General features: G+C 70.1%; 48 protein-coding genes, 1 tRNA gene and 1 riboswitch (1 of these 50 running past the window's edge). Of the genes, 37 read left to right on the forward strand and 12 right to left on the reverse strand.

All coding sequences use genetic code 11. The features are described from left to right. Positions 1-194: 194 nt before the first annotated feature. The gene (locus tag J2850_RS29135) at positions 195-383 is read right to left on the reverse strand and encodes a hypothetical protein (RefSeq protein ID WP_209990369.1); all 189 of its coding nucleotides are present in this window, start codon (positions 381-383) and stop codon (positions 195-197) included. 412 nt (positions 384-795) lie between these two features. Between J2850_RS29135 and J2850_RS29140 the strand changes: the two genes are divergently transcribed. The 5 genes from J2850_RS29140 (at position 796) to J2850_RS29160 (ending at position 7,556) form a co-directional block, all read left to right on the forward strand. Beyond that, on the forward strand, positions 796-1,206 hold the full coding sequence (locus J2850_RS29140) for a MerR family transcriptional regulator (RefSeq protein WP_307354585.1): 411 nt from the start codon (positions 796-798) through the stop codon (positions 1,204-1,206). Next, complete coding sequence (locus J2850_RS29145) at positions 1,203-2,339, forward strand: thiolase family protein (RefSeq protein ID WP_209990371.1); 1,137 nt, start codon at positions 1,203-1,205, stop codon at positions 2,337-2,339. The genes J2850_RS29140 and J2850_RS29145 overlap by 4 nt, the downstream gene beginning before the upstream one ends. 25 nt (positions 2,340-2,364) lie before the next feature. Beyond that, entirely contained in the window at positions 2,365-4,716 is a 2,352-nt protein-coding gene (locus J2850_RS29150; RefSeq protein ID WP_209990374.1) for a 3-hydroxyacyl-CoA dehydrogenase/enoyl-CoA hydratase family protein, read from the forward strand. Positions 4,717-4,732: 16 nt separating this feature from the next. After that, entirely contained in the window at positions 4,733-6,523 is a 1,791-nt protein-coding gene (locus J2850_RS29155) for an acyl-CoA dehydrogenase C-terminal domain-containing protein (protein ID WP_209990376.1), read from the forward strand. Positions 6,524-6,893: 370 nt separating this feature from the next. Continuing rightward, entirely contained in the window at positions 6,894-7,556 is a 663-nt protein-coding gene (locus J2850_RS29160) for a response regulator (protein WP_209990380.1), read from the forward strand. A 142-nt stretch (positions 7,557-7,698) separates the two neighbouring features. Here the strand turns inward: J2850_RS29160 and J2850_RS29165 are convergent, their stop codons facing one another. The 6 genes from J2850_RS29165 to mutY all read right to left on the reverse strand — a co-directional run bounded on the left by J2850_RS29165 (position 7,699) and on the right by mutY (position 12,676). Continuing rightward, on the reverse strand, positions 7,699-8,133 hold the full coding sequence (locus tag J2850_RS29165) for a CBS domain-containing protein (protein ID WP_209990382.1): 435 nt from the start codon (positions 8,131-8,133) through the stop codon (positions 7,699-7,701). Between the two features lie 140 nt (positions 8,134-8,273). After that, complete coding sequence (locus J2850_RS29170; protein WP_209990385.1) at positions 8,274-8,981, reverse strand: OmpW/AlkL family protein; 708 nt, start codon at positions 8,979-8,981, stop codon at positions 8,274-8,276. Positions 8,982-9,138: 157 nt separating this feature from the next. Beyond that, positions 9,139-9,630: a hypothetical protein gene (locus J2850_RS29175; RefSeq protein ID WP_209990387.1), complete on the reverse strand. Its 492-nt coding sequence runs from the start codon at positions 9,628-9,630 to the stop codon at positions 9,139-9,141. Between the two features lie 67 nt (positions 9,631-9,697). Further along, a complete protein-coding gene (locus J2850_RS29180) occupies positions 9,698-10,837 on the reverse strand; it encodes an NAD(P)/FAD-dependent oxidoreductase (protein ID WP_209990389.1) in 1,140 nt (379 codons plus the stop codon). Between the two features lie 32 nt (positions 10,838-10,869). Then, a complete protein-coding gene (locus J2850_RS29185; protein WP_209990393.1) occupies positions 10,870-11,601 on the reverse strand; it encodes a DUF1194 domain-containing protein in 732 nt (243 codons plus the stop codon). A gap of 16 nt (positions 11,602-11,617) precedes the next feature. Then, complete coding sequence (gene mutY, locus J2850_RS29190) at positions 11,618-12,676, reverse strand: A/G-specific adenine glycosylase (RefSeq protein WP_209990396.1); 1,059 nt, start codon at positions 12,674-12,676, stop codon at positions 11,618-11,620. Between the two features lie 155 nt (positions 12,677-12,831). On the opposite strand from mutY, the gene J2850_RS29195 reads away from it, so the two are divergent. The 13 genes from J2850_RS29195 to J2850_RS29255 all read left to right on the forward strand — a co-directional run bounded on the left by J2850_RS29195 (position 12,832) and on the right by J2850_RS29255 (position 27,908). Beyond that, a complete protein-coding gene (locus J2850_RS29195; RefSeq protein WP_209990399.1) occupies positions 12,832-13,305 on the forward strand; it encodes a DUF721 domain-containing protein in 474 nt (157 codons plus the stop codon). A gap of 88 nt (positions 13,306-13,393) precedes the next feature. Then, on the forward strand, positions 13,394-14,041 hold the full coding sequence (locus J2850_RS29200; RefSeq protein WP_307354580.1) for a DsbA family protein: 648 nt from the start codon (positions 13,394-13,396) through the stop codon (positions 14,039-14,041). A 127-nt stretch (positions 14,042-14,168) separates the two neighbouring features. Continuing rightward, complete coding sequence (locus J2850_RS29205) at positions 14,169-17,630, forward strand: chromosome segregation SMC family protein (RefSeq protein ID WP_209990402.1); 3,462 nt, start codon at positions 14,169-14,171, stop codon at positions 17,628-17,630. 108 nt (positions 17,631-17,738) lie between these two features. Then, positions 17,739-18,746 carry a DMT family transporter gene (locus J2850_RS29210; RefSeq protein ID WP_246513738.1) on the forward strand — a complete coding sequence of 336 codons (1,008 nt, stop codon included), beginning with the start codon at positions 17,739-17,741 and terminating at the stop codon, positions 18,744-18,746. Between the two features lie 173 nt (positions 18,747-18,919). Further along, positions 18,920-19,018: riboswitch (TPP riboswitch) on the forward strand. A 69-nt stretch (positions 19,019-19,087) separates the two neighbouring features. Then, positions 19,088-20,251: an ABC transporter substrate-binding protein gene (locus J2850_RS29215; RefSeq protein ID WP_246513739.1), complete on the forward strand. Its 1,164-nt coding sequence runs from the start codon at positions 19,088-19,090 to the stop codon at positions 20,249-20,251. Positions 20,252-20,255: 4 nt separating this feature from the next. After that, on the forward strand, positions 20,256-21,140 hold the full coding sequence (locus J2850_RS29220) for a branched-chain amino acid ABC transporter permease (RefSeq protein ID WP_209990405.1): 885 nt from the start codon (positions 20,256-20,258) through the stop codon (positions 21,138-21,140). Beyond that, complete coding sequence (locus tag J2850_RS29225) at positions 21,133-22,869, forward strand: branched-chain amino acid ABC transporter ATP-binding protein/permease (protein ID WP_307354582.1); 1,737 nt, start codon at positions 21,133-21,135, stop codon at positions 22,867-22,869. Before J2850_RS29220 ends, J2850_RS29225 begins: the two co-directional genes overlap by 8 nt. Continuing rightward, complete coding sequence (locus J2850_RS29230; protein ID WP_209990408.1) at positions 22,866-23,564, forward strand: ABC transporter ATP-binding protein; 699 nt, start codon at positions 22,866-22,868, stop codon at positions 23,562-23,564. The genes J2850_RS29225 and J2850_RS29230 overlap by 4 nt, the downstream gene beginning before the upstream one ends. A gap of 138 nt (positions 23,565-23,702) precedes the next feature. Continuing rightward, positions 23,703-25,130 (forward strand): hypothetical protein, encoded by a 1,428-nt coding sequence (locus J2850_RS29235; RefSeq protein WP_209990410.1) that lies wholly within the window; start codon positions 23,703-23,705, stop codon positions 25,128-25,130. A 62-nt stretch (positions 25,131-25,192) separates the two neighbouring features. After that, the gene (locus J2850_RS29240) at positions 25,193-27,034 is read left to right on the forward strand and encodes a chloride channel protein (RefSeq protein WP_209990413.1); all 1,842 of its coding nucleotides are present in this window, start codon (positions 25,193-25,195) and stop codon (positions 27,032-27,034) included. 212 nt (positions 27,035-27,246) lie between these two features. Then, entirely contained in the window at positions 27,247-27,450 is a 204-nt protein-coding gene (locus J2850_RS29245; protein WP_209990416.1) for a hypothetical protein, read from the forward strand. 21 nt (positions 27,451-27,471) lie between these two features. After that, positions 27,472-27,720, forward strand: a complete 249-nt coding sequence (locus J2850_RS29250; protein WP_209990419.1) for a hypothetical protein — start codon at positions 27,472-27,474, stop codon at positions 27,718-27,720. Further along, positions 27,717-27,908 (forward strand): hypothetical protein, encoded by a 192-nt coding sequence (locus tag J2850_RS29255; protein ID WP_209990422.1) that lies wholly within the window; start codon positions 27,717-27,719, stop codon positions 27,906-27,908. The genes J2850_RS29250 and J2850_RS29255 overlap by 4 nt, the downstream gene beginning before the upstream one ends. A gap of 34 nt (positions 27,909-27,942) precedes the next feature. Here J2850_RS29255 and J2850_RS29260 read toward each other — a convergent pair. The 3 genes from J2850_RS29260 to erpA form a co-directional block, all read right to left on the reverse strand. Next, positions 27,943-28,032 (reverse strand) — tRNA-Ser (locus tag J2850_RS29260). Between the two features lie 230 nt (positions 28,033-28,262). Then, positions 28,263-29,036 (reverse strand): exodeoxyribonuclease III, encoded by a 774-nt coding sequence (locus J2850_RS29265; protein WP_209990424.1) that lies wholly within the window; start codon positions 29,034-29,036, stop codon positions 28,263-28,265. Positions 29,037-29,119: 83 nt separating this feature from the next. Beyond that, a complete protein-coding gene (gene erpA / locus J2850_RS29270; protein ID WP_209990428.1) occupies positions 29,120-29,482 on the reverse strand; it encodes an iron-sulfur cluster insertion protein ErpA in 363 nt (120 codons plus the stop codon). A gap of 179 nt (positions 29,483-29,661) precedes the next feature. On the opposite strand from erpA, the gene J2850_RS29275 reads away from it, so the two are divergent. The 12 genes from J2850_RS29275 to J2850_RS29330 all read left to right on the forward strand — a co-directional run bounded on the left by J2850_RS29275 (position 29,662) and on the right by J2850_RS29330 (position 44,948). Then, entirely contained in the window at positions 29,662-30,852 is a 1,191-nt protein-coding gene (locus J2850_RS29275; protein WP_209990431.1) for a deoxyguanosinetriphosphate triphosphohydrolase, read from the forward strand. A 70-nt stretch (positions 30,853-30,922) separates the two neighbouring features. Further along, positions 30,923-32,683 (forward strand): arginine--tRNA ligase, encoded by a 1,761-nt coding sequence (gene argS, locus J2850_RS29280; protein WP_209990435.1) that lies wholly within the window; start codon positions 30,923-30,925, stop codon positions 32,681-32,683. Next, positions 32,680-33,771 (forward strand): SPOR domain-containing protein, encoded by a 1,092-nt coding sequence (locus tag J2850_RS29285; protein ID WP_209990438.1) that lies wholly within the window; start codon positions 32,680-32,682, stop codon positions 33,769-33,771. Before argS ends, J2850_RS29285 begins: the two co-directional genes overlap by 4 nt. Beyond that, the gene (gene nagZ / locus J2850_RS29290; RefSeq protein ID WP_209990441.1) at positions 33,743-34,813 is read left to right on the forward strand and encodes a beta-N-acetylhexosaminidase; all 1,071 of its coding nucleotides are present in this window, start codon (positions 33,743-33,745) and stop codon (positions 34,811-34,813) included. The genes J2850_RS29285 and nagZ overlap by 29 nt, the downstream gene beginning before the upstream one ends. A gap of 16 nt (positions 34,814-34,829) precedes the next feature. Next, positions 34,830-35,507: a site-2 protease family protein gene (locus J2850_RS29295; RefSeq protein ID WP_209990444.1), complete on the forward strand. Its 678-nt coding sequence runs from the start codon at positions 34,830-34,832 to the stop codon at positions 35,505-35,507. Positions 35,508-35,518: 11 nt separating this feature from the next. Further along, complete coding sequence (locus J2850_RS29300; protein WP_246513741.1) at positions 35,519-36,400, forward strand: segregation and condensation protein A; 882 nt, start codon at positions 35,519-35,521, stop codon at positions 36,398-36,400. A gap of 13 nt (positions 36,401-36,413) precedes the next feature. Further along, complete coding sequence (scpB, locus tag J2850_RS29305) at positions 36,414-37,049, forward strand: SMC-Scp complex subunit ScpB (protein ID WP_211114055.1); 636 nt, start codon at positions 36,414-36,416, stop codon at positions 37,047-37,049. A 147-nt stretch (positions 37,050-37,196) separates the two neighbouring features. Then, positions 37,197-37,448 (forward strand): twin-arginine translocase TatA/TatE family subunit, encoded by a 252-nt coding sequence (locus tag J2850_RS29310; RefSeq protein ID WP_209990447.1) that lies wholly within the window; start codon positions 37,197-37,199, stop codon positions 37,446-37,448. 62 nt (positions 37,449-37,510) lie between these two features. After that, on the forward strand, positions 37,511-38,080 hold the full coding sequence (tatB, locus tag J2850_RS32150; RefSeq protein WP_281415101.1) for a Sec-independent protein translocase protein TatB: 570 nt from the start codon (positions 37,511-37,513) through the stop codon (positions 38,078-38,080). 9 nt (positions 38,081-38,089) lie between these two features. Continuing rightward, entirely contained in the window at positions 38,090-38,896 is an 807-nt protein-coding gene (tatC, locus tag J2850_RS29320) for a twin-arginine translocase subunit TatC (RefSeq protein WP_209990451.1), read from the forward strand. A 162-nt stretch (positions 38,897-39,058) separates the two neighbouring features. After that, complete coding sequence (gene alaS, locus J2850_RS29325) at positions 39,059-41,743, forward strand: alanine--tRNA ligase (protein WP_209990454.1); 2,685 nt, start codon at positions 39,059-39,061, stop codon at positions 41,741-41,743. A gap of 409 nt (positions 41,744-42,152) precedes the next feature. After that, entirely contained in the window at positions 42,153-44,948 is a 2,796-nt protein-coding gene (locus J2850_RS29330) for an ATP-binding protein (protein ID WP_209990457.1), read from the forward strand. Here J2850_RS29330 and J2850_RS29335 read toward each other — a convergent pair. Next, entirely contained in the window at positions 44,921-45,619 is a 699-nt protein-coding gene (locus tag J2850_RS29335) for a response regulator (protein ID WP_209990460.1), read from the reverse strand. The two genes, J2850_RS29330 and J2850_RS29335, sit on opposite strands and share 28 nt — an antisense overlap. A 206-nt stretch (positions 45,620-45,825) precedes the next feature. On the opposite strand from J2850_RS29335, the gene J2850_RS29340 reads away from it, so the two are divergent. The 7 genes from J2850_RS29340 (at position 45,826) to J2850_RS29370 (ending at position 53,346) form a co-directional block, all read left to right on the forward strand. Beyond that, a complete protein-coding gene (locus tag J2850_RS29340) occupies positions 45,826-46,935 on the forward strand; it encodes a NapC/NirT family cytochrome c (RefSeq protein ID WP_307354584.1) in 1,110 nt (369 codons plus the stop codon). A gap of 69 nt (positions 46,936-47,004) precedes the next feature. Beyond that, the gene (locus J2850_RS29345) at positions 47,005-47,721 is read left to right on the forward strand and encodes a TorD/DmsD family molecular chaperone (protein ID WP_209990466.1); all 717 of its coding nucleotides are present in this window, start codon (positions 47,005-47,007) and stop codon (positions 47,719-47,721) included. Positions 47,722-47,752: 31 nt separating this feature from the next. Continuing rightward, positions 47,753-50,236 carry a trimethylamine-N-oxide reductase TorA gene (torA, locus tag J2850_RS29350; protein WP_209990469.1) on the forward strand — a complete coding sequence of 828 codons (2,484 nt, stop codon included), beginning with the start codon at positions 47,753-47,755 and terminating at the stop codon, positions 50,234-50,236. A gap of 98 nt (positions 50,237-50,334) precedes the next feature. Next, a complete protein-coding gene (locus tag J2850_RS29355) occupies positions 50,335-50,661 on the forward strand; it encodes a hypothetical protein (protein ID WP_209990472.1) in 327 nt (108 codons plus the stop codon). A 131-nt stretch (positions 50,662-50,792) separates the two neighbouring features. Then, entirely contained in the window at positions 50,793-51,794 is a 1,002-nt protein-coding gene (moaA, locus tag J2850_RS29360) for a GTP 3',8-cyclase MoaA (RefSeq protein ID WP_209990506.1), read from the forward strand. A 10-nt stretch (positions 51,795-51,804) separates the two neighbouring features. Beyond that, complete coding sequence (gene fdh3B, locus J2850_RS29365; RefSeq protein WP_209990475.1) at positions 51,805-52,398, forward strand: formate dehydrogenase FDH3 subunit beta; 594 nt, start codon at positions 51,805-51,807, stop codon at positions 52,396-52,398. 105 nt (positions 52,399-52,503) lie between these two features. Next, positions 52,504-53,346: an AAA family ATPase gene (locus tag J2850_RS29370; protein WP_209990478.1), complete on the forward strand. Its 843-nt coding sequence runs from the start codon at positions 52,504-52,506 to the stop codon at positions 53,344-53,346. Positions 53,347-53,537: 191 nt separating this feature from the next. Here the strand turns inward: J2850_RS29370 and J2850_RS29375 are convergent, their stop codons facing one another. Further along, a protein-coding gene (locus J2850_RS29375) for an AAA family ATPase (RefSeq protein ID WP_209990481.1) crosses the window boundary here: on the reverse strand, positions 53,538-56,969 show its 3' portion. The gene runs 330 nt beyond the window's last position; 3,432 of the gene's 3,762 nt are visible here — the last part of the coding sequence; the start codon falls outside the window, past its right edge; its stop codon occupies positions 53,538-53,540.

A 56,969-nucleotide genomic window follows, 5' to 3' on the forward strand; every position in this document is an offset into this window, starting at 1 on the left:
CCGAGGATGGAAGCCTCGAGGTTGAAATCAGCATCCACCACGGCGACGAGATCCAGCTCAAGGCTCACCGCTGGTAGTTTTTCAGCAGCCTGCTAGAGCCTGTCCGGTGCTTAGTGAAGCACCGGACAGGCTCTAGGCTTTTGGTTTTCCGTGTGAGTCACGTTTCAAGCGGTACCGCTTGAAACGATCGCACTCTAAAGGTAGCTCTGCTCGCCGGGATCCTCATGCCGCCGTCGGGTGAGGACCGTCAGCGCCGCCACCACCGCGGCGAAGCACAGCGTCAGCAGCACGTAGAAGGCCAGCGCCATGCCGACCGTCATGGTGCCCATCAGCACCATGGCCAATATCCAGATACCCAGCGAAACGATGGCGCGCGCTGACATGGGTTGTCTCCTGTCCCCTGTCCTGTCCGCCCGGACCCAAGATACCCAGACCCAGGATACCCGGAGCCTGAACGGCCGTCTGTCCCCGGTCGCACCCGATCCCCATTATCCGGGGGAATGAGGTTTCGTTCCTCGCGACGTGCGTCCAGTCAGGAGCGTGCCACACCCGCCGGTTGGGCCGGGGCGCGGCATCCTGTCGCTGTGCGGGCGCGCCGCACCCGCGTGCGGATCCGAAGAACCGCCCGAACTGGTTTGCGTGGTCAACAAGCCTGTTGACAGGGAACGTGGGCGACCTTACGTTTACGTAAACGTCAAGGAAGGGCGACGCGTGGATCATCTGGCCGGCGACATCGATGCCCGGGGGACGGAACCGGACGGGTTCGAAGGCACCCGGCCGGATTGCCGGGGACCGGTGGCGAGCTTCGGCATCGGCGAACTCGCAGCGGAATTCGGCCTGACCCACCGCACCATCCGCCACTATGAGGAGGAAGGGCTGCTGGCGCCGGCGCGCTCGGGCACCGTCCGGGTCTACGACCACCGCGACCATGCCCGGCTCGCGCTGATCTGCCGGGGCAAGCGGCTGGGCTTCAGCCTTGCTGAGATCAAGGAATTCCTGAACCTCTACGACAGCGACGACGCCCAGGTCGAGCAGATGCGCTACATGCGCGGCATCGCCCGGCGCCGCATTTCCGCCCTCGAACAGCAGCTCGCCGACGTCCAGCAGACGCTGGGCGAGCTGTACCGCATCGACACCCAGATCTCCGAGCATCTTGGCCGCAACGGCATCACGGAGACGCAGGACATGGAGGAGAAGCACTCATGAAGTCGGTCGTCATCGCCGGTTATGCCCGTTCGCCCTTCGCTTTCGCCCACAAGGGCGAGCTGACCAAGGTCCGTCCCGACGACCTGCTGGCCCGCGTCATCGCGGCGCTGGTCGAGCGCACCGGCCTGAAGACCGACGACGTCGAGGACGTGGTTGTCGGCTGCTCCTTCCCGGAGGGCGAGCAGGGGCTGAACATGGCCCGCGCCGTCTCCTTCCTGGCGAAGCTGCCGCAGACGGCCGGGGCCACCACGGTCAACCGCTACTGCGGCTCGTCGATGCAGTCGATCCATCAGGCCGCCGGCGCCATCCAGATGGGGGCCGGCGAGGTCTTCGTCTGCGGCGGCGTGGAGTCGATGACCCGCGTGCCGATCATGGGCTTCAACCCGCTGCCCAACCCGGCGCTGAAGGAGGTTTATCCGGAAGCCTACTGCTCGATGGGCGTCACCGCCGAGAATGTCGCCCGCAAGTACGGCATCTCCCGCGCCGAGCAGGAGGCGCTTGCCGTCGCCTCCCATGCCAAGGCGGCGGAGGCCCAGGAAGCGGGGCGCTTCGCCGACGAGATCGTCGGCATCCCGACCCCGGCGGGGCTTGTCGAAAAGGACGGCTGCATCCGTCCCGGCACCACTGCCGACGGGCTGTCGGGCCTGAAGCCGGCCTTCATGGCCGACGGTACCGTGACGGCCGGCACCTCCTCGCCGCTGACCGACGGGGCCGCGGCCGTGCTGGTGACGACCGAGGACTACGCCAAGGCCAACGGCCTGCCGATCCTGGCCCGAATCCGTTCGGTCGCCGTCGCCGGCTGTGCGCCGGAGCTGATGGGGCTCGGCCCCATCCCGGCGACCCGCAAGGCGCTGGCCCGTGCCGGCCTGTCGATCAACGACATGGACGTCATCGAGATCAACGAGGCCTTCTCGTCGCAGGCCATCGCCTGCATGCGCGATCTCGACATCGACCCCTCCCGCATCAACCCGGACGGCGGCGCACTGGCTCTCGGCCATCCGCTCGGCGCCACCGGCGCCCGCATCACCGGCAAGGCGGCGGCCCTGCTGAAGCGCGAGGGCAAGCAGTTCGCCCTGGCCACCCAGTGCATCGGCGGCGGCCAGGGCATCGCCACCATCCTGGAAGCGGTCTGACGACGGGATCGGGAGGAGACATACGATGAAGATCGAACGCGCCGCCGTGATCGGTGCGGGCGTGATGGGTGCGGGCATCGCCGCCCATTTCGCCAACGCCGGCATCCCCTGCGTCCTGCTCGACATCCCGGCCAAGGACGGTGCCGACCGCAGCGCCATCGCCAAAGGTGCGGTGGCGAAGATGCTGAAGACCGATCCGGCTCCCTTCATGCATCCCAAGAACGCCAGGCTGATCACGCCCGGCAATCTCGAGGACGACCTGGCCCTGCTGGGCGACGTCGACTGGATCGTCGAGGCCATCGTCGAGAACCCGGCGATCAAGGCCGACCTCTACAAGCGCATCGACCCAGTGCGCAAGGCGGGCTCGGTGGTGTCGTCCAACACCTCGACCATCCCGCTGGCGGTGCTGACCGAGGGGCAGGGCGAGGGGTTCCGCAAGGACTTCCTGATCACCCACTTCTTCAATCCGCCGCGCTACATGCGGCTGCTGGAAATTGTCGGCGGCCCGGAGACGCGGGCCGACGCCATGGCCGCCGTCGCCGACGTCTGCGACCGCCGTCTCGGCAAGGGCGTGGTCCATTGCAAGGACACGCCGGGGTTCATCGCCAACCGCATCGGCGTCTTCTGGATCCAGTCGGCCGTGAATGCCGCTGTCGATCTCGGCCTGACGGTGGAGGAGGCGGACGCCGTCGGCGGCCGTCCGATGGGCATCCCCAAGACCGGCGTCTTCGGCCTGATGGACCTCGTCGGGCTGGACCTGATGCCGCACATCGCCAAGAGCATGTCCGCGACCCTGCCGGCGAACGACGCCTATCGCGGCCAGATGCGCGAGCATCCGGTCATCACGAAGATGATCGCGGAGGGCTATACCGGCCGCAAGGGCAAAGGCGGCTTCTACCGTATCAACAAGGCCGGCGGCGGCAAGGTCAAGGAGTCGGTCGACCTGCAGACCGGCGACTACGCCCCGTCGGAGAAGGCCCGGCTGGACAGCGTGTCGTCGGCCGGCCGCGACCTGCGCAAGCTGTGCGAGCACCCGGACAAGGGCGGCCGCTTCGCCCGCCGCGTCCTGGCGCAGACGCTGGCCTACGCCGCCAGCCTGGTGCCGGAGATCGCCGACAGCATCGTCGCCGTCGATGAGGGCATGCGCCTCGGTTACAACTGGAAGCAGGGTCCGTTCGAGCTGATCGACCGGCTGGGCACCGACTGGTTCGCCGAGCTTTGCCGCTCGGAAGGCATCCCGGTCCCGGCGCTGGTCGAGACCGCGGCCGGCCGTCCCTTCTACCGGGTGGAGGGCGGCAAGCTCCAGCACCTGACCACCGCAGGCGTCTATGACACCGTCGTGCGTCCGGACGGCGTGCTGCTGCTGTCGGACATCAAGCGTGCCGCCGGCAAGCCGGTGTGGAAGAACGGCTCCGCCAGCCTGTGGGACATCGGCGACGGCGTGCTGTGCGTCGAGTTCACCAGCAAGATGAACGCCGTGGACGCCGACATCATGGCCGCCTACGAGAAGGCCATGCGCCTGATCGGCGACGGCCAAGGGAAGACGGGTGGCGACTGGAAGGCGCTGGTCATCCACAACGAGGCCGACAATTTCTCGGTCGGCGCCAATCTGGGCCTCGCCCTGTTCGCGCTGAACATCGGCCTGTGGCCGCAGATCGAGGAGATGGTGGAGGGCGGCCAGCGCACCTACCGCGCGCTGAAATACGCGCCCTTCCCGGTGGTGGCGGCGCCCAGCGGCATGGCGCTCGGCGGCGGCTGCGAGATCCTGCTGCATTCCGACCATGTCCAGGCGCATGCCGAAACCTATGTCGGCCTCGTCGAGGTCGGCGTCGGCCTGATCCCGGCCTGGGGCGGCTGCACCGAGATGCTGGCCCGCCATCAGGCCAACCCGAAGGCGCCGCGCGGACCGATGCCCGGCATCGCCAAGGCCTTCGAGATCATCAGCACCGCCACCGTCGCCAAGTCGGCGGCCGAGGCCAAGGAGCTGCTGTATTTCCGCGCCACCGACGGCATCACCATGAACCGCGACCGCCTGCTGGCCGATGCCAAGGCCAAGGCGCTGGAACTGGCGGAGACCTACACCCCTCCGGAGAAGGCCACGGCCTATGTGCTGCCCGGTCCCGGTGCCAGGGCGGCGATGGATCTGGCGGTGGAGGGCTTCGCCCTGCAGGGCAAGGTCACGCCCCACGACAAGGTGGTCTGCGCCGCCCTGGCCGAGGTGCTGAGCGGCGGCGAGGAGGCCGACGTCTCCAAGCCGGTCGGCGAGGACCATGTCCTGCGGCTGGAACGGGAGGCCTTCATGGGGTTGGTGCGCACCGGCGGTACCATCGACCGGATCGAGCACATGCTGACCACCGGCAAGCCGCTGCGGAACTGAGGGGGAGGAACGAGAGATGCCGATCTACAAGGCTCCGCTGGAGGATGTGCGCTTCGTCCTGGACGAGATCGTCGGCCTGGACAAGCTGTCGGCCCTGCCGGGATACGAGGAAGCGACGCCGGAACTCGTCGGCCAGGTGCTGGAGGAAGGTGCCAAGCTGTGCGAGGAGGTGCTGTTCCCGCTGAACCAGTCCGGCGACGGCGAGGGCTGCCATTTCGAGAACGGCGTGGTCCATACGCCCAAGGGCTTCAAGGAGGCGTACGCCACCTACATCGAGGCCGGCTGGCAGGGGCTGGCCTGCGACCCGGCCTACGGCGGGCAGGGGCTGCCGAAGCTGGTCAACACCATGCTGGAGGAGTTCATCTGCTCCGCCAACCTCAGCTTCGGCATGTATCCCGGCCTGTCGCTCGGCGCCTACAACGCGCTGGCGATGTACGGGTCGGACGAGCTGAAGCAGCGCTTCCTGCCCAAGCTGGTCGACGGCACCTGGTCTGGCACCATGTGCCTGACCGAGCCGCACTGCGGCACCGACCTCGGCATCATCCGCACCAAGGCGGTACCGGACGGGGAGGGCAGCTACAAGATCACTGGCACCAAGATCTTCATCTCGGCCGGCGAGCATGACCTGACCGAGAACATCCTGCATCTGGTCCTGGCCCGCCTGCCGGACGCGCCGGCCGGGACCCGCGGCATCAGCCTGTTCCTGGTGCCGAAGTTCCTGGACCGTGCCGACGGCTCCGTCGGTCCGCGCAACGGCGTCGCCTGCGGCTCCATCGAACACAAGATGGGCATCAAGGCGTCTTCGACCTGCGTGATGAACTTCGAGGACGCCACCGGCTGGCTGGTGGGCGAGCCGCACAAGGGCATGCGCGCGATGTTCGTGATGATGAACGCCGCCCGTCTGGCAGTGGGCATCCAGGGACTGGGGCTGGCCGAGGTGTCGTACCAGAATGCCGTCAACTATGCCCGTGAACGCCTGCAAGGCCGGTCGCTGTCAGGGGTGAAGGCGCCGGACAAGCCGGCCGACCCAATCATCGTCCATCCCGACGTGCGCCGGAACCTGCTGACCGCCCGGGCCTATGCCGAGGGTGCGCGTGCCCTCGGCGCGCTGGTCGCCTACAATCTGGACGTCGCGGAGAAGCATCCCGACACCCGGACCCGCCGCGACGCCGACGAGTTCGTCCAGTTGATGACGCCGATCGTCAAGGCGCTGTTTACCGACATCGGCTTCGAGTCGGCCAACATCGCGGTACAGGTGCATGGCGGCCACGGCTTCGTCTGGGAAACCGGCGTCGAGCAGTATGTCCGCGACGCCCGCATCTGCCAGATCTACGAGGGCACCAACGGCATCCAGGCGCTCGACCTCGTCGGCCGCAAGCTGCCGCAGGACATGGGGCGCCTGCTGCGCCATTTCTTCCACCCCGTAGGCCGCGACATCGAGGCGGCGATGCAGAAGGACGAGTTGGGCGAGTTCGTCATGCCGCTGGCCAAGGCCTTCGCCAAGCTCCAGCAGGCCACCGCCCTGATCGCCCAGAAGGGCCTGAAGGATCCGGAGGAGGCCGGCGCCGCGGCCAGCGACTATCTGCGCCTGTTCGGTCTGGTCGCGCTCGGTTGGATGTGGTTGAGCATGGTGGAGAAGGCTCAGGCCAAGCTGGCCGCCGGGGACGGCGATGCCGCCTTCCTCGAAGCCAAGGTCAAGACCGCTCGCTTCTACATGACCAAGCTGCTGCCCCAGGTGAACAGCCTGTTCATCGCCATCACAGCGGGGGCCAAGCCGTTGATGGAAATGGACGAGGCGGCCTTCTAGGGCGGCGGGCCCACCATCCTCCGTACCCGGCGCGCCAGGCCGGCCCCGAACCCTCCCGGGTCGGGGCCGGCCTTTTTTTCCGGGTGCTCCTTGATTGCGTGAGCGTGGCCGGAAACGACAATATGTCGTTGGAGATATCGCGGATGGGGTGCGGTGGCCCCTACCAATCGGGGGGCTAAACCGTGACAAAAGTTAATTTCAGGTTGTCTGTTCTCGTTCCACCGTGTTACATCTCTATTGAGTTTACGTTCGGCCGGTGCCTGCTATATCCTTTGGGTTTTAGGGAATATGCGGGTGGCAACAGCCTCCTCCTTTTCTCTGGTCCAGGAAGCGTCTTTCGGAGGACAGGCATGGTTCGGGAGTTTGAGCGATGAAGATCCTGATCGGTGATGATCACGTCCTGTTCCGGGAAGGTCTTCGCCGTTTGCTTGAGCAGCTTCGCGAAAATGCAACTTTCGCCGAAGCCAGCAATTTCGATGAGCTTTTGGACATGGCGGCGTCCGGGGCGGCGTCCGGGGAAGGGTATGACCTGGTGCTGACCGACCTGCGCATGCCTGGCTGGCCGGGCTTCTCGGGCATCGGCATGCTGCGCGACCGCCAACCGAATGCGAAGGTGGTCGTCATCTCCGCGTCGGAGGCGCAGACGGATGTGCGGGAGGCGCTGGAGAATGGCGCCGCCGGCTACATTCCCAAGTCGTCCAGCGTGAAGATCATGCTGAGTGCGCTCGACCTGATCTTCTCGGGCGGCGTCTATGTGCCGGCGACGGTTCTGCGCGAGGGGACCGAAACGGACCAGCGCGGCGGCGGGGCGGTCATGCCGCCGTCCGATCCGCAGCTCGAACAGCTCCTGACCCAGCGTCAGCGTGAAGTGCTCGACCGCCTGCGCGAGGGCAAGTCGAACAAGCAGATCGCCCATGAACTCGGCTTGTCCGAGGGAACGGTGAAGATCCACATGACCGCCATCTTCAAGTCGCTGGGCGTGCGCAACCGCACCCAGGCGGCCATGGCCTTCCCCCAGTCGCACTCGGCCTGACAGGCTTCCTCCCGCGTTCCGGCGGGGGAGGAAAGCTGACCGTTCGACGCACCGGCCGTTTGAAGCGCCCGTTCTCCGGTTCCCACCTCCCGCCGCCCCGTTTGGGCGGCGGGAGCGTGTCGGGGAAGAGGCAGGCGCTGCCTTACCCCATGCCCGCCACATATCCGCGCAGCGATTCGACCTCCAGTTCGGCGTCGTCGATGCGCGCCTTGACGACATCGCCGATGCTGATGACGCCCGTCACCCGGCCGCTCTCGAGGATCGGCACGTGACGGATGCGCCGTTCGGTCATCACCGCCATCATGTCGGCGACGGTATCGGTCGGCGTGGCGGTGATCAGTTCGCGCGTCATCAGGTCGGCAGCCGGCCGATCAAGGGCCATGGCGCCCTCACGGGCAACCGCACGCACGATATCGCGCTCGGACAGGATGCCCACCGGCTGGCCATCGCCGGACAGCACCAGGACGGCACCGATCCGATGTTCCGTGAGCAGCCGGGTGACCGCGGCCACCGTATCGTCCGGTGCGGCGGAGATGATGCGGCTGCCCTTGCGCTTCAAGACGGCGGCGACATGCATGGCTGTACGGCTCCCTTGCGGTGACTCCAATCATGGAATCATGGGAACTCGAAAACAATCCGCAAGCCAAACCATAAAAAGAGAGGGCGGCTCCTCCGAATGGAGGAAGCCGCCCTGCGCAATGTCCGGATTGTTCCGGCTTAGAAGCGGTAGCCGACGCCGATGCCGACCAGCCACGGATCGAGGGTGACCTTGGAGGAAACCGGGAGGACGGCGCCGCCCAGGTTCGCGTTGGCGGTCACGTCGGTCTTGAGGAAGATCTTCTTGACATCAAGGTTCAGCGACCAGTTGCCGGTGATGGCGACATCGACGCCGGCCTGCAGGGCCCAGCCGAAGCGGTTCTTGTAGTGAGTGTCGGTGATGCTGAGGCCGGCGCCGTTCGGGCTCTCGGCTGCGTCCTCGTTGTAGAACAGCGTGTAGTTGACGCCGGCGCCGACATACGGGCTGACGCGTTCCTTCGGCATGAAATGGTACTGCACGGTCAGGGTCGGCGGCAGCAGCGAAACTTTGCCGACGTCCGTCATGCCGCCGACGGCAGAAAGCAGGTTGCCCTTCACGCGGTGGCGGCTGGTGCCGGCGATCAGTTCGGCGGCGATGTTGTCGGTGAAGAAGTAGGAGAAATCGACTTCCGGAATGAAGTCGTTGCCGACACGGGCCTTGCCGACGTCACCGAGCGCCGAGTTGCTGATCGTGCCCTTCTCCTGGGGCAGCACGGCCAGGCCGCGCGCACGGATCAGGATGTCGCCGGCCGACTTGCCCTTGAAGTCCTGGGCGAAGGACGGAGAAGAAATGGCGACAAGAGCCGAGGTCGCCAGCAGGGCGGCGGCGGCGCGCGACAGGATGGTCATGGGGTCTGCTCCAGGCGAAATGCGTTGTTGCTGTTCTGTGGCATTAGCCGGTGGAGGTATTACCAGACCTTGACTAGGGCTACTAGGGGGGCACAACCGATCCTTTCCTGATGCAGCAGCTCTGCAACAGTGACGAGTTGTCGCATGGACATTGAATTCAAGGGGTTGGCTTGATCGTCTGCTGCGGAATCAACGCCAGGCAGTTCTGTACGATGGCGTAGCATTGTCCAAGCCGTGCCGAACCGCCGCTTGCACCGCCATAGACCACGCGTTCGACGATCCCGTTTCTCAGGCTGAAGGTCGCCTGACAGTCATAGCTGGTCACTTCATAGCCGTAGTCAGGCCATCCGTACCCATAACCGTAGTAACGCGGTCCCCAGCCATAATAGCCGATCGGAGGGCTTGGATAGGAGACGATGCGGGAGCTGTTGTAGGTGAAATACTCGCGGTTGTCGACCGTGGCCTGCCGGTTCGGAACGCCGGCGCAGGTCAGCAGCGTTTCCTTGGGCATGCCGATCAACGCGGTCTGGGCGAACATCGCCTGATCGGCCGAAGGATTGGCACATCCGGCGAGCGATGCGGCGCCGAGCCCAAGGGCCGCCAGGATCAATGGTTGCAGACGCTTGCGTCCAGGGCTGGCCAGGGTCATGGCGGCACTCCTCGCTGTCCGGTCGACGTCCGGGGTCAAGCTCGTCGAAAGTCGATGTTGCCCAAGGTCAACGCTTGCGGGCCGGCGACAGGTCGGCCTCTGACAGGCCGAGCGAACGCACGTCGTCGGGCAGCCCGGCGCCGGTCGCGAGCCCTGCCGCTACCCTGCCCATGGCCGGTGCGGTCTGGATGCCGTAGCCGCCCTGGCCGGCCAGCCAGAAGAAGCCTTCCGCATCGGGGGAGAATCCGACGACCGGCACCTTGTCGGCCACGAAGCTGCGCAGGCCGGCCCAGCGATGCGCCAATCTGCGAACGGTGAAGCGCGCGGCTTGTTCCAGCCGGTCCACCGTTTCGGCGACGTCGATGTCCTCCGGCTGCACGTCGCAGGGGGCGACCGGAGTCTGGTCGGCAGGCGACGCCAGCAGGCGTCCGGCATCGGGCTTGACGTAGAAGGTCTCGGCGATGTCCGTCACCATCGGCCAGCCGTCGAGTCCGGCCTTGTCGGCGGGATCGGCGAAGACCGGATCGAAGGTGATGGCGGTGCGCCGCTTCGGCACCAGCCCGACGGTGGCGACCCCGGCGAGCCTTGCCAGTTCGTCGGCCCAGGCACCGGCGGCGTTGACCACCACCGGGGCGGCGAAGCTGCCGGCCGTGGTGTCGGCGATCCACAGACCGTCGCGGTGCGCCAGCGCGCGCACCTCGGCATCGGTGGCGACCCGGCCGCCGCGCGCCTTCAGCCCGCGCAGATATCCCTGGTGCAGCGCATGGACGTCGATGTCGCGGGCATCGGGCTCCCACACGCCGCCGACGGCGTAATCGGCCCGCAGGAAGGGCGCGCGGTCCAGCACCCTGGCGCGGTCCCAGCGCTCGACCGACGGGGTGAGGCGGCGTCCCTGCTCGAACTCCTCGTCCAGCCTTGCGGCCTCATGGTCGCGTCCGATGATCAGCACGCCGCGCGGCGTCAGCAGCGGGTGCTCGGCGAAGCCGGCGGGAGGGCGGGTGTAGAAGTCCCAACTCGCCACCGTCAGGGCGCGGATCGGTGCCGGGCCATAGGTCTGGGTATAGAGCGCCGCCGACCGGCCGGTCGAATGGTATCCGGGCTGCGATTCACGCTCCAGCACCAGGACCGTTCCTTTCGCCGCCAACTCATAGGCGGCCGATGCTCCGGCGATGCCGGCACCGACCACCAGGAAATCAACGCGCTCCATGCTTCTTGCTCCTCAGACCCTTCATCGCCCGCTCATGGAACGGCGGCGCTTGCGCCCGGCATGTGATCCGGAAGTGCCACCATTTCAAGGATCAGCTTCTGCCGCAGCGCGGCGACGAAGCTGTCGCGGTCCATGGCCCCTTTGACGAAGCTGCCCGGCCCGCCGATCACCGACTCCTCGAAATACTCTTCCAGCCAGGGAAATTCGTCGAGGATGGCGAGGCCGTTGACGACGATGCCACGCTTCGTCACCCGGTCGCGGGCTGTCGCCGGATCGATTCCGGCGTTCGAGAAGCCGTTGGAGACCAGATCGATGACCCGTCGCGGCGCCGATCCGCCATGGTCGAACAGTGCGGCGGCGTCCTCGATCGCCGCGCCGATGGCGGTCGAGTCGCCCTGGAACCCGCGGGGCAGGGCATCGATGCCGTCGGCGAAGCGCGAGGCGTCCTCCGGCCGCTTGAGGCTCGTCCAGGGGATCAGCACCCTGAGGCTGTGCGGGCCGGAGTAGGCGGCGAGGGTGACCAGCGCATGGGCGGCGGCCAGCGCCTCCGCCACCGCTGGGTCGCGGAAGGCGGCGGCATGCCCCTGCAACTGGAATTCGAGGTCACCGGTGGTGATCGAGGCCGATCCGTCGAGCGCCAGCACCAGGGCCACGCCGGCAGGGCCGGCTTCTCCGGCCTGCCGCGGCGGTGCTGCCCGCGGGGCCGTGCAGGGGAGCGCCAGGAGCACGAGCAGCGCCAGGGCATACAGCAGGGTGCGCGGCATTCGGCTTCCCATTCCGTCACACGGTCTTCAGGGCGTGGCGCACCACCTTCACCATCACCGACGGCAGGGCTTGGTCGCCCAGCCGGTCAACCGGCACCCAGGTGCCGGCCGCCGACTGCCAGCCGGTGCCCGCAACGGCGGCGACCACCTCAAGCTCCAGGTGAAAATGGGTGAATGTGTGGCGGACAAGCCCCGGCAGGCGGCGCCAGCGGGCGGGAAGCGGCTGCTGCGCCGCCACCGCCGCATCGTCCGGCGCCTCCTGTTCCCAGCGGGTGGAGGGCACCTCGGCCATTCCGCCCAGCAATCCCTCCTCCGCCCGGCGTCGCAGCAGCACCGCACCGTCCGGGTTCAGCACCCAGTAGGCGACGCCACGCCGGGTCGGCTTCTCCGCCTTGGCCAGCTTGCGCGGCAAGGTCTCGGCGATGCCGGCGGCGCGCGCCCGGCAGAACTCCGACCAGGGGCAGAGCATGCATTTGGGCTTGCGTGGGGTGCAGACGGTGGCGCCGAGGTCCATCATCGCCTGCGCATAGTCGCCGGGGCGTTCGTCCGGCGTCAGGGTGGCGGCGAGGCGGCGCAGGGTGGGCTTGGCGGCCGGCATCGGCTCTTCCACCGCGAAGATGCGGGCGATCACCCGCTCCACGTTCCCGTCCACCACGGTGGCCTTGCGGCCGAAGGCGATGGCGGTGATGGCGGCGGCGGTGTAGGCACCGACGCCCGGCAGCTCCAGCAGGTCCGCCTCCGTCGCCGGGAAGCGTCCGCCGTGGGCCTCGGCGACCACGCGGGCGCATTTGTGGAGGTTGCGCGCCCGCGCGTAGTAGCCGAGCCCGGCCCAGGCCACCAGCACGTCGTCGAGCGGCGCGTCGGCCAGCGCCCGGACCGTCGGCCAACGGTCGGTGAAGGTGCGGAAATAGGGGGCTGCCGCCGGCACCGTGGTCTGCTGCAGCATGATCTCCGACAGCCAGACGCGGTAGGGGTCGGCGGTCTCGCCGGGTTTGGCGCGCCAGGGCAGGTCGCGGCGGTGGCGGTCGTACCAGGACAACAGCCGCCGGGCGGCCTCGGTCTTTTCAGGAATCATGGTGGGGAAGAAATAGAGGGTCCGGCGCGTCTGGGGAAGAGCGGGGCGGGACCCTGTGCAGGGCGCCACGCTTGCGCTAGGGTGCCGCCACACCACATGACCCGGAAACCGGCTCCCGGAAAAGACCGGGGACCGAACAGGAGTGATCGCAGAGCATGACCGGACCGCGTCGCATCGGCCAATCCGTTCCGGAGGTCGCCGGCAAGGTGCTGGGCAAGCGCGGGCTTGCCTTCGGCGCGCTGATCACCGACTGGCCGTCGATCGTCGGCCACCAGCTTTCGCTGCGCACCGCTCCCGACAAGCTGAGCTTTCCCCGCGGCAAGCGCGAGGAGGCGACCCTGCACATCCGTGCCATGGGCGCCATCGCGCTGGAACTGCAGCATCTGGAACCGCAGATCATCGAGCGCATCAACAGCTTCTTCGGCTACCGCGCCGTCGCGAAGATCAAGCTGGTCCATGCCGCCCTGCCGTCGGCACCGTCGCCGGTGGTGCGTCCGCGCACCCTGACGATGGACGAGGAGATCACCGTCACCACCACGACCTCGGCCGTCGAGGACGAGGAGCTGCGCGCCACGCTGGAGCGTTTCGGCCGTTCGCTGCTCGCCCGCCCGAAACGGGCGGCACGGTGACGCGTGCGCTTTTTTTCCACCGGCCCGGTGCTGGACGCCCCGGGCCGTCCCTGTCTATAGATCAACATCTGGTAGGAATGAGGGCAAAGTGAACCGCAAAATTCTGGGCCTCGCCGGGCTGCTCGCCATCGGATTCACCGCCGCGTTCGGCACCGCCATGACGGCGGCGCCCGGCGCGGCCCGCGCCGCGGCCGAACTGCCGCCGTTGTCCGAGTTGATGGCCGACCGCGTCCTGGGCGATCCGAAGGCGCCGGTGACGATCCTCGACTATTCGTCGATGACCTGCCCGCACTGCGCCCACTTCCACACCGACATCCTGCCGAAGATCAAGGAAGCCTACATCGACACCGGCAAGGCCAAGCTGATCTTCCGCGACTTCCCCTTCGACCAGGCCGCGCTGCAGGCCAGCATGCTGGCACATTGCGCCCCGGCCGAGCGCTACTATCCGCTGACCGACGTGCTGTTCAAGAGCCAGTCGACCTGGAGCCGCGCCGCCGATCCCGGCAAGGCGCTGGCCCAGTACGGCAAGCTGGCGGGCATGAGCCAGGACACCATCGACGCCTGCCTCGCCAGCAAGGAGCTGGCCGACGCCATCCTGAACAGCCGCCTCACCGGCCAGAACCAGTACAAGGTGGAGGCCACCCCGACCTTCATCCTGAACGACGGCAAGGAGCGGGTGGAAGGCGCCCAGCCCTTCGAGGAGTTCGCCAAGAAGATCGACGCGCTGCTGAAGTAAGGTATACCCCCCTCCTAACCTCCCCCGCTCTCGGCGGACCGAAGGTCCGTCCGATCGCGGGAGAGGTTAGGGGGGCAACATCTCCCGCACCGATCCCAAGTTCAGTATACCAAAGGTCTTCTCTCCAGTGCAGTTCACGCGTCTCCGCCTGTCGGGCTTCAAGTCTTTCGTCGATGCCACCGAACTGGTCATCGAACCCGGCATGACCGGGATCGTCGGCCCCAACGGCTGCGGCAAGTCCAACCTGGTGGAGGCGCTGCGCTGGGTGATGGGGGAGACCTCGGCCAAGCGCATGCGCGGCGACGACATGGACGACGTCATCTTCGGCGGCACCTCCAGCCGCCCGGCCCGCAATCTGGGCGAGGTGACGCTGGCGGTCGACAACCGCTCGCGCACCGCTCCGGCCGGTTTCAACGAACAGGACGAGCTGGAGATCACCCGGCGCATCGAACGCGGCTCCGGCTCCGACTACCGGATCAACGGCAAGCTGGTGCGGGCGCGCGACGTGCAACTTCTGTTCGCCGACAACGCCTCGGGTGCCGGCTCGCCGGCGCTGGTCAGCCAGGGCAAGGTGGCGCAGATCATCGCCGCCAAGCCGCAGGAGCGCCGCGCCCTTCTCGAGGAAGCCGCCGGCATCACCGGCCTGCATTCCCGGCGGCACGAGGCCGAACTGCGGCTGAAGGCGGCCGAGAGCAACCTGACCCGTCTCGACGACGTGATCGCGGCGATGGACGGCCAGTTGAACAGCCTGAAGAAGCAGGCGCGGCAGGCCGCCCGCTATCGCAGCCTCTCCGAACAGATCCGCAGGACCGAGGCGGTACTGTGGCACTTGCGCTGGATCGCGGCGCAGGAGGAGCACAGCCGCGCCCGCACCGCCTTCGCCGCTGCCGAGGCCGCGGTGCGCGACCGCATGCTGTCGGTCAACCAGCTCGTTGCCCGGCGGGCCGAGGCCGCCGCCGGCCTGCCGGACAAGCGCCAGGATGAAACGCGGGCCGCCGCCGGCCTGCAGCGGCTGGTGATCGCCCGCGAGCAGCTCGATGCCGAGGAAAAACGCGTCACCGAGCAGCGGCAGGCGCTGGAGTCGCGGCTGCGCCAGATCGCCGGCGACCTCGGTCGCGAGGAGGCGCTGGCCGCCGATGCCGGCGAGGCGCTGGCCCGGCTGATCGCCGAGCGTGAGGCACTGCTGGCCGCCCAGGCCGACGAGGAGGTGCTGGAGGAGGCCGCCGGCGAGGCGCTGGCCGAGGCGCGCGAACGGGTCGACGTGCTCGACCGGGAGTTGATCCGGCTCACGGAGGCGGTTGCCGCCGACGAAGCACGTCGTGCCGCCACCGAGCGCCAGGCGGCCGAGCTGGAGACGCGTGCCGCCGGGCTTGCGAAACGGCTGGCCGAGCAGCAGGCGCAGCGTGCCGCCCTGGAGGCCGAGATCGCCGCCAGCGCCGACCTGTCGGATGCCGAACTGGCGGTGGAGCTCGCCGAGCAGAGGTTGGAGCAGGCGCGCGAGGCTGCGGAGGTCGCCGAGCACGCCAAGGCGGAGGCCGAGCCGGCCCAGTCGCGGGCGCGCGAGGCATTGTCGGCGGCGGAGTCGGCCCGCGCCAGGTTGCGCGCCGAGGAAAGTGCGCTCGCCGAACTGCTGGAGGCGGGATCCGGCGGGCAATTCCCGCCGCTGGTCGATGCCGTGGCGGTGACCCCCGGGTACGAGGGCGCCCTGGCCGCCGCGCTCGGCGACGCCCTGACGGCGTCGCTCGACGGCGCAGCCCCCCTGCATTGGCGGGACCTGCCGGCCTATGGCAGCATTGCGCCGCTTCCGGCGGGCACCGAGCCGTTGACCGGCCATGTGGAGGGGCCTGCAGCGGCATCGCGGGCGCTCGCCCACATCGGGGTGGTCGCCGATGCCGACGCCGGATCGGCGCTTGCGCCGGCCTTGGCGCCCGGACAGATCCTCGTCAGCCGCGACGGCGGCGCCTGGCGCTGGGACGGGCTGACCATGCAGGCGGGCACGCCGACGCCCGCCGCGGTGCGGCTGAAGCAGCGCAACCGGCTTGCCGAACTGCGGGGCGACCTGGAACTGGCCGAGGACCGCGTCGAGCGCTGCCGGGAAGCGCTCGACGCCGCCAGGCTGGCGGTCGAGGCTGCCGTCCAGGCCGACCGCCGTGCCCGCGAGGCGGTGCGCGACGGCTTCTCCGCCTTGAACGTCGCGCGTGAGCGGCACGCCAAGCTGGCGCGCCAGGCCGACGCCGCCTCCACCCGCCTTGCCGCGCTGGCGGAGGCGGTGGAGCGGCTGGCCATCGACGAGCGCGAGGCCGCCGCCCGGCGCGACGAGGCGCTGGACCTGCTGGCGTCCCTGCCCGATCCCCGCGAAGGGCGGGAGCAGGTGAGCGATCGACGGGCGGCGCTGGCCGACCGGCGCGCGGCGTTGGCGGACCGGCAGAACGCGCTCGACCGGCTGACCCGCGAGGCCCAGGCACGCCGCCAGCGGCTCGCCGCCATCCAGGACGAGACCGCGTCGTGGGACACCCGGTCGGCGGGAGCCGGCGGGCGGGTGGCCGAACTGCGCCGGCGCGCCGAGGAGGCGGACGGCGAGCTTGCCGGACTGTCCGGCCGCCCGGCGGCGATCGCCACCGAACGGCAGGACCTGCTCGACCGCATCGCCGCCGCCGAACGCGACCGCAAGCGGGCGGCCGACGCGCTGGCCGAAGCGGAGGCGTGGCTGGCCGGGACCGAGCGGGCACTGCATGACGCGGAGGCGGCGCTGTCCGATGGGCGCGAAGCCCGCGCCCGTGCCGAGGCCGCGGTTTCCGCCGCCGTCCAGCAGGAACGCACCCTGACCGAGCGGATCGCCGAGCGCCTGGACTGCCGGCCGGAGGACACCCGCGCCGCCGCCGAGCTCGCGGACGGCGAGACGCTGCCCGATGCCGCTTCCGTGGAGGAGCGGCTGGACAAGCTGACGCGCGAGCGGGAAGGCATGGGGCCGGTCAACCTGCGGGCCGAGATCGAGGCGGCCGAGCTGGACAGCCAGATCGCCGGCCTGCAGGGCGAGCGCGAGGACCTGACCGCCGCCATCGCCCGGCTGCGCCACGGCATCTCCAGCCTGAACCGCGAGGCAAGAGAGCGGCTGGTCGCCAGCTTCGACGTGGTCAACCGCGATTTCCAGGACCTGTTCACCCGCCTGTTCGGTGGCGGCAGCGCGCATCTGGAACTGGTCAACGCCGAGGATCCGCTGAATGCCGGGCTGGAGATCTATGCCAGCCCGCCGGGCAAGAAGCTGCAGGTCCTGTCGCTGCTGTCGGGCGGCGAGCAGGCGCTGACCGCGCTGTCGCTGCTGTTCGCCGTCTTCCGCTCCAACCCGGCGCCGATCTGCGTGCTCGACGAGGTGGACGCGCCGCTCGACGAGGCGAATGTCGGCCGCTTCTGCGACCTGGTGGAGGACATCGCCCGCCAGGGGGATACGCGTTTCCTGATCATCACCCATCATCGCCTGACCATGGCCCGCGTCGACCGCCTGTTCGGCGTCACCATGGTCGAACGCGGCATCTCGCAACTGGTTAGCGTCGACCTCAGCCTGGCGGAGGAGTTGCGCGGAGTGGCGTGACGGCCGTCTCCGGGCGCGCCGGTCTGACCTGCGGTTGCGGCATTGGGTCGCGCCGGCATTTGCCCATAATGTGGGCAGCCTTTCCCATAGCCATCGCGATCCGCCGCCATGACCGACGCCGACTCCGCCGAGCTGCTGCCCGCCGAGGCCGATTCGGTCCCCTATGCCGTCGGCTGCTTCCTGGGTGCCATCCTGCTGTTCGCGGCGATGGACACGCTGATCAAGCTGCTGACCGCCGATTACCCGGTGCCGCAGTTGATGTTCGTGCGCTCGCTGGTCGCCTTCCTGCTGGTCGGCGGCTACACCCTGGTGCGCGGCGGCGGGCTGGCGGCGATGCGGACGCGGCGGCCCTGGGGCCATGTCTGGCGGGCCTTCGCCGGTCTGATCTCCATGGGATGCTTCTTCTACGCCTTCCGCGAGCTGCCGCTGGCCGAGGTCTATGTGCTGAGCTTCGCCGGCCCGCTGTTCATTACCGCGCTGTCGGGGCCGCTGCTGGGCGAGCCGGTCGGCTGGCGGCGCTGGGCGGCGGTGGTCGTCGGGTTCGGCGGGGTGGTGGTGATGGCGCAGCCGTCGGCCGGGGCGCCGCTGGTGCCGGTGCTGGTCGGGCTGGTGGCGGCGCTGTTCTATGCGCTGGCCGCGCTCGCCGTGCGCGGCCTGTCGCGGACCGAGACCAGCGTGTCCATCGTCCTCTACCTGCTGCTGACGACCACGGTGGTCAGCGGTGCGATTGCGGTCCCGGTTTGGACCGCACCGTCCGCCGCCGCGCTGGGCCTGATGGCGCTGGTGGGGACGCTGGGCGCCGGGGCGCAGGTGCTGCTGACCCAGGCCTTCCGCCGGGCGCCGCCGTCGGTGGTGGCGCCGTTCGAGTACACCGGCATGGTCTGGGCCAGCCTGTTCGGCTGGATGGTGTTCGGCGACCTGCCGACGGTGCCGGTGCTGGCCGGCGCCATGGTCATCATCGGCAGCGGCCTCTACATCCTGCATCGTGAAACGGTGGTGGCGCGGCGGCGGTTAGGTGGGCGGCAGGGTGGGCGGCTGGGGCATCGCATATGGCTCCCTCTCCCGCCCCGGGAGAGGGAAGGGGCCCATGCGGAGCATGGGAAGGGTGAGGGGTGATCCAAGAAACCTTGGGGTTCTAGCGTCTTGGGCCACCCCTCACCCTCCCCACTTCGTGGGTCCCCTCCCTCTCCCGGGGCGGGAGAGGGCGATGATCGCCATATGCGACGCCCCCTGTGGGCGGGCGGCTGGGCGCTTGACAGGAGCGGCGGGCCGGCTCCACTCTCGCCGCTCGTTGACGGCTGGGGTGCCCGCGTTCCCGTGCGGGCTGAGACACACCCATCGAACCTGATCCGGGTCATGCCGGCGAAGGGAGCCGACCGGACCCGACGGACCCGCCCCGTTCCCCCGCGTCGCCCCGTACCGCCCATGGCGCCGGCGCGAGCGAGGAGCATTCGGTCATGCGGCGCACCCGTCCCCTTCCGTCCATCCTGAGGGCGGCGATCGTCTCGGCGATCGCGGCATCGTCGGTCGCGGTATCGCCCGGCGCCGCCCGTGCCGACGACACCCTGTCCTTCCCGGTGCTGGTGCCGCTGACCGGCTTCCTGTCGCTGGAGGGCACCAGCCAGCGCAACGGCGCCGTCCTGGCGCTGAAGCAGACGCCGGCCGGCGTCGCCATCGCGTCGGAGGTGGTGGACACCGGCACCTCGCCGGAGGCGGCGGTGACGGCGCTGGAGCGCGCGGCCGGCGACGGCAAGGTCGGCGCCGTCGCCGCCAGCATGCTCGGCACCCAACTGCTGGCGATGCTGCCGCTGGCCGCCGAGATGAAGCTGCCGCTGGTCACGGTGTCCGGCACCGCCTCGATCACCGAGCAGGGCAACCCCTGGGTCTTCCGCTTCTTCCCCGGCGACGCGGTGACCAAGGCCGCCCATGCCCGCTATGTGGTGGAGGAACTGGGCAAGCGGCGCCCCGCCGTCATCTACCAGACCACCGCCTACGGCCAGAGCGGCAAGCAGCATCTCGACGCCGCCTTCAAGGCGCTGGGCGTCACCCCGGTGTTCGAGGAGGGGGTGGATCCCGCTGCCAAGGACCTGCTGCCGGTGCTGAGCAAGGCGCTGGCGGCCAAGCCCGACGTGCTGGTCCTGCACCTGCATTCCGGGCCGACGGCGCTGCTGCTGAAGCAGGCCGCCACCAGCGGCGTCGACCTGCCGATCGTCGCCGGCTCCGCCATGCACCAGCCGAGCACCGCCGCCCTGCTGGAGCCCGCGGAGCTGAAGGGCGTCTGCGCCGAGACCGCCGCCTCGCCGATCTCCGGCGGCTCGCCGGAGATCGAGGCCTTCACCGACAGCTACCGCACCGCCTTCGGCAAGGACCCGGACGCCTTCGCGCTCGGCCAGTATGACGGCATGACCATGGTGCTGGAGGCGGTGAAGGCCGGCGCCCGCAGCCCCGAGGCGATCCGCAAGGCGCTGTCGGCGGAGAGCTTCCAGGGCCTGGCCATGACCTACAAGTCGGACGGCAAGGGCAACATGGCCCATTCCGCGGTCATCGTCTGCTATGACGGGACCAGCCGGGTGCCGAAGCTGGTCAAGCGCTACGACGACCCGGCCATCGCGGCGAAGTGAGCGGATGGCCGCGCTGCAACTGCTGCTCAACGGGGTGGCGCTGGGGGCGGCCTATGCGCTGGTGGCGCTGGGGTTCGTCCTGGTGCTGAACGCCACCTCGGCGGTGAATTTCGCCCAGGGCGACCTCGTCATGGCTGGCGGGCTGCTGGCGGTGGCGCTGGCGCCGCTGATCCCGCTGCCGGACGCGCTGCCGGGCATCGTCCTGCTGCCGCTGGTGCTGGTGCTGATGGCCGGGCTCGGGCTGCTGCTGGCGCTGGCCGCCTACCTGCCGCTGCGCCGCCGGCCGCCGGTGTCGGTCTTCATCAGCACCATCGCCGTCGGCATCATCCTGCAGAACGGCGCCGCCATCCTGTTCGGGCCGGAACCGCGCGCCGCGCCGCCGCTGATCGGCGACGGCACGCTCCGCCTCGGCGGGCTGGCGGTGCCGGAGCAGTCGCTGGCCATCGTCGCGGTGGCCGCCCTGCTGATCGGGGCGCAGCAATGGCTGTTCGCCCGCACCCAGCTCGGTCGCCGGCTGCGGGCGACCGCACAGGATCCGGAGATGGCGCGGGCCTGCGGCGTGCCGGTGACCGCGATGATCCTGGTGACCTTCGCCATCGCCGCCGCCTGCGCCGGTGCCGCCGGCCTGCTGCTGGCCAACCGCTATTTCGTCACGCCCACCGCCGGCGGCGACCTGATCCTGAAGGCCTACATCGCGGTGACGGTCGGCGGCTGGGGCTCGGTGCCGGGTGCGGTGGTGGGGGCGCTGCTGATCGCGCTCTTCGAGGTCGGGGTGTCTTCGATCCTGTCATATCCCGCAGCGCTCGGGGCGCTCTACCTGACGCTGCTGGCGATCCTGGTGCTGCGGCCGCAGGGACTGTTCGGCGAAGCGGTGCGCCGCCGTGGCTGAGCGTCGGTCCGATGCTGCCGCCTCGCCGCCGCGGGGAGGGGGCGTCCTGGCGGGCGGCGCGCTCGCCCTGCTGGCCTATGCGCTGCTCTACGCCTCCCCCTACGGCCTGCGTGTGCTGACCGTCGCCGGGGTCTATGCCCTGGCCGCCTTCGGCTTCCAGATCGTCTTCGGGCTGGGCGGGGCGCTGTCGCTGGCGCAGGGCGCCTTTTTCGGCGTCGGCGCCTATGTCACCGGCATCCTCGGCAGCCGCTACGGCCTGGGCTTCGAGGCCACCTTCCCGCTGTCTCTGCTGGCGCCGCTGCTGCTGGCGCTGCCGGTCGGGCTGGCGGTGCTGCGCCTGGCGTCGCACTATTTCGCCCTGGCGACGCTGGGGATCGCCCAGGTGCTGCACCTGCTGGCGGTGAACCTGCCGGACCTGACCGGCGGCGCCAACGGATTGGCCGGGGTGCCGGGGGTGGTGCTGTTCGGCCATGCGGTGGCGCGCGGGCTGCCGATGGCCGTGCTGGTCTGGGGGCTGGTGGCGCTGGGCGGGCTCGTCGGCTGGCTGCTGGCCCGCGGGCGGTTCGGCCGTTCGTTGACGGCGCTGCGCGACGACCCGCTGGCGGCCGGCACGCTGGGCCTCGATGTCGGCCGGCTGCGCCTTGCCGCATTCGCAGCCAGCGCGCTGTTCGGCGGGGCTGCCGGGGCGCTGGCCGTCCACACCCAGCGCGTCGTTTCGCCGGAGGTCCTGGAGTTCCCGGTGATGGTCTCCATCCTGACCATCGCCATTGTCGGTGGGCGCGGACGAATGGCCGGGGCGATGCTCGGGGCGGTCCTGCTGCTGCACCTGCCGGAATGGTTCCGCTTCCTGGAGCGCGGTTATCTGGTGGTCTATGGCGGCGCGCTGCTGTTGACCGTGCTGGTCGCTCCCGACGGTCTGACCGGGCTGATCGACCGTGCCGCCGGACGGCTGTGGGGACGCCGCCCGCACCGGTTGCCCGCCGCATCGGCGCCGCCACGGTTTCCTGCGGGCGGCCTCGCCGTCGAGGGGCTCGGGAAGTCCTTCGGCGGCGTGCATGCCGTCGACGGCGTGTCCCTGGAACTGACGCCCGGCACCATCACCGGCCTGATCGGACCCAACGGGTCGGGCAAGTCCACCGTCATCAACCTGCTCTCCGGGCTGGAACGGCCCGACGCCGGCCACGTCGTCCTGGCGGGCCGCGCGGTGACCGGCGCCCGTGCCGACCGGCTGGCCCGCGCCGGGTTGGCCCGCAGCTTCCAGGCGGCGGCGCTGCCGGAGGGCGCCGGCGTACTGGAGGCGGTGGCCGCCGCGCGCCTCGCCTTCGATGCCGATGCCCGACAGGCCGAGGCGCATGCCCGCTGGGCGCTCGACCGGCTGGGGGTGGGGGATTTGGCGGCGCAGTCCTGCGACGGGTTGCCGGCTGCCCTGCGCCGCCGCGTCGAGCTGGCCCGTGCCGTCGTCCGCCGCCCGGCGGTGCTGCTGCTCGACGAGCCGGCCGCCGGCCTGACCGACGGCGAGAAGGCCGAACTGTCGACCCTGCTGCGCGGGTTGACGGGGGAGGGGACGGCGATCCTGCTGGTGGAGCACGACATGGGTTTCCTGCTGCCGCTTGCCGGCCGCGTCCTCTGCCTCGACCGCGGCCGGGTGATCTACGATGGCCCGGCCGCGGGGGTCCGCCAGGATGGGGCCGTCGCCGCCGCCTACCTCGGCACGGCGGTGCCGGCATGACGGCGCTGCTCTCCATCCGGGAGCTGACCGCCGGCTATGGCGGGACGGCGGCGCTCGACGGCGTGTCGCTCGAACTCGCGGCCGGCGAGACGGCGGCATTGCTCGGCGCCAACGGCGCCGGCAAGTCGACGCTGCTGAAGGCGCTGCTCGGACTCGTGCCGGCAGGGGGAGGAATGCGGTTCGACGGCGCCGACATTTCCGGGATGGCCACCGAGGACCGGGTGCGCCGCGGCATCGGCTATGTGCCGGAAGGGCGGCGCGTCTTCGCCGGCATGAGCGTGCGCGACAACCTGGAGGTCGCCGGGCTGCCCGCCGCCCGTGATCGGGCCCGCGATGTCGAGCGCGTCTTCACCCTGTTTCCCGACCTCGCCTGCAAGAGCGGCGAGCGCGCGTGGCGCCTGTCCGGCGGCCAGCAGCAGATGCTGAGTCTCGGCCGTGCCCTGATGGGGCGCCCCCGCCTGCTGCTGCTGGACGAGCCGTCGCTCGGCCTGTCGCCCAAGCTGGCGGACGAGGTCTTCGCCGCCATCCGCGGCATCGCCGCCGACGGCACCGCCGTGCTGCTCGCCGAGCAGAGCGCCGCCCGCGCCCTGTCCGTCGCCCCGCGCGCCGTGCTTCTGCGCCTGGGCCGGGTGGTGGGCGACGGGCCGGTCGGGGCGCTGTCGCAGGAAACGCTGAGGATGGCGTTCTTCGGGTGAGGCCGCTCCCCTCCCTTCCCCTGCGTGTCCCGTGCAACAGGTGTCAGACTCCTGCCACGGGCAGGGCGGTTGCGCTTGCGGACCGGTGCGGGCGCGGATAGCTTCCCGGCCACAACCGAATCTGTGGATTACCTCGTCATGACTGCCCGCCTCGCCGTTTCGCTGTCTGCGCTTCTCCTGCTGGGGGTGGCGTCGGTTCCGGCGATGGCCGAGCTGGTGCCGGTCGCGCCGAGCATGCCGCCCGCCGCCTATTACGGCCTCCCTGAACCGAAGGACGAGGTGCTGCTGCCCGGCAGCCCGCCGCCGGAGTCCGGCACGCCCGAAAAGGGACCGGACGGCAAGACCACCGGGCCGGCGGAATTGATAGAAGGCTGGGATGGCGGCGCCGCCAAGCGCAAGGACGGCAGCTTCGCCTATTGCGTGGTGGAGGGGGAGTTCACCTCCGGCCATGTCCTGATGATCGCCCGCAGCCAGAAGGGCGAGACCAACATCGGCGTCGGCATTCCCGGCGCCGGCCTGCCGAAGGACGGCGAGTGGCCGGTGACCCTGGAGGTCGACGGCAAGATGAAGCGCGAGCGCGTCGCGGTGGCGCCGCAGCCGGACATGCTGGTGGTCTCCAACGGCAAGGACGAGGATCTGGTCACGGCGCTGATGAACGGCAGCGAACTGGTCGTCTCCTCCGCCTCCGACCGGATCGCCTTCAAGCTCAGCGGCACCAAGAAGGTCCTCGGCGACCTCAGGACCTGCGTCGACAAGGCCGGCAACGTCCCGCCGATCAGGGTCGCCGCCGGCCGCCCGGTGGACAAGAGCCGCCCGCGGCTGCCGGAAGGGCTGGACAGCCTGCTAACCGCCGCCGGCGTCCACAACGCCGTACCGGTGCCGATGGACAACCTGCCGCCCGAGCGCCGTCCGGCCGACGTCGCCTGGCGGGTCGGCCCGATCGTCGGCGGCATCCGCGAGCGCGCGGTCGACGAGGACAGCAAGATCGAGGAGCTGTCCGACAGCTTCGCCGGCGCGATGAAGGAGAAGTGCGAAGGCACCGCCACGGTGACCCTGAACCCGCCGGAGCAGGCCGGGCCGGCGTGGATCCGCACCGGCTCCGTCGAGTGCGCGATGGAGCAGGGCAAGCTGCATGTCGCGATGACGTTCCTGCTGTCGCAGCGCCGCCTGTTTACCGTGATCTTCCACGAGGCCGGCGAGGCCGACGTGGCACTGGCCGACAAGGTGCGGGACAATTTGGCCCAGGTGCTGCGCCGTGCGGGTAACGCGCCTCCGGCCGCTGCCGCGGCCGATCCCTCCGCAGCGGCGTCGCCGCCGCCCGCCGCCCCGGTCGTCGCGTCGCCGGAGCCGGCGACGCCGGCGGTACCGTCCGCACCGGTGCCTGCGCCGGCCGCACCGCCCGCGCCGGTGCCTGCGCCGCCCACACCGCCTGCGGCTTCCCAACCGCCCGCCGCCAAGCCGGTGCAGTCCCCGCCGCCGGCCCAGCCTTCCGCTCCGTCGGCCGGCCAGACCGCCGCACCGGCGACGGTCAAGCCAGGGACCAAGCCGCAGCCGGGCAAGTCCTGACGGAACTCCTGCCCGTCCGGCTCATTGTCCTTGTACGGACGGGCTATCGGTTTTGCGCAATCATGCCTGACAACAGCGTTCCCATCGACGGCGTGGGCGAGAATGCCCAGGCCGGCACCGACCCATACTCTGCGCTCGACGCGTCGGCGGCCACCACGCTGTCCGACCGTTGGAGCGTGCGCGACAGCGCCCTTGCGGTCGTCGGCCTCGCGGCCCTGGTGGGAGGCACGGTCGGGCTGCTGGTCGGCCTGCTGCACGAGGGGGTCCTGATGCTCCAGGCGCTGGCCTTCGACCTGCCGGATGGGGAGCGGCTGGGCCAGAGCGCCCCCGACCTGTTGCGCACGCTGGGCGTTCCGGTGGCAGGCGGCCTGCTGCTGGGGGTGCTGTCGGCGCTGGTGCGGCGCTGGCGCCCCAACGACATCGTCGACGCGGTCGAGGCGAACGCGCTCTATGGCGGCAAGATGTCGCTGATCGACAGCCTGCGGCTGACGGTGACGACGGCGCTGTCCAACGGCTCCGGCGCTTCCGTGGGCATGGAGGCGGCCTATACTCAGGCCGGTGCCGGGCTGGCCTCCACCCTTGGGCAGCGGCTGCGGCTTCGCCGGGCCGATTTGCGGACCATGGTCGGCTGCGGGGCGGCGGCGGCCATCGCCGCCGCCTATCATGCACCGCTGGCCGGCGCCTTCTATGCCTTCGAGCTGGTGCTGGGCGGCTACACCCTGGCGGCCCTGGCGCCGGTGGGGGCCGCGGCGGTGCTGGCGGTCGCCGCCTCGGGCCTGCTGACCGGCGGCGAAGTCCCGCTGGCGCTTGGGCGGCCGGTGGTGATCGCGGGTTGGGACTACGCGGCCTGCGGCGTCATCGGCTTCCTCGCCGGATGGCTGAGCATCCTCGCCATGCAGGCGGTGACGGCGGCGGAGCGCGGATTCAAGCGCCTGCCGATCCCGCGCTGGATGCGGCCGGCGGTCGGCGGCCTCGCCTTCGGCGGGGTGGCTCTGGCGGTGCCGGCGGTGATGGGCAGCGGCCCCGGCGCCGTGCCGCCGGAACTGGCGGGCGGCGCGCTGGCATTGGCACTGACGCTGGTGGCCAAAATCCTGGCCTCGGCGCTGTCGCTGGGCTCCGGCTTCCGCGGCGGCCTGTTCAGCGCCTCGCTGTTCATCGGCGGGCTGTTCGGCGGGCTGCTGGGGATCGCGACCGACGGCCTGCTGCCGCAACTCGGCATCGACAGCGGCCTTCTGCTGCTGGTCGGCATGGGGTCGGTCGCCGCCGGCATCGTCGGCGCGCCGGTGACCATGGTGCTGCTGGTGCTGGAGACGACGCAGGACCTGTGGGCGGCGTCGGGCGTGCTGATCGGCGTTGTCCTGTCGACCACCGTGGTCCGCCAGGCCTTCGGCTACTCCTTCGCCACCTGGCGCTTCCACCTGCGCGGCGTGCCCATCCGCGGTGCGTACGACATCGGCTGGCTATCGGAACTGACCGCCTTCCGCCTGATGCGCCGCGACGCCAAGACGGTGCCCGCCACCCTGACGGTGCAGGCGCTGCGCCGTCTCTATCCATTGGGCGCCGCCAAGCTGGTCTTCGCCGTGGACGAGAAGGGCACCTATGCCGGCATGGTCGACATGGCGGCGGTGCACGACCCCGACCAGGACGCGACCGCCACGGAAACCCGCGTCGCCGACCTCGCCACCAAGGCCGACGCCGTCCTGATGCCCGGCGACGATGCCCGCACCGTGCTGGGCCGCTTCGGCAGCGCCGAGTCCGAGACGCTGCCGGTGCTGTCCTCCCCCACCGACCGCCGCGTCATCGGCTATGTGACGGAGTCCTTCGCGCTGCGCCGCTATTCCCAGGCGCTGGAACGCCAGCGCGGCGAGGATCTCGGCGAGCGGGGCCTCTGGGGGCGGGACTGAGGGATTCTCCGGCGCTGACGCTGCTGCGACGACCGCAGGGTCGTGGCAGGATGGCCGGCGCCGATCCCGATGGGCCGGAAGCCCCGATTGCCGGAAGCTTGGTCAGCCGGAGCGTCTTGGATGGGAAGGATTGCGCCAGCCATGCCGGAAACGACCAGGGACATGCGGTTCATGAATGCGGTTACCACCGGCAGAGTGGGGGAGGCGGCACCATGAAGCCCGTCCCCTCCTCGATCATGGTCGACGAAGCCGGCCCTCAGAAATTCACGCTCACCGTGATGTTCGACGGTCAGAGGTTCGACTGCGGCAGCTATATCAGCCGAGCCGCGGCGATGCAGGCCGGCCGGCTGTTCGTGCAACGCAAGGAAGGCGAGGCTGCCGGCGGCCGGACGAAGCGGAAGCCCGGTAAGCGCTGACCAGCGCAGGAGGACGAGCGAATGCCGTTGCGTCAGGAGATGGAAACCGCCCGTTTCGAGGCCAAGGCAGAGGACGGCACGATCCATATGGTCGTCGAGTTCACCACATTCATTCAGATGGTGACGTTCAGGGGGCCTGCCGGCTGGGTGCCGGAGGGGAAACTTTACAGGCTGGAAAACGGCGATGCGGTGGACGCACTGCCGGATGGCGGCTTCCGGATTTCCGCGTGTGAAGGCTCGATCCGACCTGTCGAGAAGCCGAGGCGATGAACGGCCGGCCGCCGCCCGACGACGATCGCACCCGCATGGCCGCGAATCTTGGCGCCGCGGTCGCCATCATGATCGTCCTGGGCCTGGGTTATTGGCTGATGGGCGCGATGATGCGGCAATCCGAGGACGAAGACTGCCTGATGGCCCACAGGCTAAGCTGCGGCAGCATCGAGACGCCGCGTTCCTGACTGCTGGCGCATTGCCGAGTGTTGTGGGGTGTTGTGGCGGATGGGGTGGGATTCGAACCCACGGTAGGCTTGCACCTACGCCAGTTTTCAAGACTGGAGCCTTAAACCACTCGGCCACCCATCCGTCCGGCCCATCGGAGTAGCGAATGCACCGGGGCGGGTCAAGCCCTGCGCGCAGCCCAACCGCAATCCTGCGTTCAATTCCTGATCGGCCGCGCTGCGGCCCGGAGTATGCGCGTCTCTCTCCGCGATGGTTGCCAAACCCGGGCTCCGCCGGTTCTCGGGCACTCCGGTCGGACAACCGTCGCAGAAAGGTCGTGGCCATGAACAAGGACGGTTCGTTGGCCGGTTCCCTCAGGCGTCGCGCAGCTCCAGCACCACCGGCGTGTGGTCCGACGCCTTCTCGCCGCCGCGCGGGCGGCGGTCGATGGTGCAGGCGGCGAGACGGTCGGCCGCCTGCGGCGACAGCAGGAAATGGTCGATGCGCAGGCCCAGGTCGCGCGGCCAGCTTCCCGCCTGGTAATCCCAGAAGGTGTAGGCGTGGTCGTCGTCGTGCAGGGCGCGATAGGCCTCGGTCAGGCCGAGATTCAGCAGGGCGCGGAACTTGGCGCGCGAGTCCGGGCGGAACAGGGCGTCGCCGGCGAAGGCCTGGGGCGAGAAGACGTCGCGCGCCTCGGGGATGATGTTGTAGTCGCCGCCGAGGACGAAGGGGATCTCGCGCGCCAGCAGGTCGCGGGCATGGGCGTGGAGCCGGTCCATCCAGCGCAGCTTGTAGGCGAACTTCTCGCCCGGCACCGGGTTGCCGTTGGGCAGGTAGAGCGAGGCGATGCGCACCCCGCCGACCGTGGCCTCGACATAGCGGGCCTGCTCGTCCTCAGGCTCGCCGGGAAGGCGGGTCAGCACGTCCTCGGCCGGCAGCTTCGACAGCAGGGCGACGCCGTTGTAGGCCTTCTGCCCGACCGCCTCGACATGGTAGCCGAGCTCCTCGAAGGCCGCGCGCGGGAAGGCGGCGGTCTCGCACTTGATTTCCTGGAAGAGCACGACGTCCGGGGACACCGTGCGCAGCCAGTCGGTGATCAGCGGAAGGCGGGCCTTCGCCGAGTTGACGTTCCAGGTGGCGATCTTCACGACGAATGGCCTGCCTTGTTCTTCTTCTTGGACGGTCTTGTTCTTGGACGATCTTGGATGGAGCTTCCGCCTGAGCGGCGGGCTCAGACGGCGAAGGAGTTGCCGCAGCCGCAGGAAGCCGTCGCGTTGGGGTTCTTGATCTGGAACGAGGCGCCCATCAGGTCTTCCACATAGTCCAGCGTGGCGCCGGCCAGCAGGTCGAGCGAGGCGTCGTCGGTCACCACCCGTGTACCGTCCTTCTCGAACACATGGTCGTCCTCGCCGGCGCTGGCGTCGAAGCCGAAGCCGTACTGGAAGCCGGAACAGCCGCCGCCCGACACCGTCAGGCGCAGCATCAGGGCCGGATTGCCCTCCTGCTCGATCAGGAAGGCGACGCGCTTGGCGGCGCTTTCGGAGACGGTGAGGACGCGGGACGCGGTGTCGGCGGGCAGGGCGGTATCGGGCATGGTCTGGCACCTCTGGTGCGATGCGGGAGTTGCCACAAATGTAAGGGGGATCGGCGGCCACGTCAAAGTGCGGGCACGGTTGCAGTTTTGGCACGCTCGCCAGGGGCGGCGGCGCGGGCCAGGGCATAGCACGCCTTCGCCGTTGCGCCCGCGCCCCGCCGACGGGTAGTGTCCGGGCCATGACGGCGGACCCTTTCCACGATCGGCTGGCGGCCTACGCCTGCAACCCGGCGGACACGCGCGGGCGGCTGGTGGCGGAGCCGGAGAGCCCGACGCGCTCGTGCCACCAGCGCGACCGCGACCGCATCGTGCATTCCGGGGCCTTCCGCCGGCTGAAGCACAAGACGCAGGTCTTCGTCTACCACGAGGGCGACTATTACCGCACCCGGCTGACCCACAGCCTGGAGGTGGCGCAGATCGCCCGATCGATCAGCCGCACCCTCGGCCTCAACGAGGATCTGGCGGAGGCGGTTGCGCTGGCCCACGACCTCGGCCACACCCCTTTCGGCCATGCCGGGGAAGAGGCGCTGAACGCCTGCATGGCGCCCTATGGCGGCTTCGCCCACAACGACCAGACCCTGCGCATCCTGACCCGGCTGGAGCGCCGCTACGCCGACTTCGACGGGCTGAACCTGACCTGGGAGGCGCTGGAGGGGGTGGTGAAGCACAACGGCCCGCTGCTGCCGCTGGCCGACGGCTCCACTCTGCCCACCACCATCGCCGCCTTCCGCGACCTCTGGGACCTGGAACTGCACACCCAGCCGGGGGCCGAGGCGCAGGTCGCCGCGCACGCCGACGACATCGCCTACAACAACCACGACATCGACGACGGCCTGCGCGCCGGCCTGTTCACCGTCGACGAGGTCGCCGAGCTGCCTCTGGTCGGGCCGATCGTGCGCGAGGTGCTGGACCGCCATCCCGGGCTGGAGCGGCCGCGCCTGATCCACGAGACGGTGCGCCGCATGATCAACGCCATGGTCACCGACCTGATGACCGAGACGCGGCGGCGGCTGGCCGAACACCGGCCGGGCAGCGCCGCGGAGCTGCGGGCGCTGCCGCAGCCGGTGGCCTGCTTCTCCGACGCGATGGTCGAGGCGCAGCGGCCGCTGCGCGCCTTCCTGCGCCAGCGCATGTACCGGCACTATCGCGTGAACCGCGAGATGAGCAAATGCAAGCGTGTGGTCCGCGACCTGTTCCGGCTGTTCATGGACGAACCCAACACTCTGCCGACCGAGTGGCAGCGCGACGCCATCGGTGGCGGCGACCTTGCGGTGCGCGCCCGCCTTGTGGCCGATTACATCGCCGGCATGACCGACCGTTACGCGCTGGCCGAGCATGACCGCCTGTTCGACCTGCATGTGAAGACCTGACACCGGCCGGCATCCGGCCGGCCCCGCTACCGCGAACCAAAGCACGACCCCGGAAACACGACCAAAGACGATGAATATTTTCAAGGCCTTCGAGACCGATATTCGCAAGCTGCTGGATGAACTGGCCGCCGAGGGCAAGATCCCGGCCGGGCTGGACGGCAGCCGTCTGACGGTCGAGCCGCCGCGCGAGGCCGCCCACGGCGACCTGTCCACCAACGCCGCGATGATCCTGGCCAAGCCGGCGAAGATGGCGCCGCGGGCGCTGGCCGAACTGCTGGTCGCCAAGCTGAAGGACCGGCCGGACGTCGCCTCGGTCGAGATCGCCGGTCCGGGCTTCGTCAACCTGCGCCTGACCCCCGACGTCTGGCGCGACCGCATCCGCGACGTGCTGAACGCCGGCACCGCCTACGGCGACAGCGACCTTGGCAAGCGGACCCCGGTGAACGTCGAGTATGTGTCGGCCAACCCGACCGGCCCGCTGCACGCCGCCCACGGCCGCGGCGCGGTGTTCGGTGACGCGCTGGCGGCGCTGCTGGAGAAGGCCGGCTACGCCGTCACCCGCGAATACTACATCAACGACGCCGGCGCCCAGGTCGACGTGCTGGCCCGCTCCACCTACCTGCGCTACCGCGAGGCGCTGGGCGAGGCGATCGGCGACATCCCGGCCGGCCTCTATCCCGGCGAGTACCTGAAGGAGGTCGGGCAGGCGCTGGCCGAGCGCGACGGCAAGGCCTGGCTCGGCAAGGACGAGGCGGAGTGGCTGCCGGCCTGCCGCGCCTTCGCCATCGACATGATCATGGGATGGATCCGCGAGGATCTGGGCGTGCTCGGCGTGAAGATGGACGTCTACAGCAGCGAGCGCGCGCTGGTGGCCGCCGGGGCGGTCAACACGGCGCTGGCGGCGCTGGAAGAACGCGGCCTGATCTACACCGGCGTGCTGGAGCCGCCGAAGGGCAAGAAGCCCGACGATTGGGAGCCGCGGCCGCAGACCCTGTTCAAGTCCAGCCAGTTCGGCGACGACGTCGACCGGCCGCTGAAGAAGTCCGACGGCTCCTTCACCTATTTCGCCAACGACATCGCCTACCATTACGACAAGTACCGCCGCGGCGCCGCGTCGCTGATCGACGTGCTGGGCGCCGACCATGGCGGCTACGTCAAGCGCATGCAGGCGGCGACCCGGGCGATCTCCGGCGGCGCGGCCGAGCTGGACGTGAAGCTCTGCCAGCTCGTCCACCTGATGCAGGATGGCCAGCCGGTGAAGATGTCGAAGCGCGCCGGCACCTTCGTGACCCTGCGCGACGTCATCGACCAGGTCGGCCGGGACGTGGTCCGCTTCATCATGCTGACCCGCCGCAACGACCAGACGCTGGACTTCGACTTCGCCAAGGTGACGGAGCAGTCGAAGGACAACCCCGTCTTCTACGTGCAGTACGCCCACGCCCGCTGCCGCTCGGTGCTGCGCCATGCTGCCACCGCCCTGCCGCAGCTCGACCAGTCGCCGGCGGCACTGGCCGCGGCCGCCGACCTCGCCCGGCTCGATGCCGAGGAGGAGATGACGCTGGCCAAGCGCATGGCGACTTGGCCGCGGGTGGTCGAGGCGGCGGCCGAGGCGCATGAGCCGCACCGCATCGCCTTCTATCTCTACGACCTCGCCAGCGAGTTCCATGCGCTGTGGAACCGCGGCCGCGACGACGCGTCGCTGCGCTTCCTGATCGAGGGCGACGCGGAGCTGACGACGGCGCGCCTCGCGCTGATCGCCGCGGTGGCCACGGTCATCGCGTCGGGCCTGCGGGTCATGGGTGTCGAGCCGGTGGAGGAACTGCGTTCATGAAGTATGACGGCGACGTCAACTACGCGGCCAATCCCTATGGGATGCCGTCCCGCCAGCACGGCAGCCGGCGCGGGCTGCTGGCGCTCGGCTTCGCCGTGGTCGGTGTCGTCACCTTTGCGGGCGCCGCGGTGGTGGCCCTGCGCGGCCACGACCGGCTCTCCGCCGACGGGCCGCCGCTGCTGACCGCCGACGCCGGCCCGGTCAAGTCGCGCCCGGACCAGCCGGGCGGGCTGGAGGTGCCGCACCAGGACATCCTGGCCTACGAACGCCTGCGCGACCACGACGGCAGCGGCCATCAGGTCGAACGGCTGCTGCCGCCGCCGGAAACGCCGCTGCCGCGCCCGGTGGTGACGCCGCCGCTTCCGGTCGCCCCGCCGCTTCCTTCCGTGCCGGCCGTCGCCCAGCTTCCGCCGGGCGCCACCGCCACCGTGCCACGCGACAGCGTCGCCGCCGCGGTGGCCGCCGCCGGTCCGCTGGCCGCCGCGGAGTCGCCGTCGGCGATCCCCGGCGACGCGGCCGCGCCGCTGGCGCCGGTGCTTCCCCCCCAGGCCGCCGCCCAGCCCAAGCCGCAGCCGTCGGCGATCCCCGGGCCGCGTCCTGCGACGCAGACCCCGGCACAGCCGCCGGTGCAGGCGGCCGCCAAGCCGGTCCCGCCCGCCGCCGCCCCTCCGGCGGTCAAGCAGGCGGCCCAGCAGCCGCCTCAACCGCAGGGCCAGCAGCGCATCGGGCAGTTGATCGCCCAACTGGAAGCGGGCTCGCTGCCCCCGCAGCAGCCGGCCAAGGCCGCCCCGGTGGCGATCAAGCAGGCGGCCTCGGCGCCGTCGGCCCCGTCGGCCGGCGGCGGCGGCTGGCGCATCCAGCTTGCCTCGGTGCGCAGCGAGCCGGAAGCCACCGCGGAATGGAAGCGCATCGTCGGCCGCCACCCCGACGCGGTCGGCGGCCTGTCCCTCCAGGTCGCGAAGGTCGACCTCGGCGACAAGGGCGTGTTCTACCGGGTCCAGGGCGCCGGTGCCGACGAGGCGCGGGCCAAGTCGGTCTGCGCCCAGTTGCGCGCGCAGAATGTGGGGTGCGTGGTTGTCCGTCCTTGATTCGGGTGAAACCCGCGGGAAAGGCCCGCGGGCTGTCGTCTTCGGTTGTGCCGGGCTTTCCCTGACGGCTGACGAGGTCACCTTCTTCCGTGATGCCGATCCGCTCGGCTTCATCCTGTTCCGCCGCAACTGCGACAGCCGCGACCAGATGCGCCGCCTGGTCGATGACCTGCGCGCCAGCGTCGGCCGACCCGACGCCCCGGTGCTGATCGACCAGGAGGGAGGCCGCGTCGCGCGCATGCGCCCGCCGCACTGGCCGGCCCATCCCGCGATGGGCGTGTTCGGCGCCCTCGCCGCACAGGATGCCGCCGCCGGCCGCGAGGCGGCCTGGATCAACGGCCGCCTGCTCGCCCATATGCTGGCCGAGGTCGGGATCACCGTGGACTGCGCACCGGTGTGCGACGTCCCGGTCGAGGGTGCCCACGACATCATCGGCGACCGCGCCTTCTCGCGCGACCCGGCGACGGTGATCGCGCTTGCCCGCGCCACCGCCGATGGGTTGCTGGCCGGCGGCGTGCTGCCGGTGCTCAAGCACATCCCCGGCCACGGCCGCGCCTTCGCCGACAGCCATGCCGAGCTTCCGGTGGTGGAAACCGGGCGCGCCGACCTGGAGGCCACCGACTTCGCCCCTTTCCGCGCCCTTGCCGACCTGCCGCTGGCGATGGTGGCGCATGTGGTGCTGAAGGCGATCGATCCCGCCGCTCCGGCCAGCACCTCGCCCATCGTGGTGCGCGAGGTGGTGCGGGGACCGTCCATCGGATTCGACGGCCTGCTGTTCAGTGACGACCTGTCGATGAACGCCCTGCAGGGGGATCCCGCCGGCCGCGCGGAGGCCGTGCTGGCGGCGGGCATGGACGTCGTGCTTCACTGCAACGGCGACCTGGAGGAAATGCGCTCCCTGGTCGGCACCGTTCCCGTCCTGTCGGGCGAGGCGGCGGCGCGCTGGCACCGGGCCGAGGCAATGCGCCACCCGCCGGAGCCGGCCGACATCCCGGCATTGACCCACCGGCTGGCCGAGCTTATCGGCACCGCCGCAGCCTGAGGGAAGAGAACGGACGATGGAGGCATGGATCTTCCAGGTGACCGCCGTGGCCCTGCCGGCCATCCTGGCGATCACCTTGCACGAGGCGGCGCACGGCTTCGTCGCTTGGCGGCTGGGTGACGACACCGCCTACCGGATGGGGCGCGTCACCTTCAACCCGATCCGCCACATCGATCCCGTCGGGACGGTGCTGCTGCCGGCACTGATGTATTTCACGACCGGCTTCGTCTTCGGCTGGGCCAAGCCGGTGCCCGTCAACTTCGCCCGCCTCGACCATCCGCGCCGCGACATGGTGTGGGTGGCGCTGGCCGGCCCGGGGACCAACTTCCTGCTGGCGGTGGCGTCGGCCCTGCTGTGGCGGCTGGTAAATCCCGACAACAGCATGGTCGAGCTGTGGATCCGCTCCGCCGCCGAGGTGTCGGTGCTGGTCAACGTCATCCTGATGGTCTTCAACCTCATCCCGCTGCCGCCGCTGGACGGCGGGCGCGTCGCCGTCGGCATCCTGCCCGATTTCCTGGCGGTGCCGCTGTCGCGGCTGGAGCGTTTCGGGCTGCTGATCCTGCTGGCCGCCTTCTTCCTGCTGCCGGCGCTCGGCCGGCAGATCGGCGTCGACCTCAGCGTCATGCACTGGGTGCTCGGGCCGCCGGTCGACGCGGTGATCGATTTCATCCGCGCCCTGACCGGCAACGATTGAGAGCAGCGGCCATGTCCGGGGAGACGCCAGTTCCGGCGGCCGGGGCCTTGCCGCCCGGCGGCACGCCCACGCCCACGCCCACGACCGCGCCCACGTCCATATCCACGGCCACGCCGTCCGACCAGCTCCTCCTCGTGCTGGACGGCTTCGAGGGGCCGCTCGACATGCTGCTGGCGCTGGGGCGCGAGCAGAAGGTCGACCTGACCCGGATCTCGATCCTCCAGCTCGCCGACCAGTATCTCTCCTTCGTCGCCGAGGCGCGCAAGGTCCGGCTGGAACTGGCGGCTGACTATCTGGTGATGGCGGCATGGCTCGCCTATCTGAAGTCGCGCCTGCTGCTGCCGGAGCCCGAGGGCGAGGAACCGTCGGGCGAGGACATGGCGGCGGCGCTGGCCTTCCAGCTCCAGCGGCTGGAGGCGATGAAGGAGGCGGCGGCCAAGCTATTCGCCAGGCCGCGCCTCGGCGTCGACGTGCATCCCCGCGGGGCGCCCGAGGATCTCGACCTGCGGCGCAAATCGGTCTACGAGGTCACGCTGTTCGACCTGCTGCGCGCCTATGGCCGCCAGCGCGCCCGCAAGGAGGGCGGCGTCCTGCGCATCGCGCCGGTGCGCCTCTATTCGCTGGAGGAGGCCGTGCAGCGCCTGTCGGCCCTGCTGGGCCACATGCCCGACTGGGCGACGCTGTCGAGCTTCCTGCCCAGTGGGCAGGGTGGCGGGCAGGGCGGGGGGCTGCTGACCCGCTCCGCCCTGGCGGCCCATTTCGCGGCCACCCTGGAGCTTGCCAAGGCGGGCAGGGTGGAACTGCGGCAGGAGGCTGCCTTCTCGCCGCTCTATGTCCGCAGCCGCCGCGACGGCGAGGACGCCACCGGCGGCCCCAGCGAAGACCCCAGTTGAAGGCTTTTGGGATTTGAGCATCAAGGAAGTCACCGATTCCGCCGAGGCGGAGGCCCGCATCGGCAGGCTGCGCCTGCTGGAGGCGCTCCTCTTCGCCTCGGCCGAGCCGCTGGACGAGGAGACGCTCGCCGGCCGCATCGGGCCGGAAGCCGGCTCGATGCTGGAGGAGCTGCGTGCGCACTATGCCCCGCGCGGAGTCAATCTGGTGCGGACCGGCGCCGGCTGGTCCTTCCGGACGGCCGTCGACCTGGCGCCCGAACTCCGCCGCGAGGAGGAGGTGTCGCGCAAGCTGTCGCGGGCCGCGATCGAAACGCTGGCGATCATCGCCTATCACCAGCCGGTCACCCGGGCCGAGATCGAATCCATCCGCGGCGTGGCCACAAGCAAGGGGACCCTCGACCTGCTGATGGAACATGGCTGGGTGCGTCCAGGCCGCCGGCGCGAGACGCCCGGCCGGCCGCTGACCTGGATCACCACCGACCATTTCCTCGACCATTTCGCGCTGGAGTCCCTGCGCGACCTGCCCAGCGTCGACGACCTGCGCGCCGCCGGATTGCTGGACAGCCGTCCGGTGCTGCTCGGGCTCGGCGCGGTGGGCGACGACAGCGCCGTTCCCGGCGACGGAGGGGCTGGCGGAGACGACGAATGAGCCCCGGGTTTTTGCCGGCCATCGTCGAATTCCCGTGAATCTCCAATGACAAGTGTTTAAGGATGATGGGGCGAACGTTGCGGCATGTTGACCTTTCTGTCATAGTGCCGGCCCGCCGCAAGGCCGTTCAAACGTGATAGGCGCGCCATGGGTTCTTTCAGCATCTGGCACTGGATCATCGTTCTTCTGATCGTTCTTCTGCTGTTCGGCGCGGGCAAGTTGCCGAAGGTGATGGGCGATCTCGCCAAGGGCGTGAAGTCCTTCAAGGCGGGGCTGCAGGACGACAGCGATGACGCGGCTCCGGGAACGACCGCGGGTGCCAACGCGAAGGTCATCCCGAACCAGCCGGCCAACACGGCCGAGAGCGCGGCCAAGAAGGACGAGGCGGTCCGCGGCTGACCGGCGGCGCGCGGCGAGCCTGCGCGTCTCCAAGCCCTCCGCATTCGTGAAGCCGGAAGAACATGTTCGACATAGCTTGGTCCGAACTGCTGGTGATCGCCGTCCTGGCTCTCGTGGTCATCGGACCGAAGGATCTGCCCAAGGCGATCTACCAGCTCGGCAAATGGGTGCGGAAGGCACGCGTCGTCGCCCGCGAGTTCCAGACCCACATCGACGACATGATGCGGGAGACCGAGCTTGAGGAGCTCCGCAAGGAAGCCCTGAAGACGCGGGATCTCAACATCAAGAAAATGATGGAGGACACCATCGATCCGAAGGGGGAGGTGGGAAAGGCCTTCGACGTCGGTCTGAACGGCCATGCCGGCAGCCCTCCCGAGGGGGACGCGCCGCAGGTTCCGGCCCCCGCGGCCCCGGCCGCCTCGGTTCCACCGGCGGCCACTCCGCCCGCCTCCGCTCCGCCGCAGGTCGTCGACAGCGTCGCCCCGGCGGCAGCACCTTCGCCGATCACGCCCGCTCCGGCCCCAGCCCCAGCGCACGTTCCGGCGGACATGGCGCCGCACCCGGTCTCCCCCCAGCCGGTTCCCGAACCGGTTCCGGCGACCGGCCACACGACCGACAAGCAGACGCAGTAAAGACGGCCCATGACCGGCGAAACGCACCAGGACGAGCTCGAAGACAGCAAGATGCCGCTGATCGATCACCTGATCGAGCTGCGGAACCGCCTGATGTGGTCGATCGGGGCTATCCTGATCGCCTTCCTGCTGTGCTACGCCTTCTCCGACCGCATCTATAATTTCCTGGTGCAGCCGCTGGCCGACATCCTGGCCGGCCAGGGCCGCCGGATGATCTACACCGGCCTCACCGAAGCCTTCTTCACCTACGTGAAGGTCGCCTTCTGGGCCGGCTGCTTCATCTCCTTCCCGATCGTCGCCAGCCAGATCTGGATGTTCGTCGCTCCCGGCCTGTACAAGCACGAGCGGCGCGCCTTCCTGCCCTTCCTGGTCGCCACGCCGGTGATGTTCCTGACCGGTGCCTCCATCGTCTACTACTTCATCTTCCCGATGGCATGGCGCTTCTTCCTCGGCTTCGAATTCCACCCCGGCGGCGCCGATCCCAACGCCCTGCCGATCGAGTTCGAAGCCCGCGTCGGTGAATATCTGCATCTGGTGATGTCGCTGATCTTCGCCTTCGGCATCGCCTTCCAGCTACCGGTGCTGCTGACCCTGCTCGTGCGCGTCGGCATCATCAGCACCGATGCGCTGGCGTCAAAGCGGCGCTATGCCATCGTCTTCGCCTTCATCGCGGCGGCGGTGCTGACGCCGCCGGACGTCATCAGCCAAGTCAGCCTCGCGCTGCCGCTGATCGCGCTCTACGAGATCTCGATCCTGGTCGGACGCCGCATCGAGAAGGCGCGCGCCGCGGAGGCCGCCTCGGCCGGGACGGAATAGGCCGGCACCGCCATCGCCTTTACTGTGAGACGCCCGGGACGACACTTTCCGGGTCGTCCCATAGGGTAATAATCCGTCCGTCGTGGACATGCCGCCATTCTCGCGCTAAAAGCACGGTTCGGCCAAAAGAGGGCCGCGCCGCGCACCCGGAGCCTTGACCGTATGCAGACCGCCAACGACATCCGTCGCACGTTCCTGGATTTCTTCGCCAAGCAGGGCCATCAGATCGTCGATTCGTCGCCGCTCGTGCCGCGCAACGACCCGACGCTGATGTTCACCAACGCCGGCATGGTCCAGTTCAAGAACGTCTTCACCGGTGCCGAGACGCGGCCCTACCGGCGCGCCACCACCTCGCAGAAATGCGTGCGCGCCGGCGGCAAGCACAACGACCTCGACAACGTCGGCTACACCGCGCGCCACCACACCTTCTTCGAGATGCTGGGGAACTTCTCCTTCGGCGACTATTTCAAGGACGACGCCATTGCGTTCGCCTGGAACCTGATCACCAAGGAATACGGCCTCCCGGCGGACAAGCTGCTGGTGACGGTCCACACCTCCGACGAGGAAGCGGCGGGCATCTGGCGCAAGGTCGCCGGCCTGTCGGACGACCGCATTATCCGCATCCCGACCGACGACAATTTCTGGCGCATGGGCGACACCGGCCCCTGCGGCCCCTGCTCGGAAATCTTCTACGATCACGGCCCGTCGATCGCCGGCGGCCCGCCGGGCAGCCCGGACGAGGACGGCGACCGCTTCATCGAGATCTGGAACCTCGTGTTCATGCAGTATGAACAGCGCGGTGCCGACGATCTGGTGCCGCTGCCCAAGCCCTCGATCGACACCGGCATGGGGCTGGAGCGCCTGTCGGCCGTCCTGCAGGGCAAGCACGACAACTACGACATCGACCTGATGCGGGCGTTGATCACCGCGTCGGCCGAGGCGACGAAGACCTCGCCGGACGGTGCGCATGCCGTCTCGCACCGCGTCATCGCCGATCACCTGCGCTCGACCTCCTTCCTGATCGCCGACGGCGTGCTGCCGTCGAACGAGGGCCGCGGCTATGTCCTGCGCCGCATCATGCGCCGCGCCATGCGCCACGCCCACATGATCGGCGCGCGCGAGCCGCTGATGCACCGCCTGGTTCCGGCGCTGATCCAGCAGATGGGCGACGCCTATCCCGAGCTGAGCCGCGCCCGCGCCCTGATCGTCGAGACGCTGAAGCTGGAGGAAACCCGCTTCAAGCAGACGCTGGAGCGCGGACTGCGCCTGCTGGAGGACGAGGTCGGCCGCCTCGGCGATGGCCAGCCGCTGGCCGGCGATGTCGCCTTCAAGCTCTACGACACCTACGGCTTCCCGCTCGACCTGACGCAGGACGTGCTGCGCGGGCAGGGGCGGGGCGTCGACGAGGACGCCTTCAAGGCCGCCATGGACGAGCAGCGCCGCAAGGCGCGCGAATCCTGGGCCGGTTCGGGGGAGGTCGGCACCGAGAAGCTGTGGTTCGAGATCAAGGACGATCTGGGCGCCACCGAGTTCCTGGGCTATGACGCCGAAATGGCGGAAGGCAAGGTGACCGCCATCGTCAAGGGCGACGCCCGCGTCGACAGCGCCGCAGCCGGCGACCAGGTGATGGTCGTCGTCAACCAGACTCCCTTCTATGGCGAGTCGGGCGGCCAGGTCGGCGATGCCGGCGTGATCTTCTCCGCCGGCGGGGCCGAGGTCGCGGTTTCCGACACGCTGAAGAAGCTGGGTGCGGTCTGGGCCCATGTCGGCACCGTCACCAAGGGCACGCTCGCGGTCGGCGACGTGGTCGAGCTGCGCGTCGACGGCACGCGCCGTTCCTCCATCCGCGCCAACCATTCCGCCACCCACCTGCTGCACGAGGCGCTGCGCCATCGCCTGGGCGACCACGTCACCCAGAAGGGGTCGCTGGTGGCACCGGAGCGCCTGCGCTTCGACATCAGCCAGCCGACCCCGCTCAGCGCCCAGGACATCGCCGCCGTCGAGGACGAGGTGAACCGCCGCGTGCTCGGCAACAGCGAGGTCATCACCCGCCTGATGTCTCCGGACGAGGCCCGCGCCCAGGGCGCCATGGCGCTGTTCGGCGAGAAGTATGGTGACGAGGTGCGGGTGGTCTCGATGGGTGGGCCGCATGGCGAGCTCGACCGCGACTACTCGATCGAGCTGTGCGGCGGCACCCATGTCCGCCGCACCGGCGACATCGGCGTGTTCAAGATCGTCTCCGAAGGCGCGGTCGCCGCCGGCATCCGCCGCATCGAGGCGCTGACCGGCACCGGCGCCAAGGCGTGGCTGTCCGAGCGCGACCATCTGCTGACCGAGGCGGCCGGCGTCCTGAAGGTCAAGCCCGACGAGGTCCCGGCCCGCGTCGCCGCGCTCGTCGAGGAGCGCCGCAAGATGGAACGCGAACTCGCCGAACTTCGCCGGCAGGTCGCCCTTAGTGGAGCGATGGGGGGCGGCGGTGCCAAGGCGGACGGCGGCGGCGAGGCCAAGGACGTTGCGGGCGTCAAGGTCGCCGCGCGCGTCGTCGACGGCCTGCCGGCCAAGGACCTGAAGCCGATGGCCGACGAGCTGAAGAAGCAGATCGGCTCCGGCGTGGTCGTGCTGATCGCCGCCAACGACGGCAAGGCCTCCATCGTGATCGGCGTCACCGACGACCTGACCGGCTCGCTCAGTGCCGTCGATCTGGTCCGCGTCGGCGCCGAGGCGCTGGGCGGCAAGGGCGGCGGCGGCCGGCCGGACATGGCCCAGGCTGGTGGCCCCGACGCCACGCTGGCCCCGGCCGCGGTCGAGGCGATCGAGAAGGCGATTGCGGCCAGGAAGGCCTCCTGATCGCCGGGTGGGCCGGCGCTTGCCGTTTGCCATCCGGCGGCGACTCCAGGGTGATCGTCCATGGCAAATGCGCTCCCATCAAGGATAGGCATCCTTTCCGCCTTCGCGCATAGGGGCTGAGTTTACCCCCACCCCAACCCTCCCCCGCTGGGCGGGGGAGGGGGTAAGCGCTTGTTCGGAACGGGGGCGGCAATCCCTCCCCTGCCCAGTGGGGGAGGATAGGTGGGGGTAAACTCAGGCCCTATGCGCGTTTGCAGATAGGATTATAATCCTCTACTGGATACTTTTATCTAAACCGCGATCACCCCGGCTGCGACTCCGTCACCCATGGTCCCAAGACGGCCGCTGTGCTGGAATCGTCCTTCCTGGGTTCAAGCGGCCTGCCGTTGCCGCCGGTGAAGGCCGTTGCATGTTCCGTCATTCGCTGGCCCGTCTCGTCCTGGCGCTGCAATGGACCGCGATCCTGGCGGTCGTGGCGCTCACCTTCCTGCTCGCCGGGCGGGAGTGGCTCGCCTATGTCGCCGCTGACCGGATCGTCGCCCTGACGGGGGTCGACCGCGTGCTGTTCACCGCCTCCGCCGGCATCAGGTTCGAGCTCGGGGTGGCCGGTGTGGCGGTGCTGACCGAGGATGATCCCGCGGCGGCGATCGCCGAGTCCCACCGTCAGGTCGACGGCTATTATGGCGAAGCCGCCTTCTCGATCGCCGAAACCGATTTCGAGGGACGGGACGCGCTGCTGGCGTCGATCCGCGACGCCCATGGCCTGCTGGCCGCCCGCCGGCCCCTGCTCGATGCCGTGGCGGCACAGCCGCTGGCCGGACGCGACATGGCGGATGCCGAGCCTTGGCTGCTGGCGACCTACGCATTGGCCGAGCGTCTGGCGGAGGTGTCCGTCGCGGTGACGAACACGGTCCGCATGCTCGACCCGGCGGTCGTCGAGCTCGTCTATGTGCGGCAGTCCTCCTATCTGATCCGCGAGCGCTTCGGGCGCCCCTGTTCGGCCCTGCGCCCGGATGTCCAGCGCAACCAGCCGCTCGACCGCGTCCGGCTGGGCGAGTGGCGCGAGGGCATCGGCGCCTATCGCGCGCGCTGGGATGCGCTCGACGAACAGCTCGCCCGCCCCGGCGCCCCGGTGCAACTGGTCGAGGATGTCCGCAGGGGCCGCGCCGCCACGCGGGCCGCCCAGGACCGGATGGATGCCGTGATCTACGGCCTGGATGGCTCGGGCGTTCCGGCGATGGCCCCTGCCGAGTGGTCCCACCTGTGCACCGACGCCTATGCCCCGGTTCTGGCACTCGGCGAGCACGCCCTTGGGCTGGCGATCGAACATGCCGAGCGACGGCGGGCGGAGGCGCAGCGGATGGCGCTGCTAATGGCAGTGCTGTCCCTGGCCAGCCTGCTGCTGGGCGGCCTGTCGATCCACACCGTCCAGCGCCGGTTGTCGGCGCCGATGCGGCAGATGCAGGCAACCATCGACCGGCTGTCGCGGCAGGAGTTCGATGAGCCGGTTCCCGCCGCCGGCTATCCGGACGAGATGGGTGCGATCGCCGGCGCGCTGGAGGGTCTGCGGGTCGGAGCCCTCGCCTCGCGGGGCCTTCAGCGCCAGCTCGACGAGGCGCGCCGCCAGGAGGTCGCGCGCGCCAACGAGGCGAACAGGGCCAAGACCGCCTTCCTCGCCACCATGAGCCACGAGGTCCGTACGCCGCTGAACGGCATCCTGGCGATGGGCCAGCTTCTCGGAGACAGCCCGCTGTCGCCGCAGCAGCGGCAATGGCTGGACGGAATCTTCCAGTCCGGCTCGCTCCTGCTGGCGGTCCTCAACGACGTGCTGGACTATGCCAAGATCGAGGCCGGGCGGATGGAGCTGGAATGCGCCGTCTTCAGTCCGCAGGCGCTGCTGCAGGCCATCGAGGCGAGCGTGGCGCCGCAGGCGCTGGCCAAGGGGCTGGAGTACCGCAGCACCGTCGCCCCCCTGCCTGCCCGGCTGCTCGGCGATCCCGCCAAGCTTGGCCAAGTCCTGCTCAATCTGGTCGGCAACGCCGTCAAGTTCACCGGCGAAGGCCGGGTCGTCGTGTCGGCCCGGACCCGGGAGGACGCGGCGCCCGGCCGGGCGCGCGTGGAATTCACGGTTTCCGACACCGGCATCGGCATTGCGCCGGAGGCGCTCGGCACCCTGTTCGACGCCTTCACCCAGAGCGACAGCTCGATCACGCGCCGCTTCGGCGGGACCGGCCTCGGCCTCGCCATCAGCCGGCGCATCGTCGAGGCGATGGGCGGCACCATCGCGGTCGAAAGCGCGCCGGGGCAGGGCAGCCGCTTCACCGTGGCGGTCGAGTTCGCCCTGGCCCCGTCGGCGGCGCCCGCGGTTCCCGTGGCGCCGGCCGCCATCGAGCCTGCGATGCCGGAGCTGTCGATCCTCCTGGCCGAGGACAATCCGGTGAACGCCGCTGCGGCGGTCGGCCTCCTGGAGCGGATGGGGCATCGCGTGACCCATGCCGCCGATGGCCTCGCCGCCGTCCGGCTGGCCGGCTGCCACGACTACGACGCGGTGCTGACCGATCTGGCGATGCCCGGCCTCGACGGGCTGGAACTCGCCCGGCGTATCCGCGGCCTGCCGCACGCCACCCGATCCCAGGTGCCGATCATCGCCGTCACCGCGACGGTCTCGGCCGAACGGATGCAGGACTGCTTTGCCGCGGGGATGACCGGCTTCGTTGGCAAGCCGTTCCATCGCGGTGAGCTCCGCCATGCCCTGGCCGTCGCCATCGGTGCCGACGAGGAGGACGCCCTACCGTCGGCGGCCCGTCCGCTGGTTCTCCGCCGCAGCAGCCTCCTGGCGGAACGGATGGCCGATCTCGGCCCCGACAGGGCGGGCCGCATCGTCGGGCTGTTCGTCGAGACGGCGCCGGAACTGATGCAGGAGATCAGGGCCGCGGCAGCCTCGCGCGACGCCGAAGCCTGCGGCGACGCGGCGCACCGGCTGAAGAGTGCCGCCGGGCTGGTCGGGCTGAGCCGTCTCGCCCGGATGGCCGTCCTGGTGGAGCAGGCGGCGGCGGAGTTGGCGGAGGAGGCCGAGGCGGCGGCCGAGACCCTCGACCGCCACGTCGCGTCCTTGGCTGGAGCAGTGCCGCGGGCGATCGTGGAGGTCGAGCGCGTCTGGCGCTCGATCCTCGCCGCTCAGCGCGCCGACGGGGTGAAGCGGTAGCCGATCCCGTGCTCGGTGACGATCAGTTGCGGATCGGCCGGATCGACCTCGATCTTGCGCCGCAAACGGGCGACCAGCACGTCGACCGTGCGGTCGTTCGGACCGACGTCGCGGTGGCTGACGGCGTCGAGCAGCACGTCGCGTGACAGCACCTGCCCCGGATGGCGCAGCAGCGCGGCCAGCAGGTCGAACTCGCCGCGGGTCAGCCTGACCTCCTCCCCGCGCGGCGAGGTCAGGCTGCGCTGGGTCAGGTCGACCGTCCAGCCGGCGAACTGGCGCTGCTGCCCGACGCGGCTGGAGTCCGAGCTGCGCCGCAGCACCGTCCGGACGCGGGCCAGAAGCTCACGCGGAGAGAAGGGCTTGGTGACGTAATCGTCGGCGCCGAGTTCCAGCCCGACCACCCTGTCGATCTCGTCGTCGCGCCCGGTGACGAAGATCACCGGGAGGTTGCTCTCGGCGCGCAGGTCGCGGATGAGGGACAGCCCATCTTGGTCGGGCAGGCGGATATCGAGCAGGACCAGGTCAACCTTTTCGCGCGCCAGCAGCAACCGCAGGCTCTTGGCATCACTCGCCGTACTGACGCGATAGCCTTCGCGCTCGAAATAGGAAGCGATGGAATCACGGGCCACCGGTTCGTCGTCTACAGCCACAAGATGATATTCACGAAACATAAGTTCCTCCGGAACGCGAACTGCGACATAACGCCCGGTTTACATCCCGTTTACATTACACCAGAACGCCGTTTACATCCACACTCTACCGTCACCCCCAAGGAAATCTCGACAGGTTTGTTTGTGGGAGAGTCGGTATGCTTGGGCGAATGGCGCGATTTCGGAACTGGCTGAAGAAGCCGGTCGGCATCGGAACGGTTGCCGCTGTGGCAGTTCTTTCCGCGGGTGGTGCGCTGGCTGCCTGGGGAACCTTCTCCGTTGTCATCGAGAAGACGAATTCCCTGGAGTTCTGCGTTTCCTGCCACTCTATGCAGGCGACGGTCTACCAGGAATACAAGAAGTCGCCGCACTTCTCGAACGCGTCGGGCGTCCGTGCCATCTGTTCGGACTGCCATGTGCCCAAGGAGTTCGGCCCGAAGATGGTGGCCAAGGCCATGGCGGTCAAAGACCTCTGGCACACCGCGCTGGGCACCATCGACACGCCCGAGAAGTTCGAGCAGAACCGGCTTCACCTGGCCAAGCAGGTCTGGGCCAAGATGGAGGCGACCGACTCCCGCGAATGCCGCTCCTGCCACAAGCAGGATGCCATGGACATCCACAAGCAGACGCCGAAGGCGAGCACGGTGATGGCCAAGGGGCTGGAGAGGGGTGAGACCTGCATCTCCTGCCACAAGGGCATCGCGCACAAGCTTCCCGACATGTCCAGCGGCTACCGCTCGCTGATCGCCGACATCAAGGCGGCGGCCGCCTCCTCCGGCGCCAGCGCCAAAACCCTCGCCGCCATCGAGACCACGCCTTTCTACGCCGAGCGGCCGAGCGGCGCGCCCGGCAAGGGCGACGGCAGCGTCTTCCCGCTGACCCATGTCCAGGTGCTGGATCGGGACGGCGACATGATGAAGGTCGAACTGTCCGGCTGGGTGCAGGAGGGCGTCAAGCGGCTGCTGGTCGCCGCCAAGGGCCGGCGCATCTTCGAGCTCAGCATGTCGGAAAAGCTGGCCGACACGGCGACGCTCGGCGCGGCCGAGCCCGACGAAGACACCGGCCTGTCCTGGCAGCAGGGCACGGTCACCGGCTGGGTCAAGGCGGCGGCCTTCACCGCCGACGAGGCCGCCCTGTCCGCCTACGGCGCGGAAATGGCCAGCGCGGCCTGCGGTGCCTGCCACAGCCAGCCCCAGCCCGGCCACTATCCGGCCAACCAGTGGATGGGGATCATCAAGGACATGAAGGACGGCACCGCCCTGAATGCCGAGGACGTCCGCTTTCTCCAGTCCTACTACCAGCTCCGGGCCAAGGACATGGTGAAGCACGGTAGCTGACCGCCGCGCCGGACACCCCCTCTCCCACGCGGTCCCTCCCGCCCCGTCCCTCCCGGTTTCGAGCAGATCATGGCCATCGTCGTCGCTTCGCCCCCCGTTTCCCAGACGTCTCCGGCGGCCGCCGGTTCCGCGGACCTTCCCGCCGCCTGTGCTGCCGCCTGTGCTGCCGCCCGGCTCGCCGACGCCGTCGGCATCTCCGCCGCCCTGTTCGGCGCTCCGCTCGAAGCAGGCGAGGTCGAAGCCCTCCGCCGGCCGGTCCGCCAAGGCGCTCTCGCTGCGATCTCCGCCGCCGGAGTGCCGGAGGCGGAGATCGAAGCCGCCATCGCCGCCCTGCGCGGCCTGGGCGAAGGCGAAGCGGCGGTGTCCGCCCTGAACAGCGCCTTCTGCCTGCTGTTCCTGGGGGCGGGCGGGCCGAGGGCCGCGGTGCCCTATGAATCCGCCTATCGGGGGAACGGCCGGCTGTTCCAGGAGCCGGCGGCGGAGATGGCGGCGCTGCTCGCGCGCTGGGGCCTCCACCCGGCTCCCGACTTCCCCGAGGCGCCCGACCACCTGACGATCGAGCTGGCGCTGCTGGAGGAGACCCTCCGGCGCGCCGCCGACGGCAGCGACCCTGCCGCGGCGGAGGCCGCTGCCGGCCTGTTCGCCCGCCTGCGCGGCTGGGTCCCCACCTTCGCGAGGGCCTGCCGCGCCAACGACCCCTCCGGCTTCTACGCCGCGGCGGCGGGTCTGCTCGACCGGCTGCTGCACCTGGATTTCGCCGTCAGCGACGGCGGCGCGTCGCACTGAGCGCCACAGATTTCACCGAAGGAACAGTCCCATGGATGCATCCACCACACTGTCGCGGCGGCGTTTCCTGACCGCCACCTCGTCCCTCTCGGCCCTGGCGCTGGCCGGGACCGTCCTGCCCGGCGGCATCGGCCGGGCACTGGCGGCGGACGGCGCCGCCGCCGCCGCGGGCGGTGCCGGCGAGATCCTCACCGGCTCGCACTGGGGCGCCTTCTACGCCAAGGTCGAGGGCGGACGTTTCGTCGGCCTGCGTCCGTGGGAGAAGGACTATCATCCCAACAAGGCGCTCGCCGGCGTGCAGGACGTCGTCTACTCCTCCAGCCGCATCCGCTACCCCATGGTGCGCCGCGCCTACCTGGAAAAGGGGCCGGCGGCCGAGCGTGACAGCCGCGGCGGCGGCGACTTCGTGCGGGTGAGCTGGGAGAAGGCGCTCGATCTGGTCGCCGGCGAGCTGAAGCGCCTGCAGGAGCAGGACGGCCCGTGGTCGGTCTATGCCGGCAGCTACGGCTGGCGCAGCTCCGGCGAGATCGGCAACCCGCAGATCATGCTGACCCGGCTGATGAACCTGACCGGCGGCGCCGTCTACAGCTCGAGCAACTATTCCAAGGCGGCGCTGGAAGGCATCATGCCCTACGTCGTCGGCTCGATCGACGCGGCGGGGCCGCAGACCACCTACCAGTCTGTGGTGGAGAACACCAAGCTGATCGTCTTCTGGGGCTCCGACCCCTTCAAGACCAACCAGATCGGCTTCGCGCTGCCCGACCACGAGGAATACAAGTGGTTCGAGGACATGAAGAAGGCCGGCATCAAGGCCATCTTCATCGACCCGATCAACCTGGACGCCTGCAAATACCTGGGCGCCGAATGGCTGGCGGTGCGGCCCGGCACCGACGTGGCGCTGGCGCTCGGCATCTGCCACGTCCTGCTGACCGAGAAGCTCTACGACGCCGACTTCATCGAGAACTGCACCTTCGGCTTCGACAAGTTCGCCGACTATCTGGCGGGCAAGGGCTGGGACAAGGTGGAGAAGACGCCGGAATGGGCGGCGGCGCTCACCGAGATTCCCGCCGACGTCATCCGCCGCCTCGCCCACCAGTTCGTCGAGCAGCGCACGATGCTGGTCAGCGGCTGGAGCTGCCAGCGCCAGCATCACGGCGAGCAATGGCCCTGGGCCTTCGTCACGCTCGCCGCGATGGTCGGGCAGGTCGGCCTTCCCGGCGGCGGCTTCTGCCAGAACTACCACCTCTACAGCCAGGGCTCGCCGTCCTCGGCGGCGCCGGCGCTGGCGCCCAGCATGTCCGGCGGCACCCGCAAGGAGAGGAAGCCCTGGCCGGCCGAGAAGGGCGCCAAGGTCATTCCGGTCGCCCGCATCGTCGACATGCTGGAGGGACCCGGCAAGCCCTACGAGCACAACGGCGCCAAGCACCTCTATCCCGACGTCAAGCTGACCTACTGGGTCGGCGGCAACCCCTTCCACCACCACCAGGACCGCAACCGCATGCGGCAGGCGTGGAAGAAGTTCGAGACGGTTATCGTCCAGGACTTCCAGTGGACGGCGTCCGCCCGCTTCGCCGACATCGTGCTGCCGGCGGCGACCACTGCCGAGCGCGACGACATCGAGATGATCGGCACCATCTCCAAGCGTGCCTATGTCGCGATGAAGAAGGTGATCGAGCCGGTCTTCGAGGCCAAGAGCGACTACGAGATCTTCAGCCTGCTCGCCGACCGTCTCGGCGTCGCCCGGGAGTTCACCGACGGCAAGAGCGAGATGGACATGATCCGCGACGTCTACGCCACGGCGAAGAAGACCGCGGACGCCAAGAAGTCGGTCGCGCTGCCGGAGTTCGACGAGTTCTGGCAGAAGGGCATCATCGAGTTCGAGATCCCGGAGAAGAACCGCCGCTGGGTCAAGTACGCGGACTTCCGCGAGGATCCGGTCATGAACATGCTGCCCACCGCCACCGGCAAGATCGAGATCTACTCCAAGGCGATCGAGAAGATGGGCTATGACGACTGCCCGCCCCACGCCTCCTGGCTGGAGCCGGCGGAATGGCTGGGCCAGAAGGAGAAGCCCTATCCGCTCCATCTCAACTCGAACCATCCCACCCACCGCATGCATTCGCAGCTCAACGGCACAAAGGTGCGGGAGATCTACGAGGTGGCCGGCCGCGAGCCCTGCATGATCAACAGCAAGGACGCCGAGGCGCGCGGCATCAAGAGCGGCGACGTGGTCCGGCTGTTCAACGGCCGCGGCCAGTGCCTGGCCGGCGCGGTGGTCAGCGACGACATCCGGCCGGGCGTCGTGCAGTTGCAGGAAGGGGCCTGGTACGACCCGGCGGACATCACCGACGCCAAGACCCTGTGCAAGCACGGCGACGCCAACGTCCTGACGCCGGACATCGGCACCTCGCGCCTGGCCCAGGCGACCTCGGCCCACACCTGTCTGGTCGACGTCGAGAAGTTCACCGGCGCGCTGCCGTCGGTGACGGTGTTCGACGCCCCCGCCGAGGCCTGACCGGCGCCTAGCGGTTCGGCCGTAGCCGCCGAGCCGCAGTCGTGCGGCGGGTCCGCCAGTGGCCCGCCGCACCAACCCCCAGCACCGAGGAGGTTTCCGTGCTGCGCAAGACCCTCGCTGCCCTTCTGTTCGGGCTGGCACTCGCCGCCACCCCTTCCGCCGGCCAATCCGCCTCGCCTCAATCCGGGCCGGTCCTGCCGGTGTTCGACCCGGAAAACCCGCCCCGGATCGATGCCGGTCCGCTGGCCCCGGGCGCCACCGCCTTCACCGAATCCCAGGCGCGCCGCTGGCTGATGCGTGCCGGCCTGTCGAACATCATGGATTTGACGCTGGGCGACGACGGCATCTGGCGCGGCCAGGCCGAACGCCAGGGCAACGTCTTTCCGGTCTCCCTCGACCGCAACGGCGACATCGCCACCCACTGACCACGCCGGCGGACCTGCCGATACAGCCTCGACGGTGCGACATGGCCGAATTCCAGGAAACCGGTGCCCCCACCGCGGCGACAGCCGCAGGAAACGGCGCGGCGACAGCCGCAGGAACCCGCGCGCCGGCCATGCCGCTGATCGACCCGTTCGGACGCCGGCTGTCCTACCTGCGCCTGTCGCTGACCGACCGCTGCAACCTCCGTTGCCGCTACTGCATGGTCGAGGAGATGGACTTCCTGCCCAGGGCGGACGTCCTGACCCTGGAGGAGATCGACCGGCTGGCTGGCCTCTTCATCCGGCTTGGCACCTCGCGCATCCGCCTGACCGGCGGCGAGCCGCTGGTGAGGGCGGGGGCGATGGAGCTCGTCCGCTCGCTTGGCCGTCATGTGAGGAGCGGAGCGCTCGAAGAGCTGACGCTGACCACCAATGGCACAATGCTGTACAAGCACGCCGCCGGCCTCCGCGAGGCGGGGGTGCGGCGGGTCAACGTCTCGCTCGACACCCTCGACCCGCACAAGTTCCGGGCGATCACCCGCTGGGGCAAGCTCGACAAGGTGCTGGGCGGCATCGACGCGGCGCGGGATGCCGGGCTGGTGGTCAAGATCAACATGGTGGCGCTGAAGGGCGTCAATGACGACGAGGTCCACCGCATGGTGGCCTGGTGCGGCGAGCAGGGCTTCGACCTCACCTTCATCGAGCTGATGCCGATGGGGGACACCGGGTTCGCGCCGCTCGACGGCCCCGATCCGCAGGACCGGTTCCTGCCGCTGGCCCGCCTGCGCACCGAGCTGGAGACGCGCTGGAACCTGGAGCCGTCCGGCCATCGCACCGGCGGCCCGGCCCGCTACATGCGGGTGAAGGAAACCGGCGGCCGCATCGGCTTCATCACCCCGCTGACGCACGGCTTCTGCGACGGCTGCACCCGTGTCCGCCTGACCTGCAGTGGTTCGCTCTGCCTCTGCCTGGGCCAGGAGGATGCGGTCGACCTGCGCACCCCGCTGCGCCGGGGCGACGACGACGGGCAGGTGATGGCGGTGGTGCGCGACGCCATCCGGCGCAAGCCGAAGGGGCACGGCTTCGCCCGACCGGGCGGCGCGGTCCGCCGCGCGATCAGCGTCACCGGCGGGTGAGGGATCGCCGATGTCCCGGATGGCCTTCCTCTGCGACACCGATCGCTGCATTGAGTGCAACGCCTGCACCGTCGCCTGCAAGGCCGAGCATGCGGTGCCCTGGGGCATCGCCCGTCGCCGCGTCGTCACGCTGAAGGACGGCAAGCCGGGAGAGCGCTCGATCTCGGTCGCCTGCATGCATTGCGATGATCCGCCCTGCCTGGGCATCTGCCCGGTCGGCAGCATCTACCGGGCTGCCGACGGCTTGGTGCTACACGACAAGGAGCGCTGCATCGGCTGCGGCTACTGCTTCCAGGCCTGCCCGTTCGGCGCACCGCGCTTCGAGCAGGCGGGCGCGTTCGGCGTTCGCGGCAAGATGGACAAATGCACCTTCTGCGCCGGCGGTCCGGCAAGCGGAAACGCGGAGGCGGACCGCCGGGCCTACGGCCGCAACCGGCTGGCGGAGGGCAAGCTGCCCCTGTGCGCCGAGTTCTGCGCGACCAAGGCGCTGCTGGCCGGCGAGGTCGGCGAGGTCCGCGCCATCTACCGCGAGCGTGCGGCCCGCCGTGGCCACGGCGCCGGCGCCTGGGGCTGGGACAAGGCGTACCCGGAGCATGCAGGGTGACTGGCCGGCTGACTGGCGGCTGACCGGCCGGCTGCCAACCCGGGGCTTGCCACCGGCCACGGAAATCACAAGACTGCTTGGCGAACGAATGAATGAGGAGTCGCCATGCGTTTCGCCGGAACCGACCGCTACGTCGCCACCGAGGACCTGATGGTGGCGGTCAACGCCGCGATCACGCTGGAGCGGCCGCTTCTGGTGAAAGGGGAGCCCGGGACCGGCAAGACGGTGCTGGCGGTGGAGATCGCCCGGGCGCTGAACAAGCCGTTGCTGTCCTGGCACGTCAAGTCGACGACCAAGGCACAGCAGGGGCTGTACGAGTATGATGCGGTCAGCCGCCTGCGCGACAGCCAGCTCGGCGATGCAAAGGTGCACGACATCGCCAACTACATCGTGCGCGGCAAGCTGTGGGAGGCCTTCGAGGCACCGGACGCGCCGGTGCTGCTGATCGACGAGATCGACAAGGCCGACATCGAGTTCCCCAACGACCTGCTGCTGGAACTCGACCGCATGGAGTTCCACGTCTATGAGACCAAGCAGACGGTGACGGCCGCCAAGCGCCCGATCGTCATCATCACCTCCAACAACGAGAAGGAGCTGCCGGACGCCTTCCTGCGCCGCTGCTTCTTCCACTACATCCGCTTTCCCGACCGCGAGACGATGGAGCGGATCGTGGATGTCCACTATCCCGGCCTGAAGGCCACCCTGCTGCGCGAGGCGCTGAACCTGTTCTACGAGCTGCGCGAGGTGCCGGGCCTGAAGAAGAAGCCGTCGACCTCGGAACTGCTGGACTGGATCAAGCTGCTGATGGTCGAGGACGTCGACCCCGAAACCTTGCGCGCCAAGGACGCCCGCTCCGTCATCCCGCCGCTCTGCGGCGCCCTGCTGAAGAACGAGCAGGACGTGCACATGCTGGAACGGCTGGCCTTCCTGGCGAAGCGGGGACGGTAAGGGCGGCTACCCCCTCCCCGACCCTCCTCCGCTCTCAGCGGACCTGTGGTCCGCCTGCCGCGTCAGCACAAAGCGGAGCTTTGTGCGAGAGCTGGGCGGGGGAGGGGGCAAGTGCTTGTTCGGAAAGGCAGCGGCAGTCCCTCCCCCGCCCAGCGGGGGAGGTTAGGAGGGGGGCACCGGCGGCGGCGCCATCACGCCTCGGCCACCGCCTCGTCCATCACCATCGCGGTCAGGCCGGCCGCCGCCTCCACCCGGACGCGGCTGCGCCCGCCGCCCAGCGGCACCACGCGGATCTGCGTGCCGATCCGCTCGACCATCGCCGGGACATGGCTGATCACGCCGACCTGCCGGCCGCTCGCCTGCAAGGCCTCCAGGCAGGACAGCGCCACGTCCAGGCTGTCGGGATCCAGGGTGCCGAAGCCCTCGTCGATGAACAGCGTGCCGATGCCGCCGGAGGTTCCCGCCGCCATCGCCGACAGGCCGAGCGCCAGGGCCAGGGAGACCAGGAAGAGTTCGCCGCCCGACAGGCTGTGCACGCCGCGCCGCTCGTCGCCCATCTCGCGGTCGACCACCTGGATTTCCAGGTCGGCTCCGGCCACCCGTTCCAGCCGGTAGCGCCGGGCCAGATCCTCCAGATGGCGGTTGGCGTGGGACAGCAGAAGATCCAGGCTCAGGCTCTGGGCGAAGTTGCGCATCTTCTGGCCGTTGGCCGAGCCTATGACCTGGGCCAGCCGGCTCCACAGCTCGCAACGCGCCTTCTGCGCCTCGATCGCCGCAGCCAGTCCGGCGAGGCGTTGCCGGTTGGCGTCGTCGGCCTCCAGCCGGCCGCGGGCCGAGCCCAGCCGGTCGCGCTCGCGCTCCAGGCGCTCCAATACCGCCTCTGCCGCCATCGCGGCGTCTTCGGCGCTCAGGTCGGGCCGGCCGGCCGCATGATGGTCGGCGCGCAGACGCCGCCGCTCGGCCACCAGCAGCGCAGCGTCGCCTCTCGCCCGCTCCAGTATGGCAAGTGCCCGCTCCTCCGCTGCGATTTCGCTCTCCGGCGTGGCGAGCAGCCGGCGGAGATCCTCGATCCCGACGCTTCGCTCCGCCGTCGCCTGATCCAGCCGCAGGCGCGCCGCCTCGACCTTGGCCGCGCAGCGATGCGCCGCTTCGCCGCGGGTTTCCCGGTCCCGCTCGGCCGCCGACAGCCGGCCGGTCGCGTCCTGCCGCATCATCGTCGCCTTCTCGACCAGCGCTTCCGCAGCCTGCCGCTCCTCGGCGAGCTGCTTGCGGACCGACATCACCGCCTGTCCGCCCAGCAAGGCCGCGCGCGCCGTCCGCGCCTCTTCCAGGCGTCCTCCAAGGTCGGCGGCCCTGCTGCGCATCTCCTCCTCCGCCCGTCCGGCGGCCATGAGCTCCGCTGCCTGGACGGCCCGCTCGCCGGTGGCCCGCTCCACCTCCCGCGCGGCCCGCGCCAGCCATTCGGCCTTGCCGCGGTGTTCCGTCACCCGGCGCGCCAGGGCCGCGCGGAAGCCGTCCGGATCCTCCTCGATGCGCTGGCGCCATCCGGCTTCGCCGGCCAAGGCATCCTCCAGTTCGGCGAGGGCGGCCTGCCGGCCGGCTTCGGCCCTCTCCGTCGCCGCATCCGCCAGCGCCAGCGCCTGTCGTCCCTCGGCCAGACGGCGGCGGGCCGCCTCGCCTTCCTCCGACAGGGCGGTGGCGGCGGCTTCCTCCCGCCGCAGCCCCTCAAGAGCGGCGTCGAGCCGTTTGCGGTGATCCAGGGCGCGATCCTCGTCCTCGGCAATCGCGCGCAGCCGGTCCTGCACCATGCCGATGGCACCGCGGATGCCGGCGACCCCGTCGGCGCCGCTGTCCCATCCCGTAACGGCCACCTGTTCGCTCCACCGCAGGGCGACGTCCTCGGCTTCACGGTCCAGCATGGCGAGGCGTCCCGCCAGAGCATCGGCACCCCTGCGGGCCGCCTGGAGGGCCGCTTCGTGCGTCGCCTGGCGGCTGACCAGCCGGGTGAGCTGGTCGCGCAGTTCGGCCAAACGGTGATCCTGGTCGCGCGCCACCCGCGCGAGCGGTGTCGACTCCTCTCCTGCCCAGGGATGCGCGTCGCTGCCGCAGACGGGGCAGGGCTCGTCCGCCACCAGCCGGCGCCGCAGGCCCGCCACGTCCTCGCGCTGGGCGACCAGCAGGCGCTGCAACGCGCGGTCGGCTTCCTCGACCGCGGCCCGCTGGGCCAGCAGCTCCGCGCCAAGGCCATGCAGCGCGGCCTCGGCCTCGATCTCGTCGGTCTGCAGACGGCTTCGTTCGGCCTCCGCCGCCTGACGATCGGTCGTCACGCGGTATCGCGCCTCGCCGGTGGCGAGCAGGGCCTGCAGCCCGTCGCGGCGCTGTTCGGCCCCGGCCCGCGCCGTCCGGGTGGCGTCGAGGTCGGGGACCGCCTCAGTCCGCAGCATGTCGACCTGCCGCCCGGCTGCGGCGCAGCGGTCGCGGGCTGCCGCGAGCCGCGTCTCCAGTCCCTCGCAGGCGCTGGTGCCGGCCTCGACGTCGCGCTCCCGGCGGCTCCTGTCGCCGCGGGCTGCCTCGCGCTCCGCCATGGCGTTGCCGTGGCGGGCCAGCGCGCCGTCCCAGCGGTCCCATTGGGTTGCCACGGCGGCGAAGGAGCCCTGCCGCGCCAGCCATGCCTCCAGCCGGGCCGCGTCGGCCTTCGCCGCCGACAGGGCGATGTCGGTGTCCTCGATCGCCCGCCGCAGTGTGGCGCTTCGCCGGGAGGCCATGGTGACGGCCTTGTCGGTATCGGCCCGCTCGCCGGCCAGCGCGGCGATGCGGCCGTCGAGGTCCGCCGCGCGGTCCAGGTCGGGTGTTGCGCGCTCCTGTGCCGTGCAGGCCGCTTCGAAGCGGCGCCGTGCCATGCCGTGCCGGGCGGTCGCGTCCTCCACGGCCCGCCGGGCCGTGTCCAGCATGGCGTCGGCACGGGCGACCGCGTCCACCGCCTCCGCCGCTTCCGCGGACGCACGGTCGGCGTCGGCGAGCAACGGCCGCAGCGGCTGCAAGGCGCGCAGGCGGACGGCGGCGGCTCGCCGGGGTTCGGCGTCATGCCAATCCCGGTCGGCCACCTCGGCGTTGGCCGCGGCCCGGGCTTCCGCCGCGGCGAGCTGCGCGTCGCGTTCGTGCCAGGCCAGCGCCGCACGGGCCTGCATCAATGTCTGCTCGCCGTGCCGCACCGCGTCGGCCGCGTCGGCGGCGTCCTGTTGCAGGGCTGTCCGGTCCTCGTCGCCCAGTACCCCGATGCCGCCACCCTGGGCCTCCAGCCGATCGAGGTCCTGGCGTTCCGCTCCGGCACGCTCATGGGAGGCGATGGAAAGGCGCGAATAGATCTCGGTCCCGGTGAGCAATTCCAGCAGGGCCGAGCGGTCGCGGGCCGGAGCCTTCAGGAAGGTGGCGAAATCACCCTGGGCCAGCAGCACCGCCCGGCGGAACTGCTCGAAGCTCAGCCCGAGCCGCTTCTCGATTTCCTCCAGGACGCTCTTCTTGCCGTCGCCGAACCGCTTCTCGCCGTCCAGGCTCGCCAGCGACACGCTCTGCTGCTGCAGGGCACCCTGCGCCTTCTGCCGCGCCCGCCGCACCTCCCAGCG

Origin of the sequence: Azospirillum picis, assembly GCF_017876115.1 — a bacterium.
Lineage (GTDB): Bacteria > Pseudomonadota > Alphaproteobacteria > Azospirillales > Azospirillaceae > Azospirillum > Azospirillum picis.

Excerpts from the sequence above, each read along its gene's own strand:
- J2850_RS29275 (WP_209990431.1), top strand. The coding sequence starts at position 29,662 with ATGACGGCGGACCCTTTCCACGATCGGCTGGCGGCCTACGCCTGCAAC.
- argS (WP_209990435.1), top strand. The coding sequence starts at position 30,923 with ATGAATATTTTCAAGGCCTTCGAGACCGATATTCGCAAGCTGCTGGAT.
- J2850_RS29300 (WP_246513741.1), top strand. The coding sequence starts at position 35,519 with ATGTCCGGGGAGACGCCAGTTCCGGCGGCCGGGGCCTTGCCGCCCGGC.
- J2850_RS29230 (WP_209990408.1), top strand. The coding sequence starts at position 22,866 with ATGACGGCGCTGCTCTCCATCCGGGAGCTGACCGCCGGCTATGGCGGG.
- J2850_RS29255 (WP_209990422.1), top strand. The coding sequence starts at position 27,717 with ATGAACGGCCGGCCGCCGCCCGACGACGATCGCACCCGCATGGCCGCG.
- J2850_RS29240 (WP_209990413.1), top strand. The coding sequence starts at position 25,193 with ATGCCTGACAACAGCGTTCCCATCGACGGCGTGGGCGAGAATGCCCAG.
- nagZ (WP_209990441.1), top strand. The coding sequence starts at position 33,743 with ATGTGGGGTGCGTGGTTGTCCGTCCTTGATTCGGGTGAAACCCGCGGG.
- tatC (WP_209990451.1), top strand. The coding sequence starts at position 38,090 with ATGACCGGCGAAACGCACCAGGACGAGCTCGAAGACAGCAAGATGCCG.
- J2850_RS29150 (WP_209990374.1), top strand. The coding sequence starts at position 2,365 with ATGAAGATCGAACGCGCCGCCGTGATCGGTGCGGGCGTGATGGGTGCG.
- J2850_RS29285 (WP_209990438.1), top strand. The coding sequence starts at position 32,680 with ATGAAGTATGACGGCGACGTCAACTACGCGGCCAATCCCTATGGGATG.
- J2850_RS29210 (WP_246513738.1), top strand. The coding sequence starts at position 17,739 with ATGACCGACGCCGACTCCGCCGAGCTGCTGCCCGCCGAGGCCGATTCG.
- J2850_RS29145 (WP_209990371.1), top strand. The coding sequence starts at position 1,203 with ATGAAGTCGGTCGTCATCGCCGGTTATGCCCGTTCGCCCTTCGCTTTC.
- J2850_RS29330 (WP_209990457.1), top strand. The coding sequence starts at position 42,153 with ATGTTCCGTCATTCGCTGGCCCGTCTCGTCCTGGCGCTGCAATGGACC.
- J2850_RS29170 (WP_209990385.1), bottom strand. The coding sequence starts at position 8,981 with ATGACCATCCTGTCGCGCGCCGCCGCCGCCCTGCTGGCGACCTCGGCT.
- erpA (WP_209990428.1), bottom strand. The coding sequence starts at position 29,482 with ATGCCCGATACCGCCCTGCCCGCCGACACCGCGTCCCGCGTCCTCACC.
- fdh3B (WP_209990475.1), top strand. The coding sequence starts at position 51,805 with ATGTCCCGGATGGCCTTCCTCTGCGACACCGATCGCTGCATTGAGTGC.
- J2850_RS29160 (WP_209990380.1), top strand. The coding sequence starts at position 6,894 with ATGAAGATCCTGATCGGTGATGATCACGTCCTGTTCCGGGAAGGTCTT.
- J2850_RS29250 (WP_209990419.1), top strand. The coding sequence starts at position 27,472 with ATGCCGTTGCGTCAGGAGATGGAAACCGCCCGTTTCGAGGCCAAGGCA.
- J2850_RS29245 (WP_209990416.1), top strand. The coding sequence starts at position 27,247 with ATGAAGCCCGTCCCCTCCTCGATCATGGTCGACGAAGCCGGCCCTCAG.
- J2850_RS29185 (WP_209990393.1), bottom strand. The coding sequence starts at position 11,601 with ATGCCGCGCACCCTGCTGTATGCCCTGGCGCTGCTCGTGCTCCTGGCG.
- moaA (WP_209990506.1), top strand. The coding sequence starts at position 50,793 with ATGCCGCTGATCGACCCGTTCGGACGCCGGCTGTCCTACCTGCGCCTG.
- J2850_RS29155 (WP_209990376.1), top strand. The coding sequence starts at position 4,733 with ATGCCGATCTACAAGGCTCCGCTGGAGGATGTGCGCTTCGTCCTGGAC.
- tatB (WP_281415101.1), top strand. The coding sequence starts at position 37,511 with ATGTTCGACATAGCTTGGTCCGAACTGCTGGTGATCGCCGTCCTGGCT.
- J2850_RS29235 (WP_209990410.1), top strand. The coding sequence starts at position 23,703 with ATGACTGCCCGCCTCGCCGTTTCGCTGTCTGCGCTTCTCCTGCTGGGG.
- J2850_RS29135 (WP_209990369.1), bottom strand. The coding sequence starts at position 383 with ATGTCAGCGCGCGCCATCGTTTCGCTGGGTATCTGGATATTGGCCATG.
- J2850_RS29165 (WP_209990382.1), bottom strand. The coding sequence starts at position 8,133 with ATGCATGTCGCCGCCGTCTTGAAGCGCAAGGGCAGCCGCATCATCTCC.
- J2850_RS29345 (WP_209990466.1), top strand. The coding sequence starts at position 47,005 with ATGGCCATCGTCGTCGCTTCGCCCCCCGTTTCCCAGACGTCTCCGGCG.
- J2850_RS29180 (WP_209990389.1), bottom strand. The coding sequence starts at position 10,837 with ATGGAGCGCGTTGATTTCCTGGTGGTCGGTGCCGGCATCGCCGGAGCA.
- J2850_RS29335 (WP_209990460.1), bottom strand. The coding sequence starts at position 45,619 with ATGTTTCGTGAATATCATCTTGTGGCTGTAGACGACGAACCGGTGGCC.
- J2850_RS29370 (WP_209990478.1), top strand. The coding sequence starts at position 52,504 with ATGCGTTTCGCCGGAACCGACCGCTACGTCGCCACCGAGGACCTGATG.
- J2850_RS29295 (WP_209990444.1), top strand. The coding sequence starts at position 34,830 with ATGGAGGCATGGATCTTCCAGGTGACCGCCGTGGCCCTGCCGGCCATC.
- alaS (WP_209990454.1), top strand. The coding sequence starts at position 39,059 with ATGCAGACCGCCAACGACATCCGTCGCACGTTCCTGGATTTCTTCGCC.
- J2850_RS29215 (WP_246513739.1), top strand. The coding sequence starts at position 19,088 with ATGCGGCGCACCCGTCCCCTTCCGTCCATCCTGAGGGCGGCGATCGTC.
- mutY (WP_209990396.1), bottom strand. The coding sequence starts at position 12,676 with ATGATTCCTGAAAAGACCGAGGCCGCCCGGCGGCTGTTGTCCTGGTAC.
- torA (WP_209990469.1), top strand. The coding sequence starts at position 47,753 with ATGGATGCATCCACCACACTGTCGCGGCGGCGTTTCCTGACCGCCACC.
- J2850_RS29195 (WP_209990399.1), top strand. The coding sequence starts at position 12,832 with ATGACCGGACCGCGTCGCATCGGCCAATCCGTTCCGGAGGTCGCCGGC.
- J2850_RS29310 (WP_209990447.1), top strand. The coding sequence starts at position 37,197 with ATGGGTTCTTTCAGCATCTGGCACTGGATCATCGTTCTTCTGATCGTT.
- J2850_RS29175 (WP_209990387.1), bottom strand. The coding sequence starts at position 9,630 with ATGACCCTGGCCAGCCCTGGACGCAAGCGTCTGCAACCATTGATCCTG.
- J2850_RS29220 (WP_209990405.1), top strand. The coding sequence starts at position 20,256 with ATGGCCGCGCTGCAACTGCTGCTCAACGGGGTGGCGCTGGGGGCGGCC.